This window comes from Stieleria sp. JC731, assembly GCF_020966635.1.
Taxonomy (GTDB): domain Bacteria; phylum Planctomycetota; class Planctomycetia; order Pirellulales; family Pirellulaceae; genus Stieleria.
In genome coordinates this window covers 1-57,671 of record NZ_JAJKFQ010000001.1, presented here as the reverse complement: position 1 = coordinate 57,671, position 57,671 = coordinate 1, and the positions used below count along the sequence as shown (strand labels likewise).

The 57,671-nt window shown below is 53.9% G+C and carries 28 protein-coding genes and 1 tRNA gene (1 of these 29 running past the window's edge); 14 read left to right on the top strand and 15 right to left on the bottom strand.

Annotation, left to right across the window (positions count from 1 at the left end):
* On the top strand, positions 1–420 hold the 3' portion of the coding sequence (locus LOC67_RS00145) for a diacylglycerol/lipid kinase family protein (protein ID WP_230260255.1). The gene continues 471 nt to the left of window position 1, outside the view; only the last 420 of its 891 coding nucleotides appear in the window; its start codon lies off the left edge, out of view; the stop codon is at positions 418–420.
* Positions 417–1,316: a diacylglycerol/lipid kinase family protein gene (locus LOC67_RS00140; RefSeq protein WP_230260253.1), complete on the top strand. Its 900-nt coding sequence runs from the start codon at positions 417–419 to the stop codon at positions 1,314–1,316. The genes LOC67_RS00145 and LOC67_RS00140 overlap by 4 nt, the downstream gene beginning before the upstream one ends.
* Here the strand turns inward: LOC67_RS00140 and LOC67_RS00135 are convergent.
* The 3 genes from LOC67_RS00135 to LOC67_RS00125 form a co-directional block, all read right to left on the bottom strand.
* Positions 1,263–2,354 (bottom strand): YheT family hydrolase, encoded by a 1,092-nt coding sequence (locus LOC67_RS00135; RefSeq protein ID WP_230260252.1) that lies wholly within the window; start codon positions 2,352–2,354, stop codon positions 1,263–1,265. The genes LOC67_RS00140 and LOC67_RS00135 overlap by 54 nt on opposite strands.
* Before the next feature lie 409 nt (positions 2,355–2,763).
* A complete protein-coding gene (locus LOC67_RS00130; protein WP_230260251.1) occupies positions 2,764–5,748 on the bottom strand; it encodes a sulfatase-like hydrolase/transferase in 2,985 nt (994 codons plus the stop codon).
* A gap of 265 nt (positions 5,749–6,013) precedes the next feature.
* The gene (locus tag LOC67_RS00125) at positions 6,014–6,229 is read right to left on the bottom strand and encodes a hypothetical protein (RefSeq protein WP_230260250.1); all 216 of its coding nucleotides are present in this window, start codon (positions 6,227–6,229) and stop codon (positions 6,014–6,016) included.
* Positions 6,230–6,969: 740 nt separating this feature from the next.
* Between LOC67_RS00125 and LOC67_RS00120 the strand changes: the two genes are divergently transcribed.
* The 5 genes from LOC67_RS00120 to LOC67_RS00100 all read left to right on the top strand — a co-directional run bounded on the left by LOC67_RS00120 (position 6,970) and on the right by LOC67_RS00100 (position 26,125).
* Positions 6,970–20,940: a cadherin-like domain-containing protein gene (locus LOC67_RS00120; RefSeq protein ID WP_230260249.1), complete on the top strand. Its 13,971-nt coding sequence runs from the start codon at positions 6,970–6,972 to the stop codon at positions 20,938–20,940.
* A gap of 311 nt (positions 20,941–21,251) precedes the next feature.
* Complete coding sequence (locus tag LOC67_RS00115; protein WP_230260248.1) at positions 21,252–22,763, top strand: type VI secretion system contractile sheath domain-containing protein; 1,512 nt, start codon at positions 21,252–21,254, stop codon at positions 22,761–22,763.
* Between the two features lie 73 nt (positions 22,764–22,836).
* Entirely contained in the window at positions 22,837–23,910 is a 1,074-nt protein-coding gene (locus tag LOC67_RS00110) for a dipeptidase (protein ID WP_230260247.1), read from the top strand.
* Positions 23,911–23,925: 15 nt separating this feature from the next.
* Positions 23,926–24,285 (top strand): DUF997 family protein, encoded by a 360-nt coding sequence (locus tag LOC67_RS00105; protein WP_230260245.1) that lies wholly within the window; start codon positions 23,926–23,928, stop codon positions 24,283–24,285.
* Positions 24,275–26,125: a sodium:solute symporter family transporter gene (locus tag LOC67_RS00100; RefSeq protein ID WP_230260244.1), complete on the top strand. Its 1,851-nt coding sequence runs from the start codon at positions 24,275–24,277 to the stop codon at positions 26,123–26,125. The genes LOC67_RS00105 and LOC67_RS00100 overlap by 11 nt, the downstream gene beginning before the upstream one ends.
* Positions 26,126–26,188: 63 nt before the next feature.
* Here the strand turns inward: LOC67_RS00100 and LOC67_RS00095 are convergent, their stop codons facing one another.
* Entirely contained in the window at positions 26,189–26,998 is an 810-nt protein-coding gene (locus LOC67_RS00095; RefSeq protein ID WP_230260243.1) for a hypothetical protein, read from the bottom strand.
* A gap of 326 nt (positions 26,999–27,324) precedes the next feature.
* Between LOC67_RS00095 and LOC67_RS00090 the strand changes: the two genes are divergently transcribed.
* On the top strand, positions 27,325–28,893 hold the full coding sequence (locus LOC67_RS00090; RefSeq protein WP_230260242.1) for a sulfatase: 1,569 nt from the start codon (positions 27,325–27,327) through the stop codon (positions 28,891–28,893).
* A 74-nt stretch (positions 28,894–28,967) separates the two neighbouring features.
* Here LOC67_RS00090 and LOC67_RS00085 read toward each other — a convergent pair whose 3' ends face one another.
* The 6 genes from LOC67_RS00085 to LOC67_RS00060 form a co-directional block, all read right to left on the bottom strand.
* A complete protein-coding gene (locus LOC67_RS00085) occupies positions 28,968–29,732 on the bottom strand; it encodes a hypothetical protein (protein ID WP_230260241.1) in 765 nt (254 codons plus the stop codon).
* 121 nt (positions 29,733–29,853) lie between these two features.
* Positions 29,854–31,251, bottom strand: a complete 1,398-nt coding sequence (locus LOC67_RS00080; protein ID WP_230260240.1) for an aminotransferase class III-fold pyridoxal phosphate-dependent enzyme — start codon at positions 31,249–31,251, stop codon at positions 29,854–29,856.
* A gap of 192 nt (positions 31,252–31,443) precedes the next feature.
* Positions 31,444–32,163 (bottom strand): uracil-DNA glycosylase family protein, encoded by a 720-nt coding sequence (locus LOC67_RS00075; protein WP_230260238.1) that lies wholly within the window; start codon positions 32,161–32,163, stop codon positions 31,444–31,446.
* Positions 32,164–32,175: 12 nt separating this feature from the next.
* Entirely contained in the window at positions 32,176–32,916 is a 741-nt protein-coding gene (locus LOC67_RS00070) for a hypothetical protein (RefSeq protein WP_230260237.1), read from the bottom strand.
* Positions 32,917–33,118: 202 nt separating this feature from the next.
* The gene (locus LOC67_RS00065; protein WP_230260236.1) at positions 33,119–34,525 is read right to left on the bottom strand and encodes a DUF1501 domain-containing protein; all 1,407 of its coding nucleotides are present in this window, start codon (positions 34,523–34,525) and stop codon (positions 33,119–33,121) included.
* 142 nt (positions 34,526–34,667) lie between these two features.
* On the bottom strand, positions 34,668–37,337 hold the full coding sequence (locus LOC67_RS00060; RefSeq protein ID WP_230260235.1) for a PSD1 and planctomycete cytochrome C domain-containing protein: 2,670 nt from the start codon (positions 37,335–37,337) through the stop codon (positions 34,668–34,670).
* Between the two features lie 586 nt (positions 37,338–37,923).
* On the opposite strand from LOC67_RS00060, the gene LOC67_RS00055 reads away from it, so the two are divergent.
* Positions 37,924–39,126 carry an MDR family MFS transporter gene (locus LOC67_RS00055; protein WP_230260234.1) on the top strand — a complete coding sequence of 401 codons (1,203 nt, stop codon included), beginning with the start codon at positions 37,924–37,926 and terminating at the stop codon, positions 39,124–39,126.
* Positions 39,127–39,169: 43 nt separating this feature from the next.
* Here the strand turns inward: LOC67_RS00055 and LOC67_RS00050 are convergent, their stop codons facing one another.
* The 3 genes from LOC67_RS00050 to LOC67_RS00040 all read right to left on the bottom strand — a co-directional run bounded on the left by LOC67_RS00050 (position 39,170) and on the right by LOC67_RS00040 (position 45,780).
* Positions 39,170–44,206 carry a M56 family metallopeptidase gene (locus LOC67_RS00050; RefSeq protein ID WP_230260233.1) on the bottom strand — a complete coding sequence of 1,679 codons (5,037 nt, stop codon included), beginning with the start codon at positions 44,204–44,206 and terminating at the stop codon, positions 39,170–39,172.
* On the bottom strand, positions 44,203–44,622 hold the full coding sequence (locus LOC67_RS00045) for a BlaI/MecI/CopY family transcriptional regulator (RefSeq protein ID WP_230260232.1): 420 nt from the start codon (positions 44,620–44,622) through the stop codon (positions 44,203–44,205). Before LOC67_RS00045 ends, LOC67_RS00050 begins: the two co-directional genes overlap by 4 nt.
* Before the next feature lie 270 nt (positions 44,623–44,892).
* Positions 44,893–45,780 carry a DMT family transporter gene (locus LOC67_RS00040; RefSeq protein WP_230260229.1) on the bottom strand — a complete coding sequence of 296 codons (888 nt, stop codon included), beginning with the start codon at positions 45,778–45,780 and terminating at the stop codon, positions 44,893–44,895.
* Positions 45,781–45,964: 184 nt separating this feature from the next.
* Between LOC67_RS00040 and LOC67_RS00035 the strand changes: the two genes are divergently transcribed.
* Positions 45,965–48,169, top strand: a complete 2,205-nt coding sequence (locus LOC67_RS00035; RefSeq protein WP_230260227.1) for a sulfatase-like hydrolase/transferase — start codon at positions 45,965–45,967, stop codon at positions 48,167–48,169.
* 278 nt (positions 48,170–48,447) lie between these two features.
* Positions 48,448–48,520 (top strand) — tRNA-Asn (locus tag LOC67_RS00030).
* On the opposite strand, the gene LOC67_RS00025 is transcribed toward LOC67_RS00030, so the two are convergent.
* Together LOC67_RS00025 and LOC67_RS00020 are read right to left on the bottom strand one after the other, a co-directional pair.
* Positions 48,482–50,119: a recombinase family protein gene (locus tag LOC67_RS00025; RefSeq protein ID WP_230261570.1), complete on the bottom strand. Its 1,638-nt coding sequence runs from the start codon at positions 50,117–50,119 to the stop codon at positions 48,482–48,484. The genes LOC67_RS00030 and LOC67_RS00025 overlap by 39 nt on opposite strands.
* A 1-nt stretch (position 50,120) precedes the next feature.
* Entirely contained in the window at positions 50,121–51,473 is a 1,353-nt protein-coding gene (locus LOC67_RS00020) for a hypothetical protein (protein WP_230260225.1), read from the bottom strand.
* 379 nt (positions 51,474–51,852) lie between these two features.
* On the opposite strand from LOC67_RS00020, the gene LOC67_RS00015 reads away from it, so the two are divergent.
* The 3 genes from LOC67_RS00015 to LOC67_RS00005 form a co-directional block, all read left to right on the top strand.
* Positions 51,853–52,848 carry a hypothetical protein gene (locus tag LOC67_RS00015; RefSeq protein ID WP_230260224.1) on the top strand — a complete coding sequence of 332 codons (996 nt, stop codon included), beginning with the start codon at positions 51,853–51,855 and terminating at the stop codon, positions 52,846–52,848.
* Between the two features lie 569 nt (positions 52,849–53,417).
* Entirely contained in the window at positions 53,418–55,685 is a 2,268-nt protein-coding gene (locus LOC67_RS00010) for a recombinase family protein (RefSeq protein WP_230260223.1), read from the top strand.
* 711 nt (positions 55,686–56,396) lie between these two features.
* On the top strand, positions 56,397–57,671 hold a 1,275-nt coding region (locus LOC67_RS00005; RefSeq protein ID WP_230260222.1), incomplete at its 3' end, for a lectin-like protein.

Sequence of the window (57,671 nt, the reverse complement as noted above, 5' to 3'; positions counted from 1 at the left end):
GTCGTCCGAGCCTTTCGTGAAATCGCATCAGGTCCCCGTTGGCGTTTTGACATCGTTGCTGATGGGATCCACTATCAACGGCGTGCATCATTAGTCATGGTTGCCAACATAAGCCCGGTTGGCATCGCAGGTATGGTCTGGGGACAACACATCCTGCCGAACGATGGCGTGATCGACATCTGTGTCATTTCGGCCAAAAGTTTGCGAGAACACGCTTCCCTCGTATTCCATGCATTGACCGGTCGAACACGGCAAAGCGACCAGATCGAATATTTGACCGCTTCGAGCTCAGTGAAAGTCAGTGCAAATAGGACACTCCCTGTTCGGGCTGATGGTGAAATCCTTCCTACAGAGATGATCGACCTTCAAGTTTCTTGCTCAACATTATCAGTCATCGTGCCCGCAACCGGAATCAAATGAGCCATCAACGATCCATCCTTTTGATGATCAATCGTCAAGCTGGCCGAGCGGAGGCAAGCCAAATCATTGAACGAGCCACACAGCGGTTTGCATACGACGAAGTAGCCTTGGAAATTTTCTCGTGGGATCGAAGTGAAGCCGATCGCATTGAGCCGCGATTGACACAAGCGATTGCCCAAGGCACCGACACGGTTATCGCCGCAGGTGGTGACGGGACGGTCTCACGAATCGCGCAGCAGTTGATTGGCACCGATGTACGTTTAGGCGTGGTCCCTTTAGGAACGGCGAACCTGATCGCCCGAGAACTTGAACTGCCAATCGATGTTGAAGACTCCATCGAAATTATCGCTGGGGCTTCAACGGTGCGGCAAATCGATGGGATGAAATGCATCGACAGAACGTTCTTTTCCCACGTCAGTATGGGCACCTATTCACGACTCGCCGAACTGGCGACTCCGGCACAGAAGGCGAGGTTTGGAAAGGCGGTCTATCTGTGGCACGGGATCCGCGAAATTGTCAAACGCCAGCAATGGAGCTTTGACATCGAAATTGACGGCAACAAGATGCAGCGAGATGCCTCGTTGGTCATCGTTGCTAACATCGGTGCTTTCGGTATTGGTGATCTAACTTGGGGAAAGCACATTGCGATTGATGATCAATCTGTCGATGTCTGTGTCGTCAAAGCCATCACGCCAGCGGACTATAGCCGTTTAACAGTGAATTTGGTCTCTCAGCGGCTTCATCGGTCAAAGTATGTGGAGTACTTCCAGGCGAGGCAGTCTGTCAAAGTGATGTCGCAGACGCCGATCCCTGTTCGCGGTGATGGCAACCGAATCGACGCATCAATGATTGACTTGCAAATCCTCCCGCAAGCGGTCACCGTTTTCGTTCGCTAAAGGCAGCGGTGACTTTTCTGATTGGCGTGCTACGATGCCGATACAACGTTCGTGCCAGCGTGCCGAATCGCCTTTGCCGTGAAAGCCAACGTGCCCACCATCATCAACGATCACTGGATTCAAATTGGGGTAGTTATTCCAATCAAAGTTTTCGTAGCTGTCGCTGGGGACAACCGGGTCTGATTTGGCATAGATCAGATAGGTTTTTACATCGATCTCCGAAAGCACAGGGGCGGCGGAATTCTCCGAGTAATATTGCTCGACAGAATCGAAGCCACAGTGTTTCGATGTGAACTCTTTGTCAAAGTCCCAAACAGACCCAACCGCCCGTACCGCTTCACGTTCTTGCTGCGTCAGACAGGAGTTCTCACGTAGCACTTCACTTTTCATCTTTGACAGCAGGTACCGTTGGATCGGACGGCGACTGACACGCAGCAACTCTTTTGATGTCGCTTGCAGATTCAGTGGAGCCGAGACGGTGACAGCGGCTGAGATCGGAACATTCTGAGGCTGCTGCGCGAGGAAACGTAGCAACACACTTCCGCCAAGCGAAAAGCCCACCAGAAGCACTCCATTGTTCAGTTCGTCAGCGTATTTTGGGTCATTCTGAACAGCATCAAAAACCGCGCTGACGTCCTCGCTGCGGCCAGGGTGATGAATCGACTCGCAACGTTCCGCCGAATTCCCTGCACCACGAAAGTTCAAACGCAAAACGCGGTGGCCTTCTGACAACAAGGTCTTCGCACACGATCGGATGTACGAGCTTTGCGAAGTTCCCCCCAAGCCATGAAGCAGGACGATTAGAGGCCAAGGATGACTGGGCCCTTCAGGCGGAGAAAGCAAGTCGGCCGTTAACACATCGCCACTGTCATCGTTCGTTGGCAAACGCAGTGACTTGGACCGAAACTTACCAAGATCATGTTCTTGAATACGGAACAGCCGACTCCGGCCTGTCTGAAGAAAGCCACCCAGCCAGGGCGGACGCGGCTTGAACTTAGGAAAGATAGAAGGCCAAGTCTCTTTTGGATCGGTCGTCATTTTGAATGGTGTTCATTCGAAGGGTCGCTTGCACATCTTTATGGCTTTTACGATGTGCAAACCTTGTTCCGAAGAACCCCCATTCGTATGCGTACCAGCCCCATCAGCCGCACCGCGTTAGCGGCGGTTTCTGTACGGACAACCGGGGCTAACGCCCATCGGCTAATCCAAAAAATAAAGTGAATTGGCCCCTATGAGCCGCAGCGCGTTAGCGGCGGTTTCTGCATGAGCAACCGGGGCTAACGCCCATCGGCTAATCCGGAAATCCCGTAGGATTAGCCCCCATGAGCCGTACCGCGCTAGCGGCGGTTCTCGCACGGACAACCGGTGCTAACGCCCAATCGGCTCATCCTAAAACCAAAGCCATCTGCCGCTGGCGACTCTGCGCATCGACCTTTCGACGCCGAGACTATTTGACAGCGAAATCAGAAAACACCGCTTCGGTATTCACAACTCGCAAACCGACGGTACCGGTCTTGTAGGTCTTATCAGCATGCGAGATTTTCTCTGTACCGTTATGCAGAACATCGATCTGCGTCCCGTTCATGCGAACCGTCAGCTCCTGTTGGTTCGCTGGATCGATCTCCGTTGTCGCCCGCTTCAATTCTTTCCAGCTCGATCCATCCATCTTGCCGAGGATGACGAGCTGTGTTTGCGGAATCAATCCGGCAAAGTAGCCTCGTTGCGCGTCGTAGCCGACCGAGGGTGCCGTACATCGGAAAAGCAATCCCGCATCGCGAGCTTTGTCATTTCCTAGAAAGTCGATCGACACAGATGCTTCGAAGTCGTTTGGAACTGGGTGATTCAGAACAACCTTTTCACCGCTTCGATAGTCATTGATTGGAGCTTCCGGGACCTGGCCCAATCGAATCGTGTCGGAGTCTGCCTGAAAAAATTGGTGATGTCCAAAGTACGTATAGTCGTCGGTCTTTTTGGAAGCCTGTGGTTGAGGATCACCTGACGGCAAATCCAAGATTGTTCCCGGCATGACAGGTTGGCCTAGAACCGGGAAGCCTTTCGGCCCGACTTTCATCGGTTGAACATAGATCACGCGTCTCCATCCGGGATTTCGATCACGCTTCGCATGAAAGACGTGCCACCATTGTTTCCCATCAAGCGATTGAACGAAACACGAATGCCCGACGCCATAGGTCGCCTCCGTGCTTTTGAAAACAGGCTTGGGACGTTTCTTCCACGATGCCGGATCCAATGGGTTGTCTCCAACCAATTCAAGCATTCCCAGCTTGTAGGTCGGCAACCATGAAGCACCACAGGAGTAAAGGATCGCGGTTCGACCGTTCGCTTGAAATACCTCAGGGCCTTCGTTCAGCCCACGCGATTCCTTGTTCTCTTCGGTGCGTTCCCAAACATAGTCGGCGTTGTCACACAACAGCACCCTTGGACCTTCTAACTCAGTTGGCGATTTCATCGCGGAGATATACAGGTACTGTTGGTCAGTTCCAGGTGCGTCCCATCCCGACCAGATCGCATAGCGTTTGCCAGCGTGTTCCAAGACCGTCATGTCAATCGCCCAGATGTTGGGTGAATTCCGGTCATCGCCATCGCCGGTCGCCATCGGACCAAACAGTTCGTATTCACCGACAGGATCGTCGGTCTTGGAACGCAGAACAAACGCTTTGTGATTGGCGTTGTCTCCGTCATCGGCCGCGAAATAGACGTGCCAGTGGCCATCGAGATAATGCAACTCCGGCGCCCAGATCTCTTTGGAATGGTCGCCCGATTCGGGAGCGGTCCAGACAATGTGCTTCTTCCCAAATGAAGTCAACGAATCACTGGTGTGAATCGCGATCCCTTGATTGCCTTCGGAGAAACACCACAAGTAGCGAGGATGATTCGGATCGCGAACAACCCAAGGGTCCGCTCCCTCTCCGATCGGATTAGCAAACTGATGAGGTGGCAAGGCTCCCAACGTTTCAGGCCCTTCCCAATCCGGGTCACCGGCATCCTTGGGCAAAGTGTCGTTCCACTTCATCAACTCGTCATGAAGGCGTTCGGCAATCTCTTCGTGCTGTTCGATCACATTGTTCGCCTCGCTCATGTCAGAACTGAGGTCATACAGTTGTGGATCACTATCGTCGTAGTTGACCAAGTATTTCCAGCGTCCATCTCGAACAGCCAAGTCGGGATTGTCTTCTCCATCGGCACCGGCGCGATCGGGCGGACGTCGCCAGAAGATTGGCTCTTTACGACTTTCAGATTTTTGCCCCAGCAAGGTTGTCGACAAATTCTCACCGTCGAGTTCAACGTCGGGCAGAGTCGCGCCGGCTAGCTCGTACAGCGATCGATTGATATCTAATGCGCACAAAATCGAAGTTTCATTCGTCGTTCCGGCAACACCTTCCTTCAAAAGCCCCGGTCCCCAGACGATCAATGGAGACCTGATGCCACCTTCGTAAAGCCAAGTTTTCGCACCTCGAAGTGGATCCGAAGAACCCGCTCCACTTTCATGGCCATTGTCACTCATCACCAAGATCAACGTGTTGTCACGGAGCTTTGGATCATTTCGCACGCGATCGAACAAGACCGCCAGTTGCTGATCCATTGCGTCCAGCACCGCGTAGTAAAGCTCTCGCTTGCTCTCGTTCGTTTTGTCCCGCAGTACTTTCGGCGGGAAGAAAGGCGAATGCACATCGTCAGGCCAAACGTTGACAAAGAATGGCTTTTCAGATTCCTGTGCTTCATCGATGAACTTCAACGCGTGATCAACAAATTCAGCGGTGATCACCGAACGATCCTTCCACATGATGGGACCGCGACCAAGGTTGCCGGAGCCCAGATCATGTTTCCGGACAGGCTTTCCGTTGTAGGCGTCTTTCAATGGCAAAACGCGAGGCCCCAGACCTTCGAAATTGGTCAAGCTGGCATCGAATCCGTACTCAGTGATTAAAGGTGCTTCGCCGACATCGCGTTGGCCACCCATGTGCCACTTCCCGAAGTGGCCCGTCGCATAACCTGCATCATTCAATTGCCGTGCAAGCATCGGTGCATCCAGATCCAACCACTGAACCATTCCGCGTGATTGATTCAATTGGCGGTGGGCCAAGTACGAACTGATCCGATGACGGTGCGGATACTGCCCCGTGCTAAGGGCGACGCGTGACGGCGAACAGATTGGCGAGTTCACATAGAAGTTTGTGAATCGCAGGCCTTCAGATGCTAAGCGATCGATGTTTTCGGTCGTCGTGCGTTTGCCACCAAAGCACGACAAGTCCGACCAACCCATGTCGTCGATAAACACGGTGATAATGTTGGGACGTTTTGCGGACTCGCTTTTCGATGCGGAGGATTGTGCAACGGCGACGTTGGTCGAAAGCGAACCGACTAGCAGCAAGAGAACCGCAGCTGACTGAAGCGCGGCACGGCAGGTCATCATAGATGTGCTCGTGAATTCTGAAGGTCAAAGCTACCGCGTGAACTATAGCGCGGGACTATAGCTCGGGGAATCGCGATAGATGGCAGGAAGGTAAGCCCGTTAGCATATCTGAAATCTTTCGCAGTTGTATTCGGCGAAATCGATTCAGATCGGGAACATACAGAATCCGGCTTAGATCCCTTGCCAAGAACAAGAGATCTTTATTCAGTCAGAGCGACAGAGTCGCCAACGCAATTCGGCGATTGGCAGGGAAGAGACAACGCGACTAGTAAGTCACATTTTCGCCGTGGATATCAACATCGACTCGGCGGTCGATCTCTTCGGCAGCGTTCTTTGTCGTTTCGACCATTTCAGACGTGTCTTGCCGTACGTTTGCAGAATCAATTCGCACCGTCGGATCGCCGTTGGAATCATCGTATTTCAACCAGCCGATCAAAAACAATGCAGCCACAACTAGGACTGCGATCAGTAATCCACGCATCTCGGCACCTCTAATTTGAAGAGAAAACTTGCAGCGTCAAACAGCTATTCGTTGACTCCGCTGTGAGACACTCAACACCGTAGCCTTGGTTGCAAATCATGGGCCAACGAACCTTGGAAACCGCTCAGCGAAAGGCGTTGGACAAACGCGAACCCTGCGCCTCGATGCTTACCGAATCCCAACTCGCTGGTTCCAAGTGGTCAGGGACCAAGCGCATAGGTGCCATCTGACCGTCCAGAACTGGATCCAAACCTGCTTTCCCCCCGCTAAAAGCCTGCGTCGCAACACCCCATTGAACGTTGAAGTCGCGCGTATCGGACCGGAATCATGCGGACTTCATTGGGCTTTTACCGCTGGTGATGCTGTCGATCGACCGACACAACCCCACCAAGCTCGGTAACCACCCCAACACCACCTGTCTGAACGCCCTCAAGCAACATGTTGAAGGATCGGGGGTAAGGCCCCACGCTTTTTGCTGACATAGAGTTGCACACGTGTTCTAGGCTCTGCCAGAAAACTTGAAGCGAACCAATGCGGGGGAAGCAGTCCATCGTACGGGCCCATTCTGACAATCAGCGTCATTCTGAGAGTCAGCTGCTGCCCACTCTGCAAAACACGTTTGATGAAACCGTTTTCTGGCATGGCTTGGGTCTAGCGACAGACGCTAGCCACATTTTCCGCCGACCTGGTCGCGGAACTACCACTTGACTTGCAACCTGTAAATCATCGTGTCTACGAAAATGCCAAACCGTGTCTTTGACTTTTATCAGCTCGAAGACCGTATCCTGCTCAGCGCTGACGGATTCCACCAAGGCGAAGGAGATGCGAGCGGCGATTTGGCCTACTTCGATCATTTGCTCGAAGGCTTTTCCTTCGACGTCGACGAAACGGTACCGACTCCGACTGGCGAATTAACCGAAACGGATCAACCGATCATCGTTGACGAAGGACACAACGATCTGATTGCAGACGGCCAAGCCAGCTATGACGAAACCAGTGCGACCGCGTTAGAAGTTGTCATCATTGATGCGGGAGTCGAAAACGCCGATGAACTGCTAGCAGGTCTGCGCGATCAATCGGGTCAGGACACACAGTGGGTCGTTGTCCGTCTTTCCGCAGATAGCGACGGGATCGACCAGATCACTCAATCGTTGACGGACCTTCGTGGCGTCGATGCGATCCACATCCTTAGCCACGGTGACGGCAGTGGAATCCAGCTAGGCAATTCTCGGTTGGATTCTCAATCGATCCAGGGCTATGCCGGCGAACTGGTCCAGTGGCGGAACGCTTTGGACGTCGATGCGGACATGTTGGTCTACGGCTGTGACTTGGCGTCAACCGATCAAGGTCGATTGCTTGTTGATTCGATCGCCGCGTTGTGCCAGTGCGATATCGCTGCAAGCGACGACGCGACTGGGCATGCCTCGCTGGGCGGTGACTGGGACTTGGAATACATCGTCGGTGACATCCAAACGGAAGTCGTCGTTGGGGTGTCCGCACAATCGAACTGGTACGACACTCTCGCCACCATCACCGTAACCACCTTTGCCGATGAACTCGATGGAACGACGACCGATATCAGTTCCCTGAACGCCACACCGGGCGGCACTGGGATCTCTTTGCGTGAAGCGATCATCGCAGCCAACAACACCGCTGGTGCCGATACCATCATCCTCGGCGAAGGGACCTACGTGCTGGACATCACCGGCCAATACGACAATGCCGGTTCAACAGGTGACTTGGACATCACCAGTGACATCACGATCGTTGGGCTCGGCGCGACAGGCACCACGATCGATGCCTCTTCGCTTTCCGACCGAATCTTTCATGTTCAAGGTGGTGGAATCCTTGATATCAGTTCTTTGACACTGACTGGAGCTTCGTCTGGAACCGAGACTGGCGCCGGGATCTACGTCGAAGGAACCCTTAGCGCGAGCGACTTAGTCGTTGCCAACAACACCGTCGGTAACACGACCGGGGGTGGTATCTCGTCCAGTGGTACCACAACGCTAGAACGCGTCGCAATCATCAACAATAATTCTTCCACCAGCGGTGCAGGACTTTACGTCAGCGCCGGAACGACGACGCTGAACAATGTCACCGTCAGCGGCAACCAAGCGACTTACGATGGTGCCGGGATTTATGCGGTCAACGGTGGCACTGTTGTCAACATCACGCACTCCACAATCGCGGCAAATGATTCAGCCAGCGGAAATGGTGGCGGCCTTAATTCACCTGACGCGACCATCAATGTTTCGTATTCCATCTTCGGAGACAACACGTCACAGTTTGGCGGCAACGATGTCAACGCCACCATCGTTAGCGGCGGCTACAACATCATCGAACACAACCTCGGGTTTAGTGGAACCGTCGGTAGTGACACGTTAGGAAGCGATGCTGGCTTATCAGCTTTATCTGCCTACGAAGAGACATTTCTACACACTTTTACCCCGACAAGCATTGCGTACAACGCTGCCACGGGTTCAGCCGAGACGGTTGACCAGACCGGCGGAAGTCGAGATGCGAATGTTGATATCGGTGCCTACGAATACGTCCCCGGTCCCGAAGATCTGCAAACAACATCAACAACCGGTGGCGGCCTGCTGATTAACAGTGATGGCGGCAACGACACCTACTTGATTGCTGATGATGGAGCCGCGATCTTTGGCGGACGAACCGCATTCACCTTCGAGACTCAGTTTTCGACCACTGATCTTGTCAACGATACGACCCTACTTTCGTATGCGACACCGTCTCATTTCAACGAATTGCTTTTGATCTTTGATGGTGGGGGTGTCTCGATTCATATCGGCGATGTCTCACGTCACTTGAGTGCTGTTGACTACGACCTTTATCGCGACGGCAATCAACACCAGTTTTCGTGGACGTGGGATAACACCGCAGGCAACTGGGCGATTTATGTCGACGGGGATTTGATCGAAAGCGGTACAGGCCTCCAAACCGGTTACACCCTCGGATCAGGCTCGCTGGTGTTCGGCCAAGAACAGGACAGCGTCGGCGGTTCTTTCCTCCAGACGCAGATTTTCAAGGGCACACTCCACAACACACGCGTCTTTTCCGACGTTCGCACCGCTACCGAAATCAAGGCGTCGTACGCTTCCGATCTGCCATCGAACGAATCCGGGATGGTCGCCCAATGGAAGTTTGACAATTTATCCGTCGACGGAGTTGTTACCGAATCGGTCAGCGGAAACAACTTAACGCTGCAGCACGTTGCTGGCTTTACCGCCAGTGTTGCCGACTTGACATTCACGGTCGCCGAGGATGCCGTTGACGGTACTGTCGTCGGATCTGTTGGTGGCATTGACCCACAACGCGACTCTTTGATCGCGACCCTGCTGGCAGCCGATCCGGATTTGGTCTACAGCGCCGAAACTGGAAAATTCTACAAAGCGATTACCACCAACACGGACTGGGCAACTGCCGAAACGAATGCAATGGCAGCCACCCTGAACGGCGTTGGCGGACAACTCGCAACGGTCCAAAACGCGGCGGAACAAGAAGTCCTCTTTGGGATAGCCAGTTCCGTTTCCAAAGAACTATTTCTTGGCGGAACCGATGCCACATCCGAAGGCGCTTGGCGATGGCGTCAGAACGGAACCAATTCGGACTTTTTCTGGTCCGGCGGAACAAACGGTACCCCAGTCGATGGTGCCTATCAAAATTGGATTTCCGGCAGCCAACCTGACGACAGCGGTGGAGTACAAGACTATCTAGTGATCCGTCCCAACGGACAATGGGATGACGAAGCCAACGACGGCGGTTCTGACAATGGTTACATCATCGAATGGGATGCCGACACAGTTCTCGATGTGGCCCAGCCGTTGACATATACCCTGTTATCACAAACGGTGGCCGGGGCATTCGCCATCAATAGCGATAGCGGACAGATCACGGTAGCCGATGGAACGTTGTTGGACTTTGAAACCAATTCGTCGCAAACGCTCTCGATTCGTGTCACCGATATCGACGGAAACTCACGTACCGAATCGTTCAACGTCTCGCTTACCGATGTCGCCGAATCGAGCAACGGTCCGACAGACCTATCCGGTGGCACCGAGTTGAATATCGATGGCGGCAATGACGCCTACTTTATCGCTGCCGATGGTGGATCGATCTTCGGCGGTTTGACCGAGTTCACTTTCGAGTCGACTTTTTCGATTCAGGATCAAAACACCTCTCCAACGCTGCTTTCTTACTATAGCGGTAACGATACGGTCAATTTGGGTTTCAATGCGACCGACAATCTCGTACTGCAAGTCAACGGCGCGAGTGTTACCACAGCAAACACGTACTCAGGTGTCCTTAACGGTGATGCTCATCACCTGGCAATTAGCTGGGACAACACCAACGGTGACGTACAGCTTTATATCGATGGCCAATACGCCGAAACGTTGACTGGACTTCAGGCGGGATACACCATCGCTGGTGGCGGCGAGTTGGTGATTGGGAACGACCAGGATGGCGTCAATTCTGGATACAGCACTGACCAGGCATTCCATGGAACTTTTTATGACGTTCGACTCTGGAATGACATCCGTACCGAAGCAGAAATCTCACTCAACTATCAGCAAAAGCTAGACCTTAGCCCCGCCGAAGCGAGCACCATCGGATTGCTTGCCAATTGGCAGATGGAATTGAACGGGTCGAATCAGATCATCGACATCGTCAGCGAAGGCACGACCAACAACCGACTTTCGGTCGGGCATGCCAGTGGCGGTGGCTTCAGCACCAGCACACCAACGACGGGACTGCACATTGCCGAAGACAGTGTGAATGGTGCGACGGTGGGCTATGTCACCCCGTCGCAACCGGATACAGATTCCGACGTGATCGCAGATGGACTGTTCCTTGAATCCTTGCCAAGCGGCGATCAATTTGGAGTCACTGGGTCGTTCGGAGACTGGACGGTCACCTCAGGAAGCGTCGATGTCTTCGCATCATCGAGCTGGCAATCACTAAATGGCGGAAGGTTGGTCAACTTGGATGGCGGATCACCTGGATCCATCGAACAGACATTGACCACATCGGTCGGTCAGCAATACCAAGTGATCTTTAGCTTGACAGGCGATTTTTCCGGTGGTGACGCGGTCAAAGATTTGCGTGTCAGTGCCGACGGTCAGATCCAGGACTACACCGTTGCTCAATCAAGCAACTGGAGCTGGGGTGAGACGAATGCGTTAGAAACGCGCAGCTTTACATTCACTGCCGATTCGACAAGTACCGATCTGGCTTTTGCATCTCTCGAAGATCCCAGCAGCCAATACGGCCCATACATCGGCGACATACGCGTCATCGCGATCCCCAATGCGGTGACCGCGATTCTGAATGCGGATTCGACATTGCGGTACGATGCTTCGACGGACAAGTTCTATCGCTATGTGACGACTCCTACCCAAGCATCTGCGGCCATCGCCAACGCCGTTGCTGCCGAAGTCAACGGTGTCAGCGGCCGCTTGGTCACCATTCGTTCGGCTTACGAAAACCATCTGATTCACGAAATGGTCACCAGCGACATCTGGATTGGTGCATCCGATCAGACGACTGAAGGTGACTGGCGTTGGCTCGATGGCTCGGCAGATGGAGACGCATTTTGGAGCGGGAACGGCAGCGGCAGCAACGTTGACGGACGATACTACAATTGGGAAGGCGGAGAGCCCAACGACCAGTCTGGCGAAGACTATGCCGAGCTTCATTACTCGACGGGTCGTTGGAACGACCTGCCAGATAACGGTTCGTACAATCAACACTATGTGATCGAATGGGACGCAAGTGAAGTCCTTTCGGGTTACTCGTTCACGCTTACCGATGATGCTGGCGGTCGATTCGCGATTGATTCTGGAAGTGGCCAAATCACCGTTGCCGATGCGACCTTGCTGGACTACGAGACCACGCCATCGCATTCCATCACCGTTCAAGTCGCTGACGCCTACGGCAACACTTACGACGAGACTTTCTCTATCACGGTGGATGACGGAGTCGACGCCCGATTCACGATTCCGATCGGCCAATCCGTCGACGAAGACAACTCACTGACGTTTTCCAGCGGTGGCGGAAACGCGATCGTTCTCGAAGACGGTTCCACTCAGAATCCGACCGTCACGACAACTTTGTCCGTCAATCAGGGCAATCTAACCCTGGGTTCGACAACAGGCCTGAAGTTCTTGTCCGGTACGAGCAACGGCCAAAGCACGTTGACTTTTTCTGGAACCCAGTCAGACATCAATGCGGCACTCGAAGGTCTGCAGTATTCACCCACTGCTAACTACAACGGCAGCGATACGTTGACCGTTTCGACTGGGACCACAAGTGCGACGGACACCAACCTTTACGCTCGCTATGAATTCATGGATGGGGTTTACACCGACCAAAGTGGAAATGGTCTGGACGGAACTGGCAACTCCGATCCAGCAGTAACTCTCGATGCGACACGTGGTGACGTGATCGTTTTGGATTCAAATGATTCAATCACCGTTAGCAGTGGCACGGCTAGCCTTGCCGACGAAGTGACAATCTCCGCTTGGGTCAACCTTGATGCGGCTCAACAGGACGCAGTCTTCTTGTCCGTTGGCGATGCCTTTTATGTCTCACTGGATACTTCGTCACCCGGTGGCGGAATTAGCCTGACCGCGGATAGCTTCACAACCAATACCAGCAATCCGGCGCATCAAATTGCCGGAACGGGATGGCATCATATCGCGGCAACTTTTGATGACGTCGCCAACGAAATCAACTTATATCTGGACGGAACGTTGATCGCCAATGTTTCAGCCAGTGTGGACATCGATTGGGCTACCGCAATTTCTCAGGACCTCACCATCGGCAGCCTATCCGATGGGTCGATGTCCTTCGTCGGAAGCCTGGATGACGTACGAGTCTACGACGCCATTTTGACGGAATCCGAAGTCGCCGCCGTGATGGGTGATCAGGGACCCGATACAGAAGTGGTGAATATCACTGTCAATGCGATCAATGATGATCCGACCAACGCGGGCAGCTTGCCAAGCGACATCCTTGTGACCATCGACACCACGAGCAACATCAACCTTTCGTCTGTTGACTTCAGTGATGTTGATGCGGCCAGTGGAAATATCACGGTGACGTTGACCACCAGCACCGGCGGACAGCTTTCGGCATCATCCGGCGGCGGTGTGACCGTTGGCGGAAGCGCAAGCGCGATGACATTCACAGGAACGATTACGGACCTGAATACATTTTTCGATACGCCAACCAATATCCAGTACATCCACGGGACCCCCGGAACAACCGGTGACAATGCAGATACGATCAGCGTCACGATTAACGACGGCGGGAATACCGGCAGCGGAGGCGGCGGCGATGTTTCATTGGGAACGGTCAATATCGACATCAGCCCACCAAACCAAGCACCCGTTCTGTTTCCTTATGGACCGGTTTACAACACGGCCGAGGATGCCGGTTCGCTAACCGCGTCAGTCGCCATGGTGCTGTCCTCCAGCATGTCGGACCCCGATCCGGGCGCGGTCGAAGGGATTGCGTTGTACGGATTCACCGGCAGTGGCGGCACACTGGAATACAGCCTCGACGGTTCGAACTGGTTCACCGTCACCACGGTCTCACCCACCGGTGCTCTACTGCTGCGTGACACGGACCTTTTTCGGTTCACTCCATCGACCGAAAATGGAGGCACACTTCAGCTTGACTATCGCGGTTGGGATCAAACCTCTGGCACCGCTGGAACCTATGTGGATTCGTCGGTCAATGGAGGATCTTCGGCATTCAGTTCGGCGTCGGATCAAGTCAACGTCAACATCACAAGCGTCAACGATGCCCCTGTGCTGGATAGCTCTGGCAGTATGACACTGACGTCGATCACCGAAGACGACACCAACAACGCTGGTGACTCCATCGCGTCGATCATCAGTTCCGCCGGTGGTGACCGGATCACCGATGTCGATAACGGAGCTGTCGAAGGCATCGCAATCACGTCGCTCAACAGCGGCAATGGAACTTGGCAGTACTCGACCAACGGAGGTTCCACTTGGACCGACGTCGGGGCCGTTGCCAATAACTCCGCACTGCTGCTGCGAAGCACCGACCTGGTGCGATTCCAACCCGATGGTGACAACGGAACCTCGGCGGACTTCACCTTCCGGGCGTGGGACCAAACTAGCGGAGCCGCTGGATCGAAAGTCGACACCTCCACGAACGGTGGTACCTCCGCTTTCAGCTCCGCAACCGAGTCTGCCGCGATCACCGTTACCGCCATCAACGATGATCCCACCAACGCCGGAAGCTTGCCTTCGGATATCTCTGTCACCGAAGACCAAGCAAGCAACGTTGACCTCTCGGCAATCAACCTCAGCGATGTGGATGCGGGAGCAAGTTCGATCACCGTCACTTTGTCGACTTCGACCGGAGGACAACTCTCGGTAAGCTCCGGGGGTGGAGTCACCGTGGGTGGTAGCGCGAGCGCGATGACGTTGACTGGAACCGTTTCGGATCTCAACACTTTCCTGGATACCGCAAGCAACATCCAGTACCAGCACGCCACGGCAAACCTGAACGGTAACGATGCCGATCAAATCGCCGTCGTTGTCAACGACAATGGGAATACCGGTACCGGTGGCGGAGGAGACATCAGCCTCGGAACTGTCAACGTGGACATCACCGCGGTCAACGACGAGCAGGTGCTTTCTACAAATACCGGAGCAACCTTCACCGAAGCTTCCACGGGGAACACCATCACGACCGCGATGCTGGAAACCACGGATGTTGACAATGCGACCAACCAACTGACCTACACCGTCAGTACCACGCCGTCCAACGGAACGGTTTATCGAAACGGTGTTGCGCTCTCAGCTACCGATACTTTTACACAGGCGGACATCGACGCAAACCTGATCACCTACAGCCACGACGGAAGCCAAACCAGTTCGGATGCGTTCAACTTCACGGTCGATGATGGCGCCGGCTCCAACACCGCCGGAACGTTCAATATCACCATCAGTGCGGTGAATGACGCGCCGGTGACGGCGGCGATCGAAGGCACGCCGCTGGCCTATACCGAGAACCAAGCCGCGACGGCGATTACGTCGACGCTTGCGTTAACCGACGTTGACGACGCCAACTTGGAATCGGCGGTGGTTCAAATCACCGGTAACTACGCCAACGGACAGGACGTTTTGTCCTTCGTCAATCAAAACGGAATCACGGGATCGTGGGATGCGGCAACAGGAACATTGACCCTGACAGGAACGGCAACGGTAGCCGACTACCAGACCGCGCTGCGGAGTGTCGCCTACAGCAACACCAGTGATGCGCCAAACACCAGTCAAAGGACCGTGTCGTTCACGGTGAATGACGGGGACGTCAACTCGAACACTCAGACTCGGGCGATCGATGTCACAGCGGCTAACGATGCACCGGTGCTGGATAACACCGGCAGCATGACGCTAACGACGATCACCGAAGACGACACCAACAACGCTGGTGACTCCATCGCGTCGATCATCAGTTCCGCCGGTGGTGACCGGATCACCGATGTCGATAACGGAGCTGTCGAAGGCATCGCCATCACTTCGCTCAACAGCGGAAACGGAACTTGGCAGTACTCGACCAACGGAGGTTCCTCTTGGACCGACGTCGGGGCCGTCGCAAATAACTCTGCACTGCTGCTGCGAAGCACCGACCTGGTGCGATTCCAACCCGATGGTGACAACGGAACCTCCGCAGACTTCACCTTCCGGGCGTGGGACCAAACTAGCGGAGCCGCTGGATCGAAAGTCGACACCTCCACCAACGGTGGTACCTCAGCTTTCAGCTCCGCAACCGAGTCTGCCGCGATCACCGTCACCGCCATCAACGATGATCCCACCAACGCCGGAAGCTTGCCGTCGGATATCTCAGTCACCGAAGACCAAGCAAGCAACGTTGACCTCTCGGCAATCAACCTCAGCGATGTGGATGCGGGAGCAAGTTCGATCACCGTCACTTTGTCGACTTCGACCGGAGGACAACTCTCGGCAAGCTCCGGGGGTGGAGTCACCGTGGGTGGGAGCGCGAGCGCGATGACGTTGACTGGAACCGTTTCGGATCTCAACACTTTCCTGGATACCGCAAGCAACATCCAGTACCAGCACACCACGGCAAACCTGAACGGTAACGATGCCGATCAAATCGCCGTCGTCGTCAACGACAATGGGAATACCGGAACCGGTGGCGGAGGAGACATCAGCCTCGGAACGGTCAACGTGGACATCACCGCGGTCAATGACGAGCAGGTGCTTTCTACAAACACCGGAGCAACCTTCACCGAAGCTTCCACGGGGAACACCATCACGACCGCGATGCTGGAAACCACGGATGTTGACAACGCGACCAACCAACTGACCTACACCGTTAGCACCACGCCGTCTAACGGAACGGTTTACCGAAACGGTGTTGCGCTCTCAGCTACCGATACTTTTACCCAGGCGGACATCGACGCAAACCTGATCACCTACAGCCACGACGGAAGCCAAACCAGTTCGGATGCGTTCAACTTCACGGTCGATGATGGCGCCGGTTCCAACACCGCCGGAACGTTCAATATCACCATCAGTGCGGTGAATGACGCGCCGGTGACGGCGTCGATCGAAGGAACACCGCTGGCCTATACCGAGAACCAAGCCGCGACGGCGATCACATCGACGCTTGCGTTAACCGACGTTGACGACGCCAACTTGGAATCGGCGGTGGTGCAAATCACCGGTAACTACGCCAATGGACAGGACGTTTTGTCCTTCGTCAATCAAAACGGAATCACGGGATCGTGGGATTCGGCGACAGGAACATTGACGCTGACAGGAACGGCAACGGTAGCCGACTACCAGACCGCGCTGCGAAGTGTCGCCTACAGCAACACCAGCGATGCGCCGAACACCAGTCAAAGGACCGTGTCGTTCACGGTGAATGACGGAGACGTCAACTCGAATACTCAGACTCGGGCGATCGATGTCACAGCGGTCAACGATGCACCGGTGCTGACAACCTTTGCCCCTACCTACAACACATCTGAAGACGCGGCACCATTAACAACCACGGTGTCTGCTCTTCTTGGGTCTTACCTAAGCGATCCAGATGCGGGAGCGGTTGAAGGCATCGCTGTCTTTGGGTTCAGCGGCAGTGGCGGAACGATCGAATACAGCCTGGACGGCAGCAATTGGGTCGCACTGCCATCGGTCTCTCCATCATCGGCACTGCTTCTACGCGACACCGATTTCGTCCGGTTCATTCCGGCGACAGACAATGGCGGAACACTGCTGTTCGACTATCGCGGCTGGGACCAAACGACAGGTTCAGCGGGATCACAAGTTGATGCAACAACCACGGGTGGAACGACCGCATTCAGTGCAGTTTCGGACCAAGTCACCGTCAATGTCGCGAGCGTCAACGACGAAGAGGTTTTGTCAACCAATACGGGATCCACCGTGGCTGAGGGATCGACCGGCAATATCATCACGAACACTCAATTGCAAACGACGGATGTCGATAACACCACAAGCCAATTGACCTACACCGTCGACTCGGCGCCCGGCAACGGGACCCTGTATCGAAATGGAGTCGCGCTGTCAGCAAGCGATACCTTCACGCAGGCCGATATCGATTCGAATCTGATCACCTATAACCACGACGGAAGCCAAACCAGTTCGGATTCATTCAGCTTTACCGTGGATGACGGAACCGGAACGACCACCAGTAGTTCGTTTAGCTGGTCGATTACCAATGTGAATGATGCTCCGGTGGCTTCCGCAATCGAAGGCACCGCGCTGACATACACCGAGAATGCTGGCGCGCTACAAATCTCGTCAACCTTGTCGCTAGCCGATGTCGATGACACCCAATTAGAATCGGCAGTGATTCAGATTTCGGGCAACTACGTCAACGGCGAAGACACGCTGGCGTTTACCAACCAAAACGGTATCACCGGGTCTTGGGACTCCGCAACCGGAACCTTAACACTTAGCGGCACGGCGACAGTTGCAGATTACCAGGCCGCTCTTCGAAGCGTTACCTATAGCAACGGTAGCGATAACCCGTCTGCACTTAGTCGTACGGTAACATTCACCATCAACGACGGAGACGTCGACTCGAATAGCCAAAGTCGAAACATTTCGATTTCCGCCGTTAACGATGATCCGACCAATGCCGGGTCTCTTCCGAGCGACGTCAACGTGACCGAAGACGTTGCCGGCGCTATCGATTTATCAGCGATCGACTTGAACGACATCGATGCGAATTCAGGAAACTTAACCGTCACCTTGTCGACATCCACCGGAGGAAATCTTACGGCATCCAATGGCGGCGGAGTTGTCGTCGGAGGTAGTGGTAGCGGTTCGATCACCTTGACTGGAACGCTTTCCGATCTGAACACCTATTTGAACACTCCTTCCAACGTTCAGTACCTACACGCGACGACGAACACCTTCGGCAACGATGCCGACACCATCACGGTCACGGTCAATGATGGCGGAAATACAGGATCTGGTGGCGGCGGCAACATCAATCTGGGAACCGTCAACGTCGACATTGCTGGTGTCAATGACGAACAAGTCCTCGCCACCAACTCCACACCGACATTCGGTGAAGCTTCGACGGGAAACACGATCACGAACGCGATGCTGGAAACCACGGACGTTGACCACGCCAGCTCTCAATTGACCTACAGCGTCGACTCGGCGCCAACCAACGGAACCATTTTCCGCAGCGGTGTTGCCCTTTCGGCAACCGACACGTTTACTCAAGCCGATATTGATGCGGGGTTGATCACCTACGATCATGATGGCAGCCAGACCGTATCCGATGCGTTTAGTTTCACTGTCGATGACGGGACGGGTACGACAACCAGCGCGACCTTCAACATCACAATCGCCGCAGTGAATGACCCGCCGGTGACCTCCTCGATCGAAGGAGCGTCGCTGGGGTACACCGAAAACGACGGCGCGGTGTCGATTACATCGTCGCTGACGTTGTCCGATGTGGATGACACAAACTTGGAATCGGCAACGGTCCAAATCAGTGCGAACTACGTCAACGGCCAAGATGTTCTGTCATTCACAAACCAAAACGGCATCACCGGTTCTTGGGATGCTGCGACCGGAACGTTGACACTTTCTGGAACGGCAAGCGTTGCCGACTACCAAACCGCACTGCGAAGTGTGACTTACGAAAACACCAGTGAAGCCCCGAGCACCGGGACGCGAACGGTCTCGTTCACGATTAACGACGGTGAACTGGACTCCAATACCCAGTCTCGATCAATCACAATCGCATCGATCAACGACGATCCGGGTAATAGCGGTGGTTTGCCAAGCGATGTAACGACGATCGAGGACATCAACAGTGCGATCGATCTATCCGCAATCAACTTGACGGATTTGGACGCCGGCACCAGCGATCTGACAGTGACGCTGTCGACCTCCACCGGTGGACTGCTCTCCGCATCAGGAGGCTCCGGTGTGATTGTCACTGGCAGTGGATCAAACACTTTGACACTGACCGGGAACTTGACTGACCTGAACACGTTTTTGGATGCCAGCAGCAACATTCAGTACCTACACGGCACTCCGAACCTGAACGGCAATGATGCCGACACGATCGACGTTGTTGTCAATGACAATGGAAACTCGGGAACCGGTGGCGGAACTGATATTCAACTCGGAACCGTCAATGTTGATATCACGAGTGTCAATGACGCACCTGTCGCAACCGGTGAGTCGTTCGATTTGCGTACTCCCGATTCAGATCTTTCGATCGCCTCATCGGGTCTCGTATTCAATGACACGGACCTCGACGGCGATACCTTGTCAGTCGTACTGGTTTCGTCGCCAACCAATGGAACTCTGACACTGCAGCCGGGTGGCGTTCTGCTATACACGCCGAATTCAGGCTTTGGTGGAATCGATACGTTCCTATACCGTGTCACCGATGGGTCACTAGAAAGCAATACGGTTTCAGTCAGTATCAATGTTCAATTGGCAGCACCGTACGTTGCTCCGACATCAACCACTGACACAAACGACACCTCCACCGACGATTCCAACACGGATACCCAATCGGAAGAGACTCAAACCGAAGACACAACCGAACCAGACAATTCCAATACCGAAGAATCGAACACCGAATCAGAAACTCAAAACTCTGAAACGACGCCAACGGCGACAGCCCCAGGAGAGGTCGCAGGCCCCAACGGCCCGGTTCCGGTTGTCGGCCAGCAAAACGATTCAGGTGATGACGAAAACGATGCTTCGGGCGAAAAGAAGGAAGCAATCGAACGAGAACGGATCGAGCGTCTTGCCAGTTCTTACCGGTCATCGCGGACAATCATCAGTGCTGACGGTGTCTTTTCACCAGAGCTGGCTCAACTCGATCGATTGCTGCGTGAGGACATGCAGCAAGCGATCATATGGAGCCAGTGGGACAATCGGGAACAGTTCCACGACAAGTCGACATCGTCGGTTTCCTATGTCGGCTACGCCGGTGCCAGCATCGGAATGTTCTCGGTCGGCTACGTCATGTGGGCGCTGCGTGGTGGTGCCATGGTCGGTGTCTTTGCCTCGGCCCTTCCCGCGTGGCGATTCATCGATCCGATTGCGATGTTGTCAGCCTATCGAGATTTCAAAGACAGCACCGAAGATGGTCTGGAATCGTTGATTCGCACCCGACGCTAGTGCTTCGTTCCGACTCGATTTTAGGATTCACCGCATGGCGTTAACCACGGTTTGAGTGCAATAACCGGTTAACGCCCGTCGGCTGATGACCCGAACCCGTATTTTCATATCGAACGAAGCACTAGGCAGAACTTGCTGACTGCCGAAGCAACAAAATCATTTGAGTCACGATCACTCGGTGAATCCAAACCATTCACCGAGTTTTTCTTTGTCGTGATCTGCATCCGCTACACCTTATCGCCGTCGATGACGATGAAAGCGATATAATCGCGGCTTCGCTTTTACGGTTCGTTCTTTTACCGGAGCATTTTGTGTCCGAGACGTTTCAATTCACAAGTCAATTCGGGAACGCTCCACAGGCAAAGCCGCGAGACCCAGAAGAGCCGATGCGAATACTCGTCATAGGCGACTTTGGCGGCAGCAAGAAGGATCCTGTCGAGCAACGTAAATTGCATCGAGTCGATGTCGATAACTTTGATGAGTTTTTTGAATCGCTTCGGCCCACGATACAAATTCCATCGGGAACGTCCGAGGCCTCGCTCGAACTGGCCTTCACCGAGCTTGATGATTTTCATCCAGACCAGTTGATTGAAAAGATACCGGAGTTCGAAGAGCTGCTCTCGATCCGTCGATTACTGCAGCATCCAAAAACGTTCGAATCGGCCGCACGGGAGTTGCGTGCAATGCTTCCGGCCTCGATTAATGAACCTGCCCAATCAGCCGATGCTCAGACTGCCGAAGAACGGCCAGAAGCCCCTTCCGACCCTGAATCCGATTCAGATTTGCTCGAACGCGTTCTCGGCAGAACAGCAACGACCCAGGCTCCGACCGACACGGCAACCGGTGCGATCGATCGACTGATCCACAGCATTGTCGCCCCTTACATCGAACCGAGTCGTGATCCACGCCAGGACGAGTACGTCGCTGCGGTTGACCATGCCATCGCCGGTCACCTTCGCAACATCTTGCATCATCCGCTTTTCCAATCCCTCGAAGCGAATTGGCGAGCGTTAGACTCACTGACCCGCGATGTCACGACGACAACCGAGATCAAACTTTTTGTGCTCGATGCGACGGCAACAGAGATAGCAGCCGCCACCCGATCCGCCGACTCGATCGAGCAAACCGAATTGATGAACCGGCTGGTCGAACAACGCGACCAACAGCCTTGGTCCTTGATCGTCACCGCCTATGAATTCGGCAACAGCGTCGATGACTTAGTCACACTGGCTAACCTAGGCGCGATCGCTACCTTCGCCGATTGCACGCTACTGAGCTCCGCGAAACCATCGATCATCGGCACGACATCGTGGACAGACGACCTTTTCGGTATCCAGCCGACTGAGTCAGTTGAACAACAGAACTGGAAATCGATTCGCAGTAACCCTGTCGCGACCCGAATCGCTTTGGTCGGACCGCGAGTCCTAATGCGCTTGCCGTACGGCCCTAAAACGGATCCGGTCGAATCGTTTGACTTCGAAGAAATCCCGGATCCAGAAAATTCACATCGCGAGTTTCTTTGGGGACCACCATCACTCGCCATCGCAAGTTTGATTGGCCAAGCGTTTCAAGACAGTGGCTGGTCGATGCAAGTCGAAGATCAGTTCGAGATTTCATCGATGCCCGCGTTCACTTACAAAGTTGACGGCGAAGCAGTGCTCTTGCCATGTGCAGAGACTTACCTTTCTGAACGAAGTGCCGATCGAGTTGCCGCGGCTGGAATCATCCCTCTGGTCAGTTTCAAAAACCGAGACGCCGCCCGGGTCTACCGATACCAGTCGATCGCGAATCCTCCTGGCAGCCTCTATGGAGCGTGGAAATAACTTCGCAAAGCTCAAAGTGCTGTTCAGCGTTATCCTACCACCGTCACGACTTCGATAGCCCCATGACCGCGATATGCTGATCTTCGATGCCCACCTTGACCTCAGCCTGAACGCGATCACCTACAACCGTGATCTTCGTCAAAGCGTCTCTGATATCCGGCTGCTTGAATCCGGCGAAAGCCAACTCGCCGGCTGGGGAAAGAACACGGTCGCCTTTCCACAAATGCGTGAAGCGGGCATCGGCCTTTGCGTCGCAACCCAATTGGCCGGCTGTATGAAACCGGCCGCTGCGGGCGGCGGCTGGAATTCACCCGAACAAGCTCGTGCGATGACCCAAGGCCAGCTCGCTTGGTATCGCGCGATGGAAGAATGTGGGCAACTTCGACAGATCCGTAACCTTTCGGATCTCGATGACCATTTGCAGAACTGGGATGCCGCCCCGGACAGTTCGCCGATCGGCTACATACTTAGTCTCGAAGGCGCTGATTCGCTTCGCACCATCGACGACCTCCATCGTTCCTATCAAGACGGGCTTCGTGCGCTCGGTCCCGCCCACTATGGCGTCGGCCGATATGCTTTGGGACATGACAAGGATGGCCCGCTTACGCAACCTTGTCGCGAATTGTTAATCGAGATGGACAAGCTGGGCATCATCCTGGACGCGACACACCTGTGCGAACAAACCTTCTTCGATGCACTGGATGTGTTTGGTGGACCGGTTTGGGCAAGCCATCACAATTGCCGCGCGATTGTGGATAACCCCAGACAACTGTCCGATCGACAAATCAAACTGCTTGCCAGCCGGGATGCGGTAATCGGCGTCGCTTTTGATATATGGATGGGCGTCCCAAATTGGGAACGGTTGGTCTCCAACCATGAAACCTATGCCGACGCGAACATGCGAGCACTGACCAATCATGTCGACCATATCTGTCAACTGATCGGCAACGTAAACCATATCGGTATCGGAACGGATTTAGACGGTGGCTTCGGAACCGAACAAACGCCTTCGGATCTGGATACAATTGCAGACCTGCTAACCTTCGTCGAATTGCTACGTCAGAAAGGTTACAGCGAATCTGATCTCGAAAGAATCTGCCACGGAAACTTCTTACGAGTGGTTCGAAACGCTTGGAAGAAGACCTAAGACGCCGTCAGCCACATGAATTCAGAATCTAGCAATCGTTGTCAAAACAAGCTCGATACGGAATTCGAAGACTCAACGCTGCTTCGCAATAGCCTCCGTGAAGCCAAGTGGATCCTATTGATCTGGTGCGGCTGCTTCCTTTGGGTCATCGGCTATTGCTGTCTCAACGGCTATCAAACAACAGCCCAACCTCTGCAACTTACTTTTGGATTCCCATCCTGGGTGTTCTGGGGTGTATTGATGCCATGGCTGTTGGCGACAACGATCTCTGTCTGGTTTGCGTTGCTAAAGATTCAGAACGACTCGCTTGAAATTGATTCTGCTGACGCAGTTGATCCGGCAAATTCAGCGGAGGTCGAGGGAGATGGAAAGTGAATCCAACGCCGCACTGGTGACCTTCCTGATCTACACGGTCGCTGTCCTACTGCTTGCGATCGTTTCCGAGCGATTTTCAAAAGGCAAGGAATTCGTTGGTGAATATTTCTTGGGCAGTCGCGGATTCGGGGTCTGGGCGTTCGCTTTAACTTTTGCTGCAACGAACGCTTCGGGCGGAAGCTTCATGGGCTTCCCGGCGCTGATCTATACGCATGGGTGGACCCTCGCATTCTGGATAGCGGGATTCATGATGCTCCCTTTGATGTCGATGGGGCTGATCGGCAAACGTCTCAACCAAATCGCACGCAAGCACGATGCGGTGACCATTCCAGAAATCCTTGGTGCCCGGTTTGCCAGTCCCCAAGTTGCCCTGGTAGCGACCTCGTTGCTGGTGTTCTTTATGTTCTTTTACCTGCTGGCTCAATTCAAAGCTGGCGGAAAAATACTGAGCACCCTGCTGGCCAATGAACCGACGTTTCGATCTTTCGCTGACATTACATCGCAGTTGACGCATTCCATTCCGTGGATCAACCAAGCGTCAGGTGACTATCTCGTTTGCCTGGTTCTCTTTTCAGCTGCCGTCATCATGTACGTCGTCTACGGCGGATTTCGAGCAGTCGTTTGGACTGATGTCATGCAAGGGATTGTCATGTTTGTCGGCGTCATTGGAATGTTAGCACTGGCCTTGTTTCAAGTCGGTGGCTTGGCCAACGCGACGACAAAGCTGGCCGAGATGACACCGCCCGAGTTTTGTCGAATCGTCTTAAGCGAAACGAAGCAAACCACAAGCCCGTCGGTTATCCCCAAAGGCACTTGGATCCGCCAAGGTGAAAACGCATTTCGTACGGCCGAATCCTGTGAAGTCCAGCCTGAATCGCAAGGCGAACCGATCGAAGCATTACGACTAACAACACCTGAAGAAATCAAGCAGATCAAGACAGACTTAATCGCTGAAAATATCACCGTGACCGTCCGAGAAACCACGCCTTACAAATTCGGCGCTGGACAAAAAGGCGTCTACGTCAGCAACCCTGGTCCGAGTGCGACCAGCGACGTAGGATTCTTGGCGATTGGGACCGCGATCAGCTTTTTCATTTTTTGGCCCTTTGGTGCAACCGGACAGCCTGCCAATATGGTTCGATTGATGGCCTTCAAAGATAGCCGCACCCTGCGGTTTTCGATCATCACGGTTTCCATCTATTACGCCGTCATCTACCTTTCACTGATCGTTATCTTTTGTTGCGCCCGCGTCCTAATGCCCGGCATGGAGATTGATCCGGATCGAACCATGCCGGACTTTGCGACAAAGCTGACCAGTACTGCTGGCGTTCCCTGGCTCGCAGGATTGCTCGTCGCCGCCCCTTTCGCAGCGGTCATGTCTAGCGTCGACAGCTTTTTGCTTCTCGTATCTTCTTCGGTCGTTCGTGATATTTATCAAAAACGGATCGATACGAACGCCAATGAAAAGACATTGCGGCGACTAAGCCATTTCGTCACCGTCACGATCGGTGTCTTAGCCGTGCTGCTGGTGGTCAATCCACCCATGTTCTTGCAAGACTTGATCGTGTTCGCCAGCGGCGGCTTGGCCGCTTGCTTTTTAGTTCCGGTAGTCTTGTCTCTCTACTGGAAGCCGATGACCGCGACCGGAGCGATCGCGGGAATGGCAGGCGGAACGTTGATGCATCTCCTATTGACCGGCTGGGGCTTTTATCAGCATGGTGAATTCCGCCCCTACGAACTGTTAGGTCTGAACCCTTTCATTTGGGATCTTTTGATTTCACTGATCGCAGCCATCGCGTGTTCTTTTAAGCCGCTAGCGCCCCGCAATCCAGCTTCCTGAATCATCGCAGCAATACAGACACGGCAATGACACTACTTTGCGATTAGCACAAGCCACGGAAGATCAGTGTCCTCCTGTTTGCCGAACTGCCGCGGTTGTCCCAGCGCCGTATGCGGCTGCCAACTTTGAAAGGAACAGATCGACTTGGTGATGCACATCACTGGTCGCCGAAACGATGATGACATGATCAATTGAAATCGCACTCGCAGGTCCACCGACACCCTCCCAAATGTCTGGCACAATGACCGACGTGATCGCCTTGGTGACTTCAGCACCACGTTCAGCGAGCGATCCTTCGAGGGTGTAAATCTCGACGGTCAGGTTACCTTCTGCAGCCTCAACCGTTGTCAGCTGCAGAACGTCATCCTTAACCAGATAGGCCATATCTAAATCAGACAACATCAGCCGCAAAAACGAACGTAGCTTGACGTTTCGCAAATCAATGGTGACGGGGACATCTGCATCGAGCCCGATCTCTTCGAGTGCTCGGAGATTAAGCACAATGGGAATCTTGTGTGAACTCGAAAGAGCTCTTGCCGCGTCACTCAGTGGGGTTTGGATAAAGGTCTGAGAGGTTTCATCATTTAATGCGGCTCTGATACGTCGTTCTGAATCGGAAGAGAACTTGGCGTCATCAATGCTCGATCGAACCGACACTACCTCACTGGCCTTGGACTGAGGCCTCGCCTGCTTGTTTAAATCAGCTATTGAGGCTGGCTTCGAAACCTCGGTTGGGTCGAAGGGATCCTGCGATCGACCAAAGGGATCATCCGGAGCCCCAAACGGATCATTGGTCTGGGCATTCACATCGGTTGCTATAGAGCCAATAGCGATGGCGACCAGCAAGAACAGAGTTCGATGGACAATTAACATTGAGAAGACTCTTGCCTGGGAGGAGTGGGAAGATCGAGTCATCAACTTCAGATCTAGAACCCGAATCATGACGCAATCACGCCCCCCATGCAAGTTTTTACGCGTTCACTACAACTCCCATTATTGAGCGATGCCTTATCTGATGGCTTAGGCGTTTGACTGCCTATCCTTTCGTTGTCGATACAGTCGCAACCCAGCTACTAACACAACGCTAAATCGGCTACCTCGTTTTATAAAACCAGCACGACCAAACTTGACCAGCTATCTTGGTCGTTTGATGCAGTCGACTTTGACCTCCCCGCCTCTCTCTCCTCCCGATGACTTTCATGAATCGTCTTGGACTCGCCAGTCTCTTCCTTTTACTTTGCTCGCTCACCTCGCTTGCCGACGAACGTCCCAACATCGTGATGGCTTTTGCCGACGACTGGGGAAAGTATGCCAGTATCTATGCCGAAGCAGCACCGGGCGGACCATCCGATGTCGTTTCGACACCCAATTTTGATGCGTTGGCAAAAGACGGCGTGCTCTTTAATCACGCCTATGTGAGCGCGCCTTCGTGCACGCCCTGCCGAAGCTCACTTTTATCAGGGCAACACTTTTGGCGGTGTGGTCGGGGATCGATTTTGCAAGGTGCCATCTGGGACTTTAGCAACGAAGCCTATCCGTTGATCATGGAAAAAGCCGGCTATCGAATTGGGCACACCTATAAAGTCTGGTCGCCGGGACGACCTGCCGATGCACCACACGGCGGCAAACGGACCGCGTTCGTTAAGCACGGACGAAAATTCAATGGCTTCTCTCAAAACGCGATGGCTGCGAATGATCGCGAAGCCGCGAAGGCAAAGCTGCTGGAAGAGGTTCGCTTGAATTTTCAGTCATTCCTGAACGGTCAAAACGCATCGAACGACACCCCGTTCTGCTATTGGTTCGGCCCCACCAATTGTCACCGAAAATGGATCGAAGGAAGCGCGCAAGAACTTTGGAACATCAACCCAGATGACCTCAAGGGCAAGCTTCCGCCCTACCTTCCAGATGTCGATGCGGTCCGCCAAGACTTCGCCGACTATCTGGGCGAAGTCCAAGCGTTTGACGCTGCCGTCGGTGTCCTGATCGAAGAACTAAAACGTATCGGTGAATTCGAAAATACGATCCTTGTCGTCAGCGGTGACCATGGCATTCCCGGTGTGCCGCGTGGGAAATGCAACCTCTACGACCTGGGAACCAATGTCCCACTAGCGATCCATTGGCCCGCCGGTATCAAGCACCCGGGCCGTGTCGTCGATGACTTCGTCTCGCTACCCGATTTGGCACCCACGTTCTTGGAAGCCGCAGGCCTCGCGGCTCCCGAAGCAATGACCGCTCGTTCGCTGATCGGCTTACTTGGTAGCGACAAGGAAGGACGCATCGAACCAACACGTGATGCAGTTTTCACCGGTCGCGAGCGCCACGTCGGTGTGGCTCGCGAAGGAAAGCTGCCTTATCCACAACGTGCCATTCGCACTCACGAACATCTACTGATCGTAAACTTTGCCCCCGAACGTTGGCCGATGGGCGACGGACCGAGTTTTGAAGAAACGCTTCCCAACTTTGAAACGTTGCGTGAAAACACGATCTCGGCGTTTGGGGATATGGATGCCAGTCCGACGAAAGCTTGGATCGTGACGAATCGACAAACCGAGCCAAGGTTCTATGACTTCGCGCTCGGACGTCGCCCAATGTTTGAACTGTACGACATGAAGGAAGATCCACATTGCATGACGAATCTGGCCCTCGACAGTCAGCACGCTGATGTCCGCGATCGACTTTATGAACGACTGCTTGATGAGATGAAAAGCACCGGCGACCCACGAGTCAGCAACGATGTCATCTTTGAACGATCGCCGTTTACCGATTGATTGGATCTCAATGCTGATTTTATTGTCGCCCTTCACTCCGTGGAGGGCGCGTAAGCTCAGTCACCGAAACCCAATCAACCTTGCTCACGAGCCAGCAACAAAACGACTTGTCGTTTTTGGCTCAACCGAACCATTTGCTCGGGACTCAAAATGACTCGCGTTTTGGGATTAGCCAAGTCAGAACAATGCAGCTTCGCCGGGTCATCTTGATCGACAGCTGCTTCCAATAAGAAACATCGATCGCCTTTCCGCAGCAAATAAACACCGTCGACAACCACGTCTTCGACTTGATCCAGCGCTTTAAAATCGTAGCGTGTGTTGATCAAATCCAACTGCCGATCGCCGATCAATTGGCTGAACTGTTTGATGTACTGAACGTCAACGTCGGTCGGCTTTAGAGTTTGGATACCCGATGGCTGTTTTACTTCATCGGATGAATCAGCCTCGGATGCCGGCGTCGAGTCGCGTTGGACCTTCGCCTCTTCACGTGCAACTTCCTTGGCCGCCAGGCGTTCGATTTGCCCTAGATAGTCTTCAAAACGCGCGAGCAAATCTCGCGCTTTTTCCTGACGCCGAACGAGTCGACGGACTTGGCGTTCGCGGTCTGGGGCCTTCGCCTCAAACTGCTGTTCCGGATCCTGCCTCAAAATGCGACGTCGGCTTTCTTTGTACGTCTCATAAGACTCCGAAAGCTTGGCGTGTGCATCCTGCATTTGCCTTTCTAGAAAAAAGGCTCGAGCATCCATCAACGCAGGACCTGCACTACTGCCGCGAAGCTCGCTGTACAGCTCCTGAAGGTCATCGACCGACACGGGCGTGCGCGTTGTTTTTGCGTTCAAGGGACTAGTCCGATAGCTAAGTTCAGGTGCGTAGAATAGACCTTCATCTTAGCAATCTGCGCATCACCGTTGGTTTAATGCAAGACGAATTCGCAGACAAAACGCGTCCAACACGCACATGCTATGCGTCAAGCACCTGACGAAGCAACGAAATCGCGTGATCGATATGCTCCTGCGTCGTCACGATCGGGGGCGGCAGAAAACGAATTCGAGTTGGACCGCCACCGCAAACGAACCCCAGCAATCCGATTTCGAACAGCGACATCATCATCGATTTCGCCGCATCGAAACTGCCATCGCCGGGCGTGAATGCGATCATCAACCCTTCACCAAATGGCCCCGCGATCTGATTAGGAAACTCATCGGCCAAGGCTGCTAACTGGTCCTGAAAGTACTTCGCCAATTGCATGTTGGTTCCGTCAGCACCGAAACATCCACGCTGCTCAAATCGATCCAGCGTTTCGATGCCGGTCGCGATCGATGCGGTCGAACCGGTAAACGTCTGGCTCAGGATTGGCCCTGTCGGCTTCATCGCGTCACTGTAAAGCGTTGCACAAACCTGCGTCACTTTGCCAACGGTCACAATGTCGGCGTACTTATCCAAACCATAGTGCTGAAATGCGAACGGCTTGCTGGTACGCGAAAAGCTTTGGATCTCATCGAAAATGATCGGCACGCCAGCTTCTTTCAGTGGCTCGCACAAGGCCGCGTAGAAATCGTTGCTACCGGGATAGTAACCGCCTTCACCGGCAATTGGCTCGGCCCAAAACGCGGCATAGCGACCGGGGTGACGTTTTAACAATCGATGCAGTTCGGCCACCGCTCGCTTGCGGCTGCCTTCGGGATCCGTCACGTCGCGGGCAGGTAAGTAATCCACCGCGACCGTTACTGGTAGCCCTGCACGATAGTTTGGCCGATCGGTAACGGCAGCCATCGCCAACGAACGTCCCGCGAATGCATTCTCAAACGCGATCACTCGATCTGCCGGAGTCGCTTTGTGCATCGCGATCTTCAGCGCATTTTCATTGGCCATCGCACCGCTTGTCGTCAACAAACAGTACGGAAGCGACGCGCCGCCTTGTTGGGCAAGCTTGATCAGCTTTTCCATCATCACGACGCTGGCAGGGTTCTGTTGCAAGTTGCCCTGCATCACGGTGTCTTCGATGGCAGCCCCAACCGCAGCATCGATCATGCCCGGATCACTATGCCCGGCACCGTAAACGCCGATCCCACCAATAAAGTCCAGTTTGACGCTGCCGTCGGCCAATTCAACGTAAGGGCCACGTCCAAGCCCCGATGTCAGGTAGGGCCAGATCGGTGGGCCGCCACGAACCGCCGTCAAACGGTCAAGCCAATCAGAATAGCTATCCTTCAACTCAGACTGCGCCGGACGAACCTGCAAACGCGACGCATGTTCCTCCACCGCCTCCCGGATCAAGCGTTTCGCTTCGATGATGCGTTCGTCTTGGCGAAGAGAATCGGCAATCGACTCGGTTGGTTCGGCGGCAGGTTGGCTCACGTGCTGATCTCGGCGAATTGATTTCGAATGGGTAGCTCTGACCGGTTTAAGAATGACACGAAGACGTCATCCGGCCAAAGTCCAGTTAATGTAACGAAAGTGCCCCAGAAGGTTCAGGGTGACTTTGAAGATCCCAATCTCGCCGCGTCACTGGTCGCCGGCAAAGACCGCTTCGCCGCCCTCCTGCAAGCACTACCAAATGCCGGATTCGCTCAGCTGCTTGGTGGCCGTTCCGGCCCAGTCGCGATTGGCCGCAGGTGACGCCGGACTGGGATGCAGAATCCTGGAAACTTGCGGCGGCGATTGAAGGTCTGCAACAACACGCTTTAGACAGGCCTCCGCGTAAGCCCCCACACCGACGGCGTGTTGTGGCGCAAGCACCTTCAGCACCGAACGCAGGTGATCGTCGCAGACAGCATCCAAGGGGGCCCGCTCGGCCGCGGGCAGCTTGTCCGGTGTCCGATTTCGAGCGCTGCTCTCCATGAATACCAAGGGGCAGTAGTTCAGCACGAAATGCTTTTTAAAGAAAGCTTTGGGCGATCCGAATCGCTCCTGGAACAAGCCCCACAATCGCCGCCCACTGACTTCGCTGCGGCTGCAGCTAAGTCCCTCGACGGGACGTTTCTCGTGCTCCACAGCAGGCTTGCCGATCGGCTGATCGATCTTCATCCAGTCGCGGACAGCGGCGATCTCGCCGAACGGAACCCCAGTTTGAGCCATCCCCCAGGGGCCGGGATTCATCCCCAAGAAGACGACCGAGACATTGTCACCGACGAAGGACAAATATGCCTCGTGTGATTTCCGAGCGTAGGCCAGAGGATTGTAAACATGCGTGACGGGCTCATCGAAATGAAGTTCGTCCACCGCTTTAGATAACTTTCGAGCCGCTTTGATGAGGGCCTTAGAATTCACCCGATCAACCTTTCAAACCGCCAAGTATTCTTCGATGGCTTCCGTCAAGACATCTTCGTCGGGCGTCTGTTTAACCCAATGTGACAGACAAGTCATCAGCACACCGATTCTGATTTCGTTGCGTCCCCAGACGGTGTACCCCAACGATCGCATCGCATCGTGATCGTTTTCGCCACCATCGCCGTCGCCGAATGAAAAATCAATGACCAAGGTTTTCGTCGGAGCAGCGGGCCACTGTGACGGATCAACCGATTCCGAAATCACAATCAAGTCCGCGTTCTCAATCGCTTCGGGTGAAGCCCAACCGATGGGTGACTGATGCTGCTCCTTCGCAATCCCATCAGGAATCGATGGGACGTCAGGGCCGATCCGCAACAAGGACTCGACAACTTGCTCGCCCTCGTCTTTCAATTCCGCGTCAGCAAAGAACTGCTTGATGGCGACGCCAAGCCACTGGCGAACCGTATCGCTAGACTGAAACGGAGTGTTCCCGAGTTCATCGCGCCAGAAAAAATTGTCGCTCGATTCACTCTGAACCCCGTCAACCAAATTTTGATCAAGCAACAGACCTCGAAATCCCAGCACCGCCGCACCCTCGATCGCTTCGGGAAGCCGCTCCGGTGGAACATCACAAGAGTGAACTCGCCAGGGTAGGCGCATCGATTCGAAAGCTCGCTCCAGTGCAAATTGCGCAGGGTTCCCCGCAATCGGATGTCCGAGAATCAAAACGACGGGCTCAGTGATGCCGTCCATGACGATCGTCAACTCTTCGATGGAATGGGGTAACCGCGATGACTGTAGTCTGACCGGCAGCACCCCCATTTGGCAAGACCGTAGCTGATCAACAAATTGACACCATCAGCCCCCTCCGCAGAGCAATCCCCGGTGGGAAGCAGAGCAGCCTTGCCAGCAAGCCGACGAATTCTGCACCCCCAGTCACATCAACGATCGAACGTCACGCGATGATGTCATGCACCACATTGCCGTACACATCCGTCAAGCGGAAGTCACGGCCAGCGTAGCGATAGGTCAGTTGCTCGTGATCAAGCCCCATCAGATGCAGCACCGTCGCGTGCCAATCATGAACATGGCAGGGATCTTCGACCGCTTCAAAACCATGCTCGTCCGTCGCGCCGTAGCTGAAGCCTCCTTTGACGCCACCGCCCGCCATCCACAAGGTATATCCCTTGTTGTTGTGGTTGCGACCGTCGCCGTTCTGAGCCGATGGCGTCCGCCCGAACTCACCTCCCCAGATCACCAACGTTTCGTCCAACATCTTTCGCGCTTTCAAGTCTGCTAACAAAGCCGCGATCGGTCCGTCACAAGCTTCTGCTCGCGCGGCGTGATCAGCCGTTAAACGCGTATGCTGGTCCCAATTGCCATGCGTGATTTCGATGAACCGCACACCGGCTTCGGCAAACCGACGTGCCAACAAACACTGCTTGCCAAACGTTTCCGTCGGGCCACCGTCAACTCCGTATGCTTTAAGCGTTTTGGCGTCTTCACTAGAAAGGTCCATCAGTTCAGGCATCGCGTCCTGCATTCGAAACGCCAACTCATAGGACTGAATCACTCCCTCGACATTGGCCGCATCGCCGCTCGGGATTTGGCTGCGATTCAACTTTTGAATCAAGTTCAGTTGACGACGCTGTTCACGGTCTGACAAACCAGGGTTGCGAATGTCGGGCACCGAGTCTTGGTTGCCGCCGGATTGGCGTGCCAACTGAGCAAACCGACTGCCCGTCCGCCCGACTTTCGTGCCCCCATAGATCGCTGGCAAAAACGCACTCCCATAGTTGCGTGAATTACCAGCCGGTGGACTGAGCGAAACGAAGCCTGGCAAACTTTCGTTTTCGGTTCCCAATCCATACAACGTCCACGCACCAATCGAAGGCCGAACGAACTGTGCCGTTCCGGTATGCATCTGAGTCATCGCGCCCGGGTGCACCGGCTGATCACAGTTCATCGAACGGATCAAGCACATCTCGTCGGCATGTTCAGCGACTTTGGGAAATAGGTCTGAAATCCAAAGTCCACTTTCACCGCGTTGTCGAAATTTCCAAGGTGACTTCAATAACGCGCCACCGTACTTACCGCGTTTTCCGTGATCCGATTCCAGCTGCGGCTTGTAGTCAAATGTATCGACATGCGAGGGTCCACCTTGCATGCACAAAAAAATGACTCGCTTCGCTTTGGCGGAAAAGTGAGGCTGTTTCGGTGAAAGCGGGTTGGCCGCAGACAATTCTTCGGCCATCGCCAACCTATTCGAACCGGTCAACATGCCCGCGCTCGACATTCCGGCCATCGCCAAATAACCAAACCCGGCCGACGAATGTTTCAACAGTTCACGTCGAGTCAACATGATTCAAACCCTGCTGCAGAGTATGTAAGGAATAGGAAAAGCGACGAGGCAGGACAATACATCAGCCAGCTGGCGATCCTCCAAGCCTCTCCCATGAGAGACATTGGCGATCACCAGCCTGAACACCAAGCGGATCTTTTGATCAATTCAAGTAACGGAATTCCGCGGCCGCGAACAAGGCTTGGCAAAACGCTGCCAACGCTTGATCGTCGTCCAAATCGGTACCGCGAAAGTACTCAAACGAAACACGTTTTTCGTCATCGCTGGGCGACCTTCCGTAGGCCAACAAGAACGCCAAACTGACTTGGTCTTTTCGTGACGATGCTTCCTTCGTCAATCGTTCGGCAAAAGATTGACTGAGCCGCAACGTCGTCGGATTGTTCATCATGAACAGAGCCTGATTGGGCGTATTGGATGTCTCTCGCGTTCCACTGATCAAACTGGGATCAGCAAAATCGAACACTTCCAATGATCGCGGAACAAAGTCGCGAACAACCGGCAAATAGACACTGCGGATGTTGGAGTCTGCTTGATCGAGCGATTTATCATCCGCCGGTTGTTGCATCGATCCGCGATCACGCCCGCCCCCCAGTTCACGCAAACGATTGCGAGCCACCAAGCGTTCCCGTGGGCTACCGCCGCGAAGCTGCCGCATCAATTCCGCCGCTTCATCGCGCCGTGACGTCAACGTTGCTTGAAACCTCTGGCGTGCATCGCGTGGGTCTTGCAAACTCTCGCCGCGAACTCGTGTATACCCCGCATCGGCGACGATGCTGCCGACCGGTGCCTCTTGCTGCAATTCTCCAGCGGTTAATAACATCGCATCACGAATCGATTCGGCCCCCAATCGCTTCACGTTTGCACGCCAAAGCAATCGATTGTCAGGATCCTGTTGATGGCTGGTGACATCGAAGCTTGATTTCATTCGATAGGCACGCGACGTCATCATCTGACGAACCATCGCTTTGATCGACCAGTCAGACTTCACAAATTCGATCGCCAAGTGATCCAGCAGTTCCGGATGCGAAGGCGACATTCCCGTTGCGCCAAAGTCTTCTGTTGTCGGCACAATGCCTTGCCCAAACACGTGATGCCAGATTCGATTGACCATCACTCGTGCGGCAAGTGTATTCTGATCGCTTCCGATCCAGCGGGCCAATTCAAGTCGTCCACTGGAACCCGAGGGAATTCTCAGTTGATCTTCGCGAAGCACCGCAGGAATATCACGTGGCACACGATCGGCGGGTTGATCAATCTCTCCACGAACCAGTAGCGGGGCATTTCCAACGGTGCCCTGGTCTTGAACTCCCATGCAATAGCTTCGCGGCTTGCCGTCATCATCCAAAACACTAATTTTGGCACTCAGCTCGGCAAGTTCATTGTTGATCCGCAATCGCATTTGTTGTGCGCTCGCACCAGGACGCCCCGCAACACTTTCGCCGTTTCGCAAATCGACAAGCTGCTGACGTTTCTCTTGAATCTCGTTCTTCAGCGATTCAAATTCATCCTCCGAATAGGCTCTGCCAACCGCTACCTCGTCCTGCACCGGCAACAGCAACAAGCTGCTACGCTGACGCTGCTGGACGCCAATGAAGTTGCCATAATCGGACGGCGGATTACCAAAGTAGGTTTTCGTGCTTCGGAATATCCCCGCCATCGCGTAGTAATCGCTTTGACGGATCGGATCGAATTTATGGTCGTGGCATCGTGCACAAGCGACAGACGTTCCTAGGAAAACTCGTGTCGTCGCATCAATCTGCTCGTCCGCCAAGTCGGCCGCAAACTGCGCCGCACTTTGCTCATTCAAATTCTTTGTGCCGATCGCAAGGAAGCTGGTCGCGATCAGATGGTCGGCCCATTGCTGATCATCTTCGGCGGGCAACAAATCACCCGCGATCTGTTCTTGAACAAACTCGTCATAGGGTTTGTCATTGTTGAAGGATTCGATCACGTAGTCTCGGTAACGCCACGCATGTGGAAACGTCATATTGACTTCACGGCCCGTCGACTCGGCATATCGAGCGACATCCAACCAGTGCCGCCCCCAATGTTCGCCAAACGCTTTCGAATCAAGAAGCCGATCGACAACTCGTTCGACTGCCGCGTCGGCGTCGACTTCATAAGCCGACTCGAACCAACGAACCTGTTCTGGGCTTGGCGGCAGCCCCACCAAATCAAAACATAGACGGCGCAGCAAAGTTGCCGGATCGGCATCCGCCGCTGGCTGTAGGTTCGCCGATGTCAAACCGGCTTCGATGTATCGATCGATCTCCGTTGTCGCCCACGAAGTTGTGTCTTGTGGGGATCGGATCGTCGGAGTCTGGTAGGACCAAAACGTGGCTTTGGCGCGAGCGATCACTTCATCATCAATCGCTGAACTTGGCATCTGCACCGCCTCGCTGACTCGAGGGTCAGGCGCGCCATCCAAGATCCAAGTGCGAAAATCAGCTATCTCCGCATCAGAAAGCTTCCGCTTGGGCGGCATAACAAAATCTTGATGCGTGATCGCGGTGTAAAGCAAACTGCTTTCCAGGTCCCCCGGTACGATCGCTGCGCCACTGTCGCCACCGAGCAACGAAGCCGATTGCGTATCCAGCTTCAGACCACCTTTATTCTGGCCCGACTGATCGCTGTGGCACCCGTAACATTCACGGACCAAAACAGGACGGATCTTTGTTTCAAAAAAGGTAAGCTGTTCCGGAGTGACAGCGGAGTCGGCTGTCGCAGCCATCTCCTGCGCGTGAGCATTGGCAACGTCCAAACTCAGCAGCAACAGACCAAGCGTCCATGAAAAGTGAGAAGAGAAACGCATGCGATCTATCCCTCAATATCTAGGGCAATCGAATTGGAACTGAATTAAAGACAAGGACGCCCCAGACGAGATCCCAAAGTACCCACCACGCAAAGTACCCATCACGCTCCGCCGTGATGCAGCACAAAGTACCCATCACGCTCCGACGTGACGCAGCACAAAGTACCCATCACGCACCGCCGTGATGCAGCACAAAGTACCCACCACGCTCCGACGTGATGCAGCACAAAGTACCCATCACGCTCCGCCGTGATGACCAGCAACAAACCAAAAATCTCACAAGCAAACCGCCAACCAATCGCAACACCCAGAACTCCAGGATCAGCGACACAACCGACGATTCACTAACCAAAGCGCCGCCCCAATTCTGTCATTCCAATCATTCAACAAGAAAAGGAGTGTACAGATTCAAACCCTACCTCAGAATGAAAGTTTCGCTTGCGTCCAAAAACGTTTCGTGGCAGCCATCATTGACTGCATCACGTCAACGGAATCCGTCACATTGAAAACTATTCCGCGAACCCCACTAGCGATTGGTTTGTCCGACTAAAACTCGGATTGAACGACTCAACACAGACAACCAGCCATGCTTGGCGACTACTTTCGATTGCCGCTTCCGGTTCGCATTCTCTGCTTCGGCTCGTTCGTCAACCGAGCCGGATCATTCGCGGTTATTTTCCTGTCGATCTACGCGAGCGAGCAGTTGGGCTTTGGAATTCCCTTCGCCACGCTGTGCATCGGAATGTTAGGTCTAGGTTCGATGGTCGGATCGATCGTCGGCGGATTCCTTTCGGACCACATCGGCCGTAAACCGGTGATGCTACTCGCGCTCTTTGGGGGCGGATTGCTATTGATCCTGTTGGGATCGATCCAGCACAAGCTCCCCTTCGCGTTGTGTGTTTGCGGGTTCGCGCTTGTAAGCGATCTCTATCGACCTGCCGCGTCGGCGTTGATCGCTGACTTTTCTCCGATTGATCGTCGAACACATGCGTTTGCGTTGATGTACATCTCGGTCAATTTGGGCTTTGCGATCGCTCCACCGCTAGGCGGTATCTTGGCGGGCTATAGCTTCAAACTGTTGTTCTGGCTCGATGCGATCACCATGTGTGCTTATGGAGTGATCATTTGGTTTTGGATCGATGAAAAAGCGGCACGTCCAGAATCAACGGATGACGCGAATCCGATCCGGCGCGGCAACCTTCGCGAATCAATCACGGCGATCATCGGCGACACACCGTTTTTGATGTTCTGCCTTTCGACGCTATTGGTCGAACTGGTGTTCGTCCAAGGGTTCGCAACACTGCCGTTGTATATTCGGCAGTCCGGATTTAGCAACGTTCAATTCGGTCTGCTGATGTCGATCAACGGAATCCTCATCGTGTTGCTGCAACTGCCGCTGACACATTGGTTCAACCGCTTTAATGCGATGAACATTGTCACCATCGGTGCGGCATTGATCGCGATCGGTTTTGGGACGACAGGCTTTGGCGGTAGCTTTTTATTGATCGGGATTAGCATCGGCGTCTGGACGCTGGGCGAGATTTTGCAAGCACCGACGAAGCAATCGATCATTGCAAAGCTTGCGCCGGAACATTGCCGAGGTGCTTACATGGGGTTGTTTACAACCTGCTACGCGATCGCCTTAGCCATCGGCGCACCCTTAGGCGGCGAAGTGTTGCAGCGTCTCGGGCCGATGACCTTGTGGCTCGCCAGCGGCAGCCTCTCGGCGATCGCCGTCGTGATCTATCTAGCGATCCACCCGATCGTCACCCGCCGCGTGATGGCGTAGCGGGTGACGGCGGCCTTCGGAGCACATGCTTTCAGTGAAGATACTAGAAGCTGATTAAGCTGCGGCGAAGCACTTTGCTTTCGGATCCCTCAGCAGACTTACCAGATTCAAGATCAACCTCGCTCAGCGTACTGCCGTCTGAGGACAAACGCGACAGTTTATCGTCAGCAATCGCGAGATAGCCATCGCCGGAAGCGGTGATAATCGATTCCGTCAACGGCTCCTTTTCTAGACGCTTGAGCAGTTTACCATCGCTTGAAAAGAATGCCGCAACCGGCTTGGAACCATTTACCGAATCCGGTTTCATCAATGCACCCTTCGCCAAAAGCTGCCCTTGGAAGTTGACAACGGAAGACGGAAAGATGCTACTGAGGTACCCAGAATCCCCAGCCTGATCGCTGGGCCACTTAAGCCTTTCTAATCGGCCATCGGTCGATCGGAATAGGGCAGGCCCAATCGAATTGGATTCTTCTGACTTCACATACAGAACGATCCATAACTGCCCTTTCGAATCGATCGTTGCATCTCCAGCAAAGGTCCACTCGGGAACATTCGCAAGATCTTCCAGCAGATTCCCATTTCGATCGAGACACCGAATGGACTTCCCGAGCAACCAAATCCGATCACCGCTTTGCGATGCGATCACTCCCGTCGCGGCATGGGCATAGCGTTTTAGCTCATAACCCTGATTGCTTAGGACTATCACCACTCCCCGTCTCGCATCACCACTGCAGCACCATAAATTCCCGGTTTGCTGATCGACGGCGACCGCTTTGATTTGCGGAATATTCACCTTGAAAAGTGATTGCCCATCCTGCGAGAAAGCCAACAGCTCGCCACCGTCAACGGCATACAGTCGCCCATGCTGGGAATCGATTGCGATTTGCCCTCGACGTGGAAAGTATTGATCGTGAAGTGGATAGCTGCGGACGATTTCGCCTTCAGCCGAAACCATCTGCACGCGATCCGATGAGACCGGCCCATCAGACCATTTGACAGTCCGCGTCTTTGTTTCGATGAAAGCGACCACCGCTTTCTGAACTCCTCGATAATCAGAGTTATCAAACGCAATTGGTCGAATGCCAAGTAAAGGATGATCCGGAGCAATTGATTCCCTTGACTGAAAACTCTGGCCCTGAAAACTCTGCCCATCGATTAACTCATTAATCGTCGACGTTAACTTCGACAAGTCATCACCGCGATAGACGATCTCACCCTGTGGATTGATCAGAATTCGGGTTGGTGAAGTCCCCACCCCATAACTTGACCTAAGCTGCTTAACGGTATAGCGGTCGCCGATAATTGGCCAAGTTAGTTTCTGCCAGCCTTCTTGAAGCACGGGAGCAGAAAGCTGATTCCTGACTACGAAATCAGTACCAATGCCAATTACATTCAGGCCTAACTTTCGCCACGTATCGACCGACGATTTCAACTCAGGAAATTGAGCGTCATAAACGGCTGACTGGGTCGAAAACCAATCCAGCAACAGCCATTGACCGACAAATCGCTTGGAGTGAATCCGCTCTCCTTGAGGTGTTTGGCCTGCGAAAGGTACAGCCAAATCTCCAACCGTTGCGATCGTCGGCCACTGCAATGGGGCCCGAACAATGACGGGACGCTCGGCCCCAACTGGCACTGAGAACTCCTTTGAAACATCTCCGACTAGCAATCCAGATCCGGAATGTCCCTCAGGTGTTTTTCCAAAGATCCTGAAGTAAACTTTGTAGTGCCCCGGCGGAACTGACGCGATATGACAAAAGCCTGCGTCGTCGGTGGTGACCCCAAAGCTAATTGGTTTCCCATTGACGCCTAATCCAATAAACCGTCCGTTCTCGGCCAAGTTGGCTTCTCGATTGCCAGTTGGATCGGGCGGAAGGTCGATCTGGATGTCGACGGGAACACCGTCAAGGTTGACTTCCAGTTCATTATCGCCAACGGATAACTCCATTCTTTCGTCGCGATATTGCGAAGTTTGACCGGTAAAATTGGAGCCAATTCGAATCTGATAACCCTGCGGTCTTACTCGCGGAAACAACGCAATTCCTTCCTGATCCGTTTTGACGGTGATTGGCAGCGCGTACACAAACTCGTTTCCGAATCGTGTCATGCTTGCAGTGACGTCAACACCGTTCGCCGGTTGGTTGTCTTTCACAACACGAACAGCAAGCTCAGTCCAAGGTGTCAGCTTCAATGCTTCGCTGCCTTTCAGTGCTTCGCTGTGTAACTCTGAAACTTTGAACTGTCCAAATCCGGCCACTGGATCTTCGACAAACAGGACCGACTGCTCAGGAAGCTCACCTGGAATTGCGAAGCTATATTTCCCATCAGAATCAGTTCGCTCTTCCAGCGGATAAAACCATTGGTCACGTCGTTCGAGGGATTGGCCAATCGTTAGTGGGGCCAATAGTGTTGGATCGGTCAGCACCACCTTTGCTCCGCTGACTGGATGACCCTCGTGACCGACGACCTGACCGGTCAAGCGATCTGCCGCCTTCAACTTAATTTCGAGTTCCTGCATCGAATCAAGTTCGTCGAGCGAAATTCTCCAAGGGGTATAGCCCTCTGCGGTAATTTCCAAATCGAGATCCGGATAATCGTAGCCCTGCTTCATCTCGAATTTGCCATCGTTCCCATGAGCGATCGCATCGGTTCCCGGGACGCTTCCACCAAAAGCCCGACGTCTTAGCGTGGCGGTGAATTGCTCAATCGCCTTTTTCGTTGACAACTCCTCAACAAAGCCACTGATTACGGGAGCCTTCTTTAACACAAGCCGAATCGGCTCCGATGTATCGATACTCTGTTGGCAGTGCATGTAGCCATCAGCACCACAGTAGATCGTCGCCGATACTTGACTCGCTCCACGCCATTGCGCGCTCCCTGCTTGGTCGGATTTGCCGCTCCATAATTCATGAGACGGTCTCTCATTGCTTCGAATTCTGATCCATGCGTCTTCAACCGGTTGCCCCATTTGATCGACGACGTCAATTGGAAACGCGTTGCCAGCTTGTAACTGCAACTCGATCGTCTGACTTTCGTCGTGATCGTTCGGTACGACGTAGCGAAGATTTGCATAGCCATCGGCCCTGATGGAGATCGTCAACGGCTTGTCCACTAGCCCTTTCAAAACAATCGTCCCATCGCTGGCCGTCTGAAGCTGCGGCTTTGTGCCAATGTTGCCTGGGAACACTTCAACATTGGCTTTCGCCACCGCATGGCCCAACGGATCCTTGATCGACAGCTTTAGTTGACGTCCATTGTTCAGCACACATTCCATTTCTGTGCCGTAATTTGTCGCAAATGACGCGTTGACAAAATCTGGCTGCTCAACATGAATGCGAGCGTTCTCGCCAACACCATCCATCTTCCATTTTCCATCGTCTGATGTGGTTTGCCTGAAAAGCAGTTGCGCCCTTCCACTGGAATGAAGAACCAACGCATAGACCCGAGCACCGGCGATCGGCTGGCCGTCTTCGTCAACCACTTTGCCCGATACAAACTTGCCAGGAGACAGACGGATCGCTTTTGTTGCAGAGGACTTCGCGTTTCCAGCAACATGCTCCTCGATCGTGCCTGGGACATAACCCGGATGGTACAAACTTCCATTGACCGAAATCTCGCCGTCAAATTCTGGCAACTCGATTTCAACAATACCATTTTGATCCGCGTAGAATGTTCTGGATTCACACCGTTCCGCACAGATGACGACTTCGGCATGCGATTCTGCAAGCGAACGACCGCTACCGGAAGCGATCGCCTGAAGCCGAATTTTTCGAACCGACTGAAAAACACCATCGGAACCTTCCGCATCCGCAGACAGACCGCTTGTTTCCTGGGCGTTCGCACTCGTCAGTACAATCGAAAACGCCCCGAAACCGATGCACAGGACCAGCACCAGCACTCCGATGACTTGAGCACGACGTCCGATCGGTATCGCTTTACATTCACTTGCAATCAAACGCAGTCGGTCAACGATCTCGGGACGCCGTGCCATCTGCAATCCGGTCAAAAACTTTACAGAACGACTACACGAGTCAGTTCGCGTATGCAACATCAATGCGATCTGGGCGAGGGCCGATCGATACGTTTCGCGATTCTGAAGCAGATCGGCCGCAACAAGGTCGCTAACATGTTCACATGCAGTTCGATGTGATCGAACGAGTATCCAAGCCAGGGGATGGAACCACATGAGTGATCGCATCGTCCGTGCGGCTAAGTCCCAAGAAAGGTCTCGTGAAGCGATATGAGAAAGCTCGTGTGAAAGAGCTGCTTCCACCGCGTTCTCTGGCAATTCACTTGGCAACAGAATGATGGGTCGCCGAATTCCAAGAACGCATGGTGAAGCCACTCTGTCACTGCATCGAACCGCGAAATGAGAAACACCAAGCTTTGTAGCAAGCCCTCGCGCAGTCTGTGATGTGGCGACATCGACGTCGAATGATTCGCCGATGAGTCGACATGCCAAATACACACCCATGCATTCTTTGCAGAGCCAGCCGAGAACGCCGATTGCATAGAGCCCCAATAGAACCGTCGAGTACTGGATCGACCCTGATTCGTTGACTGATACCGCCGGAGTCGGCGTGGCTTCCGAGTGCAGGTTTTCCCAGGCTGCACTTCTATGCTGCGACTCGATATTCACAGATGCACCAGCGAGAGCGTCCTGGCGACTCATCTTGCCCGATAAGTCACCATTCAAGTTCGAGATCGCTTCGTTACCCGCGTTCATGAACACGGGAACTGTCGTTGCGCTGCCATTCGATGTGACGGGTAATTCGATCACTGTTGGATCGAAAACGCTCACCTGCATCGACGGTTCCACAATTTTCTGCTGCGCTGTCGCCTGCCTCGCTGTCGCCTCCCGCATAATTGGCAAGGAAATTGTCAGCGTCGCATGGGACGGCAAGCAGCTGATGGCAGCGATACACAGCACAGCGACAAGGCTGGTTCGCCACATCGCAACGCGCAGCCTGGGATTCCAGTGTCGTAACGGAATTTCAACGAGACTGGCGACAAGCAGTGGTACCGTCAACTTTGCAACAATAATGATCCAAAGCAATTGATCTGAATTCCAATCGATCATAACTGCTTCCTCCGTGCCTTTTTGGACCGTTTCTTTGCCGTGCGTTTCGGGGCTGCCTCGTGCTGTCCGTCCAATCCTGCCGCGGCACGGATTTCTGCCAGATCAGCCTCACTTAGCTTTTCGTGCTGAGCTAAGTTCAACATCAATGAACGCAACGAACCATCACCAAAGGCCTCGGCAAGCTGTTTCATCATCCCGCCAAACGCATTTCGCTTTGCGGTGATTGCTTGATAGACAAAGGCCTTGCCTTCGCGTCGACGGGAGACATGTCCCTTTTCAACGAGAATCTTCAGATAGCTTCGTAGCGCTGGATCTTTGATATCTTCCGGATAGAGATCCATTAGTTGTGGCGGCGTTAGCTCACCGTGATCCCACAACAGCGTCATGACCTTTAACTCGCCAGGCGTAAACCGCATCACCGACCTCCCGTGATCCCCAAAGTGCAGAAACCTCTGCACCAATAGTACGGGCCGCAGCGTCAGTCAGCAAGCTCATTGTGCAGAAAATCCTGCACTTATTACTTGGGTCCACATCTCAGCCGATCCGATTTCAATGGTCACCCTACAATCCGCGAAGGTATCGCTCGATTGTCGCCCTACACTCCGTGTAGGTAGCGTTCTTCCCCGACGCTTATTTCGTCGCCCAAGCCGCCTTCGCAAAAAAACAACATGAAAACCAATCGGCCGTCAAGTCAACGGCTGCAGCTTTCGCCTTGCCCTTATCGCAAGCACCGGTTGTGCGACGACGGCGGAAAGAATCATGATCGCGCCGAAGTAAAAATCGGGGCCTAAGAACTGGTGGTCGCCAAAACAAATCGCGCCCAACGTAATGCCATAGATCGGCTCCAAGTTATTGGCAAAGTTGATCGTGAACACGGACAACCGATGCAACAGACCGACGTAGATGTGATACGCCAACAACGTGCCACCAAACACCAAGCCTGCTAAACAGAGCACTTCAACAGGCGACAACAACCAGCGCTCCGATGCCATCCCAAGTCCCAAGACCTCACTGACCGCCAAGGTTACCGCACACACCAGCGCGGCCCCCGCCATCTCGTACATCACCACACACTGCTCGCTGGCACGCTTCGCAAGACTTCCGTTGGCGATCGAAAACAGAGTCGCCAAAACTGCACCGACCAAGCCGACGGCGAGTCCGAAATGGAACTGTGATTCATGTCGGTAGATGGCATAGATGCCAGTCATCACGACGATTCCTAAGATCAAATTGATCCACTGAAACCGACAACTTCGAACCAACAACGGTTCCAAAATGGCTGTCCAAAACGAAACCGTTGCCATCGCGATCATACAGATCGAAACGTTCGCAACCTTGACAGCCATAAAGAAAAAGATCCAGTGGGCCCCCAGCAGGCAACCGTTCAGCACCAACAAGACCGCTGTACTCGGCGCGACCTTGGCATGGCGATGCAGAAAACAAAACAACAGCAGCGCCGCAAGTGTGCTGCGATACAACACCAGCTGAGTGGCACTGAGATCGATCAGGTTTCCGAGGACCGCAGTCGATCCCCACAACAAGATCACGAAGTGTAATTTGATGTAATCCGACATTGCCCCTGAGATGGCAAAAAGAGAAACGGCTTCGTGGTTGCTAGTCCAACTTCGCCAAGCTTGTCAAAACCAATGCAGACGTGGACACCGGTTTTGCAAACGGGTTCATTTCAAACTCGCCGCTAAATCAAAGCGGATATAATGCGTCGGCATTTTGAAGACTGTTATCGCTTTCGTGAATCCGATGTCCCACCTAATTCGCTCAATCTTCTCGATCTGCCTCTGCCCTTTGGCCTGCCTTTTCCTAGCGGCACCGGATCTCTGCGCCGACGAGCCTTCCGAGCAGAGTCAACCAGCCCCCCAAAGCAGTGTTCGCCCCAACATTTTGCTGATCTTTACCGATGACCAGGGCGTCAACGATGTCGGTTGCTACGGTAGCGAAATCAAAACGCCCCACATCGATTCGCTGGCTACCAGTGGCCTCAAGCTCAACCAGTTTTATGCGGCAAGCAGCATTTGTACGCCTTCGCGTTTCGGACTGCTAACGGGACGGTTCGCACACCGCTCCGAAGACCAACTGACCAGCGCCTTAATGTTTCTGGACGACGAAGATGCCGATCGTGGCATTCGCAGTCACGAACAAACTTTCGTGACTGAACTACAGCAATCCGGCTACCAGACCCACCTGGTCGGTAAGTGGCACCTCGGCCATGGTCAGTCAAAGTTCTGGCCGACCGAACACGGTTTTGACACCTTCTTTGGCCATACCGGTGGCTGCGTCGACTTCTTCACATGCCACTACGCGAACCGACCGGATTGGTACCGCGGAAAGACATTGGTGCAAACCGACCAATACGCCACCGATGTGATCACCGACGAAGCCGAGAAACTGATCCAATCCTTTCCGGACCGGTCCTCGACACCGCAGTCATCGAAGCCTTGGTATCTCCACGTTGCCTACAACGCACCACACTTCGGCAAGGCGTGGGAGGATAAAAACCAAAAGCCACTCAACACGATGCAGCCCAAGCCACAGGACCTGCAACGAGTCGCTTCGATTGACGATCCACTACGTCGATCCTTTGCAGCGAAAGTCGTCGGAATGGACGACGGCATCGGACGACTCCTCAAAGCACTCGACGAAACCGATCAAACCGAAGACACCCTCGTGATCTTCATGACCGATCACGGCGGCGACCCAAACTACGGCGGGTCCAACCTGCCGCTGCGTGGCGGTAAAGCCACTTTGTTTGAAGGCGGTCTGCGGGTCCCTTGTTTGATGCGGTATCCGAAACTGATCCAGCCGGCGACAACCAGCAACGAAGTCGCATCGGCGCTGGACCTTTATCCGACCATCGCTGAACTTGCGGGCTTGGGGCCGAAAGACAACCTGGACGGACAATCGATGCTGCCGATCCTCCAAGGTAACAAAGATCAATCACACCGACCGATCGTTTGGGCCACAGGTTCCCACGCGGAACTTGGCCGTAAAGCTTGGCATGCGGTTCGGGATGGAAAATGGAAATGGGTCCAGCCGCCAAACAAAGCCGCGATGTTGTTTGACTTATCGAATGACCCCAACGAAACGAATGATGTCATCGCGCAATTCCCTGACGTCGCCGCGCGTCTTCGCAATCTTTCGGCTGCCCCTGCACAGATTGACGAATCGTTGATGCAAAACTTTCGCCGCATTGATCCTAAACTCTTTGTCGGCGGCTCACCGCGCGGTGAAGAAGCGTTTGCAGCCTTAGCCCAACGAGGTGTTCGCACCATCATCAGCGTCGATGGCTCAACCCCTCAAGTCGAATTAGCCAAGCAACACGGACTGCGTTACATCCACTTGCCGATCGGCTATGACCAAGTCGACGCGACGCGAACATTGGAACTTGCCAAAGCGATCAACGAATCGTCCGGTGGCGTTTACCTTCACTGTCACCATGGCAAGCACCGAGCCCCAGCTGCCGTCGCGGTTGCCTGTGTCGCACTCGGAAAAATGGATCATCAACAGGCTAGCGAGCTACTTAAGCAAGCCGGCACGTCTCCACGCTATGCGGGTCTGTTTCGCAGTGTCGATCAGACCGAGCCACATGACTTGACCGAGATCCAAACTTTGAAAACAGATTTCAAATCATCTGTCGAAGTCACCGAGCTCGCGCAGCAGATGGTCGCGATCGACCGATCTCTGGAGCACTTGCTGGCGAGCCTTAAGGAATCAGGAGACGAGTTCGCCGAAGACAGCATGCTTTTGCACGAGCACTTCGCCGAGGCGTTACGTCTGGAAGAAATTCGCTCGTGGCCGGAGCCGCAGCTGCAGCGGATGAAACGTTCGGCAGCGATTGCCCAGCAGATATCGAAAGCGAGCAAGGAACAACTTCAAAAGGACCCGCTTGGCTTGATCAAATCCCTCCAATCGGAGTGTAAAAACTGCCATGCAGAGATGCGTGATTGAGGCCTGAATTCGTTCATCGATCAGCGTGCTCCGAAGCTGAACGAGCGAGCAGTTGCACCCTTTAGCTAGCAAATCCTGAGGAAGTCTTGAGGGGCGGATAGGAATTGGGATTGGAAGGGGGTGTTTTGACCGTTTCGATCGTTAAAACTGGAGGTTTTTGGCGAACCGCGAGAAAAAAGAAAGGTCTAAACAACAGAGGTTGCAGGAGGAAAGCCGACAAAGTAAACTCCGCGACCCGTTGAGAGAACGAACCACGGTTTGACCTTTCAGCGAAGCAATCCCCTGTAGCTCAGTTGGTAGAGCAGGCGGCTGTTAACCGCCTTGTCGCAGGTTCGAGTCCTGCCGGGGGAGCCTTCCATCCTGGTTACGCAACTTTCCGTTGCGTGCTTTTTCCAGGGACACACGCAGAGGCGTGGGCCTTCGGCCCCACGCCTCTATTTGTATCTCCCCAGCTTTTTCCTTCTTCTTGAAGCTCAGGCTGATCTGCTTGACCAGTAATCGGAGTGCGTACTGCCGCTCGTCAAAGTCGAGCTCCTCCCATAGCCCAGCAAAATCCTCGTAGGCTTCCTGCACCTCTTCGCTGGAAATGTCCTGGTCGCGGCGATCGCGAATCTGCAGGGTCAGTTCGGTGATCCGAGACTTGAGCGACTGCTGATCCTTTTCCAAGGCCGCAAGCCGATCCGTGATCGCACCGATTCCCTGCAGGGCCGGATCGGCAAGTCGGTCGACCAGAGCGAGCGACGCCTTCTCGAGCTTCGTCAGTTCCTTGCTTAGCTTCGTTCGCTCGGCCTCAAGGTGCTTGACGCCCTCTCGGTTCGCCTCTGTGGCGGAGGCGATGACGGCGGCAAGGTGCTTCGGCTTTTTGGCAAGATCACGGATGTATTCGACCACCGCATCGTCGATCAATTGGGCCTTCAGGTCGGCTCCGCAGCAGGCCGCGGCATTCTGTTTGGATTTTGTGGTGCACTTGTAATAGTAGTATCGCTGCGTGCTGCCGTCCTTCATCTTCTTATTGACGAAGCTAGTCGTGTAGGCATTGCCGCAGTAGCCGCAGCGAAGTAGTCCAAGCAGCAGTGTGTCCTGCTGAGATTGATCGCCACGACGCGGTTTCTCCTTCCGGGCGTCCATCAACTTCTGTACTTCGATGAATGTCTTTTCGTCGATGATTCCTTCGTGCTCCCCGTCGAATTCCATCTCGTCAAAGCGAACTTTGCCGATATAAGTGATGTTGCTGAGCATCCGCTGGATATCCGCCCGCGTGAACTTCCGAGGCTTAACTTTCCGCCCGTTGCTATAAGTGACCGCTTTGGTTCGGTAACCGCAATCGTTTGCCCACCGAGACGTTCGGGCAATCGATGCCACTTCGAGATACTTGTCGAAGATGGCGTTCACAAGTTCGGCTTGCTCCTCATTGACAACCAGCTTCTTGTCGACAGCGTCGTAGCCCAGGATCGGATGGCCACCACTCCACCGCCCTTGCTTTGCCTGCTCAGCCATTTTCTCGTACGTTCGCTCGGCGATCATCTCGCGTTCAAACTGAGCGAACAGCATCAGCAGGTCGCGGAAGAATCTCCCCATCGTCGTCGTTGTATCGATCTTCTGTGTGACTGACACCAATGCGCAGTCGCGATCGCCGAGAAGCTCGTTGATACGGCACCAGTCACTCATGCTGCGCGACAGACGGTCCAGCTTGGTCACGTAGATCGCGTCAATCTGATCGAGTTTACCAAGCATCTTGCCGAGTTCTTCGCGGTCAAGGTTTGCCGAACTCGCGACTTCCTTGAATACTTGAAAGACTTCGTATCCATCTTCATCCGCCGCACGGCGCAACCGCTGCTCTTGATCTTCCAAACTGCTGTAGTCGCCACGGTTCTGATCAAAAGTGCTAACGCGGCAATAGATCGCCGCTTGCTTTTTCCTCACTTCTGCTTTTCGCTTCCTTTTCGCCATATCAACTTTCGTCCTCATCTTCCCTCACTAATCGCATAGCAGACTCCAGGTTGGGCCGCACAGTTTGTCTCATTTGCCGATTGAATGTCTCTGTCGAGAGTCCCAACGAATTCGCAGCCGCGGCGCGATCACCATTTGCGTCAAGCAATGCTTGTGCACGTCTGCGATCCCGCGGTTTCAAACGATCGAGAATGCACCGCATCCATTCGAGAGTTTCTTCACCGATGAGATTCGCATCAGGCCTTTCGGTGCGCTCATCAGGTTGCGGATCAATTGACAGTTCGATACTCGGTAAAGGCGTTCGAGTCGCCCTGGATTGGCGAGTCCCCCGTCGCTCATCTGCACGAACTTCACGCCGCAAGTCACGGAGCTCGCCTAGTAGCTGAACATGTCGTCGAAGGACATCTTCTGCCAGCAGCCATTCGGAATCCGAGTTCTCGCGAACGAGTGAGCTGGCAAGCTCATTTAGAAGTTCTGCGTGAAGATCGTCATAGTCATAAAGAAATCCAATGTTGATCTTTCCCAGTGGTTCGCTCGCACCATAGCGAAGATCGAACAATCGTCTCTCCCGTTCAGAAAAGAACTCTTGGTCGCGCGTCAGAGCCTCGCTTCCTGCGTTTCGCAGGACAAACGCAAACGCGATCCTCTCGGTAAGCGTGGAAGCTTGTCGCACAGCGACCGACATCAGTCGCTTGAACAAATCTCGGCGCTGGCGACGGGGTACGGCGATATCAAAATCTTCAAAATAGTTCCCCCAAGCTCTCTGTACCGCCGATCGCATTTCAGAAACATCGATGTTCGATTCTACTTCCTCATCACCAACGATGAGGGTATGGATTTCCAACGCGAACTTGCCAAGCACGGGATCGTCGAAGGTGTCCTCGACGTGCGGTAGCGTTGAAAAAGTGCCCCAGTAAAGGTCATCCTCAGTCTGTTTAGGCAACGCTTGGTCGGACAAAACAAGTCGAAACCGCTCTGCCTGCACCTCGGAGCAGTCCCGAGCGAATTGGGTTCGATTTTCTTGAAACAGGTTATCGCCTCTAAGATCTGACAGATCCCAAGGCTCGACGATCAGATGTCGACGATTGCCGCGATACTCCAGGCACTGCACGAGGAGTCGGGAGAGCGAGAAGTGCAGGCCCTGCTCCGGCGATGATCGGGCAAGTGCATGAAGCACACGGACGGCCATCTGCGTTCCGAGAAGTTCGAGCGGATTAAGAATCCGATATTCCCGGTCAGAGATTTTCTGGTGCAGCACAAAGTCACGCACCCCGGTAGGGAATCGGGTCAAGAAGACCGCAATCTCGTCGTCGGGGATCATCGGAGAATCTTGATCGCTAGATGTTGCAGGCATTTCGATGAATCGGGATTGAACGCGTCAAGTGATCTAAACCAGCATCATTTACAAACACATCACTCAATCGAGGAGCAATCAAATCGAATGATTTTTCAAATTCAAAAATCGACGCTTTGTCGTCGTGCCATGTCTACCCCGTCCATCAGGCAACCCGAGCCAACGGATGGATCGCGATGGGAAAACCTCAAGCAAAGAAGCAGACAAAGAACTCGGTATACGAGACTGGGCTTCAGCCCGTCTGGCGGACGGACTCACGTCCTGACCCATCCGTTCTCACAGAACAACAGCGTCTTCACGAGTTTGGAAAACTGATGTTTCGTGCAGTCGAACGGCGTCGCGCACACGCAGATGGTAGCAATCGCACCCCGGCGCATCAATGACACAACTATTTGGTCGCATCAACCGCCGAAACATTGACCTGCCTCAATGGACGCTTCCGGACTGTCGGATTCCACCTCTGTCGCTATGCCACCGTGAACTCAGCCTCGGGAATTTCTCGATCGAACAGTACTGGGTTTCCAAGCAGGGGCTCTATGGCACTCGAGGGAAATGCTCCAGCTCTCACTTAGCTGTACTAGCAAACTTTCGCTGTCAGGTCTTTCGGCAGGGCTTCGCAGGTCACAGAGAATCTGTGGAAGCTCACTTATTGGCCTCGCTGCTACCGATCAGCCGCTCCAATGGTTCAAACCGTGTGTTTTCAGATGCCTGCCTCCAGCCGAGACGCCGCGATTCAACGGAAAGTGTTGACGATCTAGATCGGATGCTACGAGAGAGCGATGGTGAACGTCTGAGCCTGCATGAGTTTGACCGCCAAAATCGGGGCGCCATCGGATTTCCCGACTACAGTGAGAGCACTTTTCTTCGGTATCGGGAACTGGTGTCCGAGTTGCTCGACGAGTCAGTGTCGCTGTGGATGAACAATGTGGACGCAGCAATTGCGGCGCTCACGATGAATTGGAATGCCTTGAATCAATCATATGGTCGTCGCCGCGGAAACAAAATGGAGAAAGATGTCTTAGACATTTTGTCATTTGAGTCCAGAGCAGCATTTCACCAATGCTATTCGGCACTCTGGGTGGATCTCATCCCACGACTCAGGGACGAACAGGACGACAAATCCATATTTCAGGCGTTTCATTCTCTGTGGCATCTAACGCAGAGACTAGAGACGAAGCCGCATCCGACTCACCTGCTCCACGGACTTGCGTTGGGGCTTCATCCAGCTTTTGGTGCGATGTTGTTGACGCCGACCGGACGACGCAAAGTCGCTGAGCTGATTCAATTTCCACGCGACAAAGCTTCTCTTGAGCGTTTCCTACACGCGGGCTTGGTGTCGCTGCACCATTATGTTTCGCAGCGTCTTTGTCGGTGACAAAGGCTCTTCGGGGATCGCTGTCGGAATACAACCTGGTTACCTTTGAGTTCAATAGGCCGCGATTTCATCGCCAGTGCCGTTTGAAGCCGACTTTGAATCGGCTGCGATGCGTCAGTGCTTCGCTGCAGGGAATCTGGCGCTCAACTGTTACATGAGCGACCGAATCGAATCACGTCGCCGTCTTTAAGGTTGGCCTGACTCGGACGACCATTCCGAGTCCCGAAGAACTTCCTTCGGAATTCATTCTCTCACCCGCGCGCAAATGCCTAGTCGCACCTTGGCGTGTTGCCGGGGTGGCTGACATTGCGTGCATTTCCAAAAGGCACGCCCATTGAGCAGCCAAAGCAATCATGAGGCCAACGCTGTGCCGTTGGCACGTATTCCAGAAATTGCAGAGATGATCGCCGATGGCGAAATCCCACTACCAATCGATTGGCCGAATGGTCGTTTACATCATCTGTTGGATCTGGTTCACGCCGCCCGACGACGCAGATTGGTCAGCTTCATCGCCCGCACGATCGCGAGCGACATTCGTCGCCAAGAGAGGCGAACGGAGAATCAATCAAATGTTACGGAAGAAATTTGACTACTCCAAATCACGCAACGTCGTGGTTTACCTTCGGATGAGCTCCGAAAACCAATCGAAGACCAGCCCGGAGCAGCAGCTCCGCGCGATTAATCAACGGATCGCAGCCAGGGGGCTTCCATGGAAGATTGCCAAGGTGTACCGCGACGATGCCGTCAGCGGTAAAACGACGCTCCAGCGACCTGGTTTTCAGCAGATGATTCGCGACATTAAGACGGGAGCAGTCGCTACCGAAGTGATCTTGGTCGATACCGTAGAACGGTTTGGCCGAATGGAAGACTTGGATAATTACCGTCGCCAACTTCGTGTTCGTCATGGTGTGTACGTGTTGACCGCGGACAGGGACTTCGCCGACCCTGACGCACCGGGGGCACGGTGTATTGAAGCGATCGAGAATCTCCGCGCGTCCGAAGACAGCCGCATTAAGGCAAATGATGTCGTTCGGGGCAAGATTCAATCAATCGAGGACGGTTACTGGCCTGGATCGCCCGTTCCGTTCGGATACAAACTCGAAGTTGCCGCGACTGAAAAACGTCGCAACCGAGATGTCGTACACCACAAATTGGTACTCGACCCGGAAACCGCACCCGTCGTAGTTGCCATGTTTCAGGCGTCCGCCGAGCACCCTTCTTGGGGCCAGCAACGACTTGCGAACTTCCTGAATAAGCAAGATGAGATTCCCGAACGTTTCAAACCGTTTCACGCGGATACGGTCGGATGCCGTTTGAAAAACGATATCTATCGGGGAACTCTTGTCTGGAGTGAGAACTCAACTGGATTGATCGACGAACGTCGCGTCATCGAGAAGAACGATGAGGAGTTCGTGATCCGCAAGGAAGGGTTCTGTGAGCCGATCGTCGACGCCGAAACTTTTGAGAAGGTTGATGCCGGCATCATCGCTCGAGCACGTCCTCGCCAAGACGGCGGTTCCAACGGCCAATCACGTGGCGTCAATTACCGGTACCCACTCACGGGTTTGGTTCGGTGTGGCCACTGCGGTGCGTCGATGGTACCGAATTCCACATCGCCTTACATCACCAAGTCTGGTGAAGAAAAAGTCTATTGTTCCTACGCATGTCCAAATCAACGCAATGGGATTTGCGAGAACGATTGTCGCGTCAAAGAAACGTGGCTTCGCGAGGTTATCATCGGCAAGCTTATCGAGCGACTGTTTCCGGATCAAGATGGAGTTGAGTCGTTGGTCGCGGAGGTGCAGGATTTGGTCGAGCAGCAGCGTTTGGCCGATCAGTCCCAACGTCAAGGAGTAATTCCTCAACTTGAAGCGGAGTTGTCTGAGCTCCAGAGTCGTGTCGGCGGTTGGTCCGTGACGCTCGCAAAACCGGATCTTCCATCACAGTTGAGGAGCACGATCGAGACACAGGCCGCGCAGACACTGAATCGAATCATGGAGATCGAGAATAGCCTGGAAAGCCAAGCGTGCGAATCGTCCGTATTCAACAATCTGGTTCGGCCCAGTGAGATTCGGGATCGTTTGAATCGGCTTGCGGAGGTACTCGATGACCAATGTGCGACATCGATCAACCTGGAGTTGTCGATGCATATCGACCGGATCGATTGTTTCAAGGAGGGTCGCGTAGTCAGTCGCACCTGCAAGATTGGCTCGGTGCCGAATGCCGTGGCCTGGTTCTCGGAGACGAGCGAAATCGTGAGCAGCGCTGACGATGAACCGAATAACGGATACCAGACCAAACCAAGGCGTCGTGCATGGATGCGAATCCATGATGAATCGTTTTCAAACGAACGTCTGCGCGATCAAATCAACATGGCCACCGATCCGCACCGTTTCGCCATGCTTCCAAACGACTGGTTTTGGATCGATGTATTCCAGATCCCCGAGCGGTCATGTTGGACTAAAGACAACCGGGATGCTGTCCGTCGGCGGTATCAGGAAGTTCAGTCTGCGACCGGCCGGAAGCCGTCAGCCAACGCGTTGGCAAGGGAATTTGGCGTGTCGCGCCCGACGATCCTCGCCGCGTTGGACCATGCTCAGCGCGATGACACGGTTGTGCCCCAGCATCGTCGTCAGCCAACGATCAAGGTTAAGGGGAATCCCAACGTCGAGGCTGAAATTGCTCGGCTTCACGATTCCGGAATGTCGAACAAGGAAATTGGCAGTGTTGTTGGGATCGGTCGCAGTACCGTCACCAAGGCGCTCGATCGCCTGTACGAGGATCGCGGTGTACCACGGCCAGACGGTCGTGCCACACGTTACAAGCAACGGGTCTGACACTCCGAATCGGTGGAAGTAGCTCCACGCATGCCGGGCCGGAATGGCCTGGCATGCGTTTTTTTTAGCTATCGCGAATCCGATGCGGACCGCGTGATCCAATGCGTTGACGTTGAGCGTTTGCCAAGCGGCGTCCACAGAAAAGTTCTGATGATCAGAAGGGGTAAGTCAACCGACAGCAGTGACTTTGCTGCTTTGCCAACGGGTGCCGATGGGACGCTGAGACGGTCAATCCAAGCTGGGTCTCCCCACCGCAATGATTTGCGGAGAGTGCCCGATCTTTTATGAGTTTCTCAAGACAAGCCGATTCTGCGATGAGATTCGCGTCACTTTCAACCAGCTTACATCGGTTTGATTCTGAGAGTCCGTTTGAGGTGGCCTGGATTTCGTGCTCCAAGGTCTAGGAAATTCGCGACTTGCTTTTCGCTGGTTATTTCTCTGACACCGATGTGCGCCAAATATACGTTTTCGCCTTAACAATGCCATATGGTGGCTGGAGAGAACCTTAGGCTCTTTCGAGACCACTTCGCAAGGAATCGGAACTGCGCTTCAATGCACACTCTCTCTGCCCCCTGCTGTACCCCGCCTTGAGAGGGATTACAATCTGCACTCGAACTTACCCGGAAAATAGACTTTAGCGGATTGGGTCACGTGATGGGGCGGAAGAGAAATCTTGACAGGAATCGGCGTCGGTCAGTTCTACGAACGGAATTGCTTGAACCGCGTCAGTTGTTGGCGGCAGACTCAGTCACGACGGCGTTCGACAACGGCGTTGTCAACGAGTTGAATCCGACGGCGGAAATCGCTGTCAATCTAGATGCTGGACAGCGAATCGCTATTGCTGCGACCAGCGATGAGTTTGATCCCCAATTGCGGTTTCTCAACTCGGCTGGTGGTCAACTTCGTAGCGATCAGGACAGCGGCCCAGGCCAGGACGCGCTGATAAGCCACTACGTCGTTCAATCATCCGGACAATATCTCGTCGAGGTATCAGCTGAATCCGGAACAGGAAATTTTGATTTGCGAATTGATGTCGTCAGTGATATTGATTTGGAGTCGGATGAGAACAACGCAAACGACTCGATTGGTGGTGCCGACCCAATACGCTTCTCAACAGCTGGCACAACACAAACTGCTGAAGTGGCTGGGACACTTTCGGCGTTTGACACGGACTTGTTCCAACTCGGTTTTTTGAATGCTGGCGAACTAGTTTCCCTGGATGCGAATTCTTTTTCGCCAATTGCCTCGACGCTTCAGCCGTTCGTTGATGTTGTCAGTTCAGATGGACAAGTGGTCTTCGACTCCGACTCTTCAGATGGTGTTTTCAGCGGCGAAGTCCCGACAACCGGCGAATTTTATGCTCGCGTATCTACGAAGGTTGCGGCGATCGACGGGAGCCGGTTCGTGTTGAGTGACGCTACCGCATCTTGGAGTGAACTCCGGAACAGTGCGATTGCTACCGGACAAGATTTGGCTTCGATCACATCGGCGCAGCAAAACGAATTGCTGTATGAAACTTTTGGGATTGGAGTGTGGATTGGACTCACTGACGAAACAACGGAGGGAACCTTTGTCTGGAGCGACGGCACTCCGCTAAGTTTCACCAAATGGAATGGTGGGACGCCCAGCGGTGGCGACTATACCTACATCACCTCGAACGGCGAATGGCGTAATGACAACAATGGAAACCGTTTCGGAATCATCGAGTCCGTAATTGAAGCAACAGATAGGACTTTCGCAGGTAGAGGTTTCCGTTCGCAATACAACCTGAAAGTTGGTGTAACCGACGGTGTCGCTCCCATCGTAGAACACGTTTCAAGTCTCCCGAACAACGGCGGCACATTGACCGATGTGCTCAGCACGTTCACGGTGAATTTCAGCGAGGACATCGATCAGTCGACTTTGGTCGATGCCAACTTCGAGCTTCGCGGTGCAGGTCCCGATGGGACGTTCGGCAACGCAGACGACATCGTTTACGGACTGAGC

Bases quoted from the DNA above. Each gene is read 5' to 3' on its own strand.
- LOC67_RS00140 (WP_230260253.1), top strand. From the start codon at position 417: ATGAGCCATCAACGATCCATCCTTTTGATGATCAATCGTCAAGCTGGC.
- LOC67_RS00135 (WP_230260252.1), bottom strand. From the start codon at position 2,354: ATGACGACCGATCCAAAAGAGACTTGGCCTTCTATCTTTCCTAAGTTC.
- LOC67_RS00130 (WP_230260251.1), bottom strand. From the start codon at position 5,748: ATGATGACCTGCCGTGCCGCGCTTCAGTCAGCTGCGGTTCTCTTGCTG.
- LOC67_RS00125 (WP_230260250.1), bottom strand. From the start codon at position 6,229: ATGCGTGGATTACTGATCGCAGTCCTAGTTGTGGCTGCATTGTTTTTG.
- LOC67_RS00120 (WP_230260249.1), top strand. From the start codon at position 6,970: ATGCCAAACCGTGTCTTTGACTTTTATCAGCTCGAAGACCGTATCCTG.
- LOC67_RS00110 (WP_230260247.1), top strand. From the start codon at position 22,837: ATGCTGATCTTCGATGCCCACCTTGACCTCAGCCTGAACGCGATCACC.
- LOC67_RS00105 (WP_230260245.1), top strand. From the start codon at position 23,926: ATGAATTCAGAATCTAGCAATCGTTGTCAAAACAAGCTCGATACGGAA.
- LOC67_RS00100 (WP_230260244.1), top strand. From the start codon at position 24,275: ATGGAAAGTGAATCCAACGCCGCACTGGTGACCTTCCTGATCTACACG.
- LOC67_RS00095 (WP_230260243.1), bottom strand. From the start codon at position 26,998: ATGTTAATTGTCCATCGAACTCTGTTCTTGCTGGTCGCCATCGCTATT.
- LOC67_RS00090 (WP_230260242.1), top strand. From the start codon at position 27,325: ATGAATCGTCTTGGACTCGCCAGTCTCTTCCTTTTACTTTGCTCGCTC.
- LOC67_RS00070 (WP_230260237.1), bottom strand. From the start codon at position 32,916: ATGGACGGCATCACTGAGCCCGTCGTTTTGATTCTCGGACATCCGATT.
- LOC67_RS00065 (WP_230260236.1), bottom strand. From the start codon at position 34,525: ATGTTGACTCGACGTGAACTGTTGAAACATTCGTCGGCCGGGTTTGGT.
- LOC67_RS00060 (WP_230260235.1), bottom strand. From the start codon at position 37,337: ATGCGTTTCTCTTCTCACTTTTCATGGACGCTTGGTCTGTTGCTGCTG.
- LOC67_RS00055 (WP_230260234.1), top strand. From the start codon at position 37,924: ATGCTTGGCGACTACTTTCGATTGCCGCTTCCGGTTCGCATTCTCTGC.
- LOC67_RS00050 (WP_230260233.1), bottom strand. From the start codon at position 44,206: ATGATCGATTGGAATTCAGATCAATTGCTTTGGATCATTATTGTTGCA.
- LOC67_RS00045 (WP_230260232.1), bottom strand. From the start codon at position 44,622: ATGCGGTTTACGCCTGGCGAGTTAAAGGTCATGACGCTGTTGTGGGAT.
- LOC67_RS00040 (WP_230260229.1), bottom strand. From the start codon at position 45,780: ATGTCGGATTACATCAAATTACACTTCGTGATCTTGTTGTGGGGATCG.
- LOC67_RS00035 (WP_230260227.1), top strand. From the start codon at position 45,965: ATGTCCCACCTAATTCGCTCAATCTTCTCGATCTGCCTCTGCCCTTTG.
- LOC67_RS00025 (WP_230261570.1), bottom strand. From the start codon at position 50,119: ATGGCGAAAAGGAAGCGAAAAGCAGAAGTGAGGAAAAAGCAAGCGGCG.
- LOC67_RS00020 (WP_230260225.1), bottom strand. From the start codon at position 51,473: ATGCCTGCAACATCTAGCGATCAAGATTCTCCGATGATCCCCGACGAC.
- LOC67_RS00015 (WP_230260224.1), top strand. From the start codon at position 51,853: ATGACACAACTATTTGGTCGCATCAACCGCCGAAACATTGACCTGCCT.
- LOC67_RS00010 (WP_230260223.1), top strand. From the start codon at position 53,418: ATGTTACGGAAGAAATTTGACTACTCCAAATCACGCAACGTCGTGGTT.